At 67.6% G+C, this 56,616-nt stretch carries 51 protein-coding genes, 1 tRNA gene and 1 pseudogene (1 of these 53 only partly in view); 24 read left to right on the top strand and 29 right to left on the bottom strand.

The features are described 5' to 3' along the window. The 4 genes from BLS42_RS07695 to BLS42_RS07680 all read left to right on the top strand — a co-directional run. Positions 1 to 241, top strand: partial view of a 1-phosphofructokinase family hexose kinase gene (locus tag BLS42_RS07695; protein ID WP_090578966.1) — the 3' end only. Its footprint begins 746 nt before the window's first position; only the last 241 of its 987 coding nucleotides appear in the window; its start codon lies beyond the left edge, outside the window; its stop codon occupies positions 239 to 241. A gap of 2 nt (positions 242 to 243) precedes the next feature. Further along, positions 244 to 2,322 (top strand): PTS fructose transporter subunit IIABC, encoded by a 2,079-nt coding sequence (locus BLS42_RS07690; protein ID WP_090578963.1) that lies wholly within the window; start codon positions 244 to 246, stop codon positions 2,320 to 2,322. Positions 2,323 to 2,394: 72 nt separating this feature from the next. After that, positions 2,395 to 2,676, top strand: a complete 282-nt coding sequence (locus BLS42_RS07685; RefSeq protein ID WP_090578960.1) for an HPr family phosphocarrier protein — start codon at positions 2,395 to 2,397, stop codon at positions 2,674 to 2,676. A gap of 209 nt (positions 2,677 to 2,885) precedes the next feature. Beyond that, a complete protein-coding gene (locus BLS42_RS07680; RefSeq protein WP_090578955.1) occupies positions 2,886 to 3,173 on the top strand; it encodes a DUF7218 family protein in 288 nt (95 codons plus the stop codon). Between the two features lie 35 nt (positions 3,174 to 3,208). On the opposite strand, the gene BLS42_RS07675 is transcribed toward BLS42_RS07680, so the two are convergent. After that, positions 3,209 to 4,234, bottom strand: coding sequence for a non-homologous end joining protein Ku (locus tag BLS42_RS07675; RefSeq protein WP_090578952.1), 1,026 nt, complete (start codon positions 4,232 to 4,234; stop codon positions 3,209 to 3,211). A 109-nt stretch (positions 4,235 to 4,343) separates the two neighbouring features. Between BLS42_RS07675 and BLS42_RS07670 the strand changes: the two genes are divergently transcribed. Next, entirely contained in the window at positions 4,344 to 6,911 is a 2,568-nt protein-coding gene (locus tag BLS42_RS07670) for an ATP-dependent DNA ligase (RefSeq protein ID WP_371129539.1), read from the top strand. A gap of 23 nt (positions 6,912 to 6,934) precedes the next feature. On the opposite strand, the gene BLS42_RS07665 is transcribed toward BLS42_RS07670, so the two are convergent. Then, positions 6,935 to 7,192, bottom strand: coding sequence for a hypothetical protein (locus tag BLS42_RS07665; protein ID WP_090578945.1), 258 nt, complete (start codon positions 7,190 to 7,192; stop codon positions 6,935 to 6,937). A 368-nt stretch (positions 7,193 to 7,560) separates the two neighbouring features. Here BLS42_RS07665 and BLS42_RS07660 point away from each other — a divergent pair, with 368 nt between their 5' ends. Together BLS42_RS07660 and BLS42_RS07655 are read left to right on the top strand one after the other, a co-directional pair. After that, positions 7,561 to 9,162 carry an MFS transporter gene (locus tag BLS42_RS07660; RefSeq protein ID WP_090578942.1) on the top strand — a complete coding sequence of 534 codons (1,602 nt, stop codon included), beginning with the start codon at positions 7,561 to 7,563 and terminating at the stop codon, positions 9,160 to 9,162. A gap of 187 nt (positions 9,163 to 9,349) precedes the next feature. Further along, on the top strand, positions 9,350 to 10,402 hold the full coding sequence (locus BLS42_RS07655) for an FUSC family protein (protein WP_090578939.1): 1,053 nt from the start codon (positions 9,350 to 9,352) through the stop codon (positions 10,400 to 10,402). A gap of 12 nt (positions 10,403 to 10,414) precedes the next feature. On the opposite strand, the gene BLS42_RS07650 is transcribed toward BLS42_RS07655, so the two are convergent. The 8 genes from BLS42_RS07650 to BLS42_RS07615 form a co-directional block, all read right to left on the bottom strand. Then, the gene (locus BLS42_RS07650) at positions 10,415 to 11,197 is read right to left on the bottom strand and encodes an SDR family NAD(P)-dependent oxidoreductase (RefSeq protein ID WP_090578935.1); all 783 of its coding nucleotides are present in this window, start codon (positions 11,195 to 11,197) and stop codon (positions 10,415 to 10,417) included. Positions 11,198 to 11,222: 25 nt separating this feature from the next. Next, positions 11,223 to 11,987 carry a hypothetical protein gene (locus BLS42_RS07645; protein WP_090578932.1) on the bottom strand — a complete coding sequence of 255 codons (765 nt, stop codon included), beginning with the start codon at positions 11,985 to 11,987 and terminating at the stop codon, positions 11,223 to 11,225. Between the two features lie 126 nt (positions 11,988 to 12,113). Continuing rightward, positions 12,114 to 12,458, bottom strand: coding sequence for a GNAT family N-acetyltransferase (locus BLS42_RS07640; RefSeq protein WP_090578929.1), 345 nt, complete (start codon positions 12,456 to 12,458; stop codon positions 12,114 to 12,116). Further along, complete coding sequence (locus BLS42_RS07635; protein WP_090578926.1) at positions 12,455 to 13,795, bottom strand: acyltransferase family protein; 1,341 nt, start codon at positions 13,793 to 13,795, stop codon at positions 12,455 to 12,457. The genes BLS42_RS07640 and BLS42_RS07635 overlap by 4 nt, the downstream gene beginning before the upstream one ends. Before the next feature lie 186 nt (positions 13,796 to 13,981). Further along, positions 13,982 to 14,878, bottom strand: a complete 897-nt coding sequence (locus BLS42_RS07630; RefSeq protein ID WP_090578923.1) for a class II fructose-bisphosphate aldolase — start codon at positions 14,876 to 14,878, stop codon at positions 13,982 to 13,984. Then, positions 14,878 to 16,344, bottom strand: coding sequence for a GntP family transporter (locus BLS42_RS07625; protein WP_090578920.1), 1,467 nt, complete (start codon positions 16,342 to 16,344; stop codon positions 14,878 to 14,880). Before BLS42_RS07625 ends, BLS42_RS07630 begins: the two co-directional genes overlap by 1 nt. Positions 16,345 to 16,472: 128 nt before the next feature. Beyond that, a complete protein-coding gene (locus BLS42_RS07620) occupies positions 16,473 to 17,372 on the bottom strand; it encodes an NAD(P)-dependent oxidoreductase (protein WP_090578917.1) in 900 nt (299 codons plus the stop codon). 65 nt (positions 17,373 to 17,437) lie between these two features. After that, complete coding sequence (locus BLS42_RS07615; protein WP_090578914.1) at positions 17,438 to 18,925, bottom strand: four-carbon acid sugar kinase family protein; 1,488 nt, start codon at positions 18,923 to 18,925, stop codon at positions 17,438 to 17,440. A gap of 214 nt (positions 18,926 to 19,139) precedes the next feature. Here BLS42_RS07615 and BLS42_RS07610 point away from each other — a divergent pair, with 214 nt between their 5' ends. From BLS42_RS07610 to BLS42_RS07585, 6 genes are all read left to right on the top strand, one after another. Beyond that, positions 19,140 to 19,850, top strand: a complete 711-nt coding sequence (locus tag BLS42_RS07610) for a FadR/GntR family transcriptional regulator (protein ID WP_090578911.1) — start codon at positions 19,140 to 19,142, stop codon at positions 19,848 to 19,850. A gap of 159 nt (positions 19,851 to 20,009) precedes the next feature. Further along, positions 20,010 to 20,972 carry an SGNH/GDSL hydrolase family protein gene (locus tag BLS42_RS07605; protein ID WP_256336328.1) on the top strand — a complete coding sequence of 321 codons (963 nt, stop codon included), beginning with the start codon at positions 20,010 to 20,012 and terminating at the stop codon, positions 20,970 to 20,972. A gap of 52 nt (positions 20,973 to 21,024) precedes the next feature. Next, positions 21,025 to 21,234, top strand: coding sequence for a dodecin (locus BLS42_RS07600; protein ID WP_011690139.1), 210 nt, complete (start codon positions 21,025 to 21,027; stop codon positions 21,232 to 21,234). Positions 21,235 to 21,333: 99 nt separating this feature from the next. Then, positions 21,334 to 22,305, top strand: coding sequence for an aldo/keto reductase (locus tag BLS42_RS07595; RefSeq protein ID WP_090578906.1), 972 nt, complete (start codon positions 21,334 to 21,336; stop codon positions 22,303 to 22,305). 241 nt (positions 22,306 to 22,546) lie between these two features. Next, on the top strand, positions 22,547 to 22,810 hold the full coding sequence (locus tag BLS42_RS07590; protein ID WP_090578903.1) for a GlsB/YeaQ/YmgE family stress response membrane protein: 264 nt from the start codon (positions 22,547 to 22,549) through the stop codon (positions 22,808 to 22,810). 170 nt (positions 22,811 to 22,980) lie between these two features. Further along, positions 22,981 to 23,412 carry a hypothetical protein gene (locus tag BLS42_RS07585; RefSeq protein WP_090578899.1) on the top strand — a complete coding sequence of 144 codons (432 nt, stop codon included), beginning with the start codon at positions 22,981 to 22,983 and terminating at the stop codon, positions 23,410 to 23,412. A gap of 45 nt (positions 23,413 to 23,457) precedes the next feature. On the opposite strand, the gene BLS42_RS07580 is transcribed toward BLS42_RS07585, so the two are convergent. From BLS42_RS07580 to BLS42_RS07570, 3 genes are all read right to left on the bottom strand, one after another. Next, positions 23,458 to 24,303 (bottom strand): putative protein N(5)-glutamine methyltransferase, encoded by an 846-nt coding sequence (locus BLS42_RS07580; RefSeq protein WP_090578896.1) that lies wholly within the window; start codon positions 24,301 to 24,303, stop codon positions 23,458 to 23,460. Positions 24,304 to 25,021: 718 nt separating this feature from the next. Continuing rightward, positions 25,022 to 25,516, bottom strand: a complete 495-nt coding sequence (locus BLS42_RS07575) for a MarR family winged helix-turn-helix transcriptional regulator (RefSeq protein WP_090578893.1) — start codon at positions 25,514 to 25,516, stop codon at positions 25,022 to 25,024. 204 nt (positions 25,517 to 25,720) lie between these two features. Beyond that, positions 25,721 to 25,793: transfer RNA gene (locus tag BLS42_RS07570), tRNA-Lys, on the bottom strand. Between the two features lie 193 nt (positions 25,794 to 25,986). On the opposite strand from BLS42_RS07570, the gene BLS42_RS07565 reads away from it, so the two are divergent. The 3 genes from BLS42_RS07565 to BLS42_RS07555 all read left to right on the top strand — a co-directional run bounded on the left by BLS42_RS07565 (position 25,987) and on the right by BLS42_RS07555 (position 28,660). Beyond that, on the top strand, positions 25,987 to 26,640 hold the full coding sequence (locus tag BLS42_RS07565; protein ID WP_018774895.1) for a hypothetical protein: 654 nt from the start codon (positions 25,987 to 25,989) through the stop codon (positions 26,638 to 26,640). 384 nt (positions 26,641 to 27,024) lie between these two features. Next, on the top strand, positions 27,025 to 27,642 hold the full coding sequence (locus BLS42_RS07560) for a DUF47 domain-containing protein (RefSeq protein ID WP_090578890.1): 618 nt from the start codon (positions 27,025 to 27,027) through the stop codon (positions 27,640 to 27,642). Between the two features lie 7 nt (positions 27,643 to 27,649). Beyond that, on the top strand, positions 27,650 to 28,660 hold the full coding sequence (locus BLS42_RS07555; protein ID WP_176803287.1) for an inorganic phosphate transporter: 1,011 nt from the start codon (positions 27,650 to 27,652) through the stop codon (positions 28,658 to 28,660). Between the two features lie 46 nt (positions 28,661 to 28,706). Here the strand turns inward: BLS42_RS07555 and BLS42_RS07550 are convergent, their stop codons facing one another. The 5 genes from BLS42_RS07550 to pstS form a co-directional block, all read right to left on the bottom strand. After that, the gene (locus BLS42_RS07550; RefSeq protein ID WP_090578884.1) at positions 28,707 to 29,291 is read right to left on the bottom strand and encodes a hypothetical protein; all 585 of its coding nucleotides are present in this window, start codon (positions 29,289 to 29,291) and stop codon (positions 28,707 to 28,709) included. Between the two features lie 208 nt (positions 29,292 to 29,499). Next, on the bottom strand, positions 29,500 to 30,279 hold the full coding sequence (pstB, locus tag BLS42_RS07545; RefSeq protein WP_090578882.1) for a phosphate ABC transporter ATP-binding protein PstB: 780 nt from the start codon (positions 30,277 to 30,279) through the stop codon (positions 29,500 to 29,502). Positions 30,280 to 30,327: 48 nt separating this feature from the next. Next, the gene (gene pstA / locus BLS42_RS07540; protein WP_090578879.1) at positions 30,328 to 31,437 is read right to left on the bottom strand and encodes a phosphate ABC transporter permease PstA; all 1,110 of its coding nucleotides are present in this window, start codon (positions 31,435 to 31,437) and stop codon (positions 30,328 to 30,330) included. Beyond that, positions 31,438 to 32,370, bottom strand: a complete 933-nt coding sequence (gene pstC / locus BLS42_RS07535; RefSeq protein WP_090579620.1) for a phosphate ABC transporter permease subunit PstC — start codon at positions 32,368 to 32,370, stop codon at positions 31,438 to 31,440. A 182-nt stretch (positions 32,371 to 32,552) separates the two neighbouring features. Further along, positions 32,553 to 33,674, bottom strand: a complete 1,122-nt coding sequence (gene pstS / locus BLS42_RS07530; protein WP_090578875.1) for a phosphate ABC transporter substrate-binding protein PstS — start codon at positions 33,672 to 33,674, stop codon at positions 32,553 to 32,555. A 284-nt stretch (positions 33,675 to 33,958) separates the two neighbouring features. Here pstS and BLS42_RS07525 point away from each other — a divergent pair, with 284 nt between their 5' ends. From BLS42_RS07525 to BLS42_RS07510, 4 genes are all read left to right on the top strand, one after another. Continuing rightward, a complete protein-coding gene (locus BLS42_RS07525) occupies positions 33,959 to 35,086 on the top strand; it encodes an FUSC family protein (RefSeq protein ID WP_090578872.1) in 1,128 nt (375 codons plus the stop codon). A gap of 57 nt (positions 35,087 to 35,143) precedes the next feature. Beyond that, the gene (gene radA, locus BLS42_RS07520) at positions 35,144 to 36,517 is read left to right on the top strand and encodes a DNA repair protein RadA (RefSeq protein ID WP_090578868.1); all 1,374 of its coding nucleotides are present in this window, start codon (positions 35,144 to 35,146) and stop codon (positions 36,515 to 36,517) included. 273 nt (positions 36,518 to 36,790) lie between these two features. Continuing rightward, the gene (locus tag BLS42_RS07515) at positions 36,791 to 38,935 is read left to right on the top strand and encodes a heavy metal translocating P-type ATPase (protein ID WP_090578865.1); all 2,145 of its coding nucleotides are present in this window, start codon (positions 36,791 to 36,793) and stop codon (positions 38,933 to 38,935) included. 14 nt (positions 38,936 to 38,949) lie between these two features. Beyond that, positions 38,950 to 39,585, top strand: a complete 636-nt coding sequence (locus BLS42_RS07510; RefSeq protein WP_090578862.1) for a class I SAM-dependent methyltransferase — start codon at positions 38,950 to 38,952, stop codon at positions 39,583 to 39,585. A 253-nt stretch (positions 39,586 to 39,838) separates the two neighbouring features. On the opposite strand, the gene BLS42_RS07505 is transcribed toward BLS42_RS07510, so the two are convergent. Together BLS42_RS07505 and BLS42_RS07500 are read right to left on the bottom strand one after the other, a co-directional pair. After that, positions 39,839 to 41,041 carry a fatty acid desaturase family protein gene (locus BLS42_RS07505; RefSeq protein ID WP_090578859.1) on the bottom strand — a complete coding sequence of 401 codons (1,203 nt, stop codon included), beginning with the start codon at positions 41,039 to 41,041 and terminating at the stop codon, positions 39,839 to 39,841. Positions 41,042 to 41,054: 13 nt separating this feature from the next. Next, complete coding sequence (locus tag BLS42_RS07500; protein ID WP_090578855.1) at positions 41,055 to 42,137, bottom strand: ferredoxin reductase; 1,083 nt, start codon at positions 42,135 to 42,137, stop codon at positions 41,055 to 41,057. 97 nt (positions 42,138 to 42,234) lie between these two features. On the opposite strand from BLS42_RS07500, the gene BLS42_RS07495 reads away from it, so the two are divergent. Beyond that, on the top strand, positions 42,235 to 43,443 hold the full coding sequence (locus tag BLS42_RS07495) for a PucR-like N-terminal domain-containing protein (RefSeq protein WP_090578852.1): 1,209 nt from the start codon (positions 42,235 to 42,237) through the stop codon (positions 43,441 to 43,443). 85 nt (positions 43,444 to 43,528) lie between these two features. On the opposite strand, the gene BLS42_RS07490 is transcribed toward BLS42_RS07495, so the two are convergent. Both BLS42_RS07490 and BLS42_RS07485 read right to left on the bottom strand, forming a co-directional pair. Then, positions 43,529 to 44,887, bottom strand: coding sequence for a protein kinase domain-containing protein (locus BLS42_RS07490; protein WP_090578849.1), 1,359 nt, complete (start codon positions 44,885 to 44,887; stop codon positions 43,529 to 43,531). A 174-nt stretch (positions 44,888 to 45,061) separates the two neighbouring features. After that, positions 45,062 to 46,675, bottom strand: a complete 1,614-nt coding sequence (locus BLS42_RS07485) for a peptide chain release factor 3 (RefSeq protein WP_090578846.1) — start codon at positions 46,673 to 46,675, stop codon at positions 45,062 to 45,064. 330 nt (positions 46,676 to 47,005) lie between these two features. Between BLS42_RS07485 and disA the strand changes: the two genes are divergently transcribed. Beyond that, positions 47,006 to 48,082, top strand: coding sequence for a DNA integrity scanning diadenylate cyclase DisA (disA, locus tag BLS42_RS07480; RefSeq protein WP_090578843.1), 1,077 nt, complete (start codon positions 47,006 to 47,008; stop codon positions 48,080 to 48,082). Positions 48,083 to 48,126: 44 nt separating this feature from the next. Here disA and BLS42_RS07475 read toward each other — a convergent pair whose 3' ends face one another. After that, positions 48,127 to 48,708: a hypothetical protein gene (locus BLS42_RS07475; RefSeq protein WP_090578840.1), complete on the bottom strand. Its 582-nt coding sequence runs from the start codon at positions 48,706 to 48,708 to the stop codon at positions 48,127 to 48,129. A 245-nt stretch (positions 48,709 to 48,953) separates the two neighbouring features. On the opposite strand from BLS42_RS07475, the gene BLS42_RS07470 reads away from it, so the two are divergent. Both BLS42_RS07470 and BLS42_RS07465 read left to right on the top strand, forming a co-directional pair. After that, on the top strand, positions 48,954 to 49,949 hold the full coding sequence (locus BLS42_RS07470; RefSeq protein ID WP_256336327.1) for an HhH-GPD family protein: 996 nt from the start codon (positions 48,954 to 48,956) through the stop codon (positions 49,947 to 49,949). A 16-nt stretch (positions 49,950 to 49,965) separates the two neighbouring features. Further along, on the top strand, positions 49,966 to 50,463 hold the full coding sequence (locus tag BLS42_RS07465; RefSeq protein WP_090578837.1) for a hypothetical protein: 498 nt from the start codon (positions 49,966 to 49,968) through the stop codon (positions 50,461 to 50,463). Positions 50,464 to 50,539: 76 nt separating this feature from the next. On the opposite strand, the gene dhaM is transcribed toward BLS42_RS07465, so the two are convergent. The 6 genes and pseudogenes from dhaM to BLS42_RS07435 all read right to left on the bottom strand — a co-directional run. Continuing rightward, complete coding sequence (gene dhaM / locus BLS42_RS07460; protein ID WP_090578833.1) at positions 50,540 to 51,211, bottom strand: dihydroxyacetone kinase phosphoryl donor subunit DhaM; 672 nt, start codon at positions 51,209 to 51,211, stop codon at positions 50,540 to 50,542. Further along, on the bottom strand, positions 51,208 to 51,840 hold the full coding sequence (gene dhaL, locus BLS42_RS07455) for a dihydroxyacetone kinase subunit DhaL (protein ID WP_090578829.1): 633 nt from the start codon (positions 51,838 to 51,840) through the stop codon (positions 51,208 to 51,210). The genes dhaM and dhaL overlap by 4 nt, the downstream gene beginning before the upstream one ends. Before the next feature lie 2 nt (positions 51,841 to 51,842). Then, positions 51,843 to 52,844 (bottom strand): dihydroxyacetone kinase subunit DhaK, encoded by a 1,002-nt coding sequence (gene dhaK, locus BLS42_RS07450; RefSeq protein ID WP_090578826.1) that lies wholly within the window; start codon positions 52,842 to 52,844, stop codon positions 51,843 to 51,845. Positions 52,845 to 53,223: 379 nt separating this feature from the next. Continuing rightward, a complete protein-coding gene (locus BLS42_RS07445; RefSeq protein ID WP_176803263.1) occupies positions 53,224 to 53,757 on the bottom strand; it encodes an amino-acid N-acetyltransferase in 534 nt (177 codons plus the stop codon). Between the two features lie 62 nt (positions 53,758 to 53,819). Then, positions 53,820 to 55,937, bottom strand: a complete 2,118-nt coding sequence (locus BLS42_RS07440; RefSeq protein WP_176803261.1) for a S9 family peptidase — start codon at positions 55,935 to 55,937, stop codon at positions 53,820 to 53,822. 400 nt (positions 55,938 to 56,337) lie between these two features. Continuing rightward, a pseudogene (locus BLS42_RS07435) lies at positions 56,338 to 56,616 on the bottom strand (NDP-hexose 4-ketoreductase); the annotation flags it as partial.

The following is a 56,616-nucleotide window of genomic DNA, read 5'->3' as shown; positions in this document are numbered from 1 at the left end:
GGCCGACGGCGCGTGGCTGGCCACGCACCCGCCGGTCACCGCGGTCAGCACTGTCGGCGCCGGCGATTCCTCGCTGGCCGGATACCTGCTCGCATCCAGCCAGGGCGCCGCCCCGGTCGATTGCCTCCGTCAGGCGGTGGCCCATGGTGCCGCCGCCGCTTCCCTGCCTGGCTCCACGGTCCCGGCAGTCAACCAAACCACCCCTGATGCCGTAACCATCACGGCCCTCCGGAAGGATTGACAGTGACACAGCTCATTACTACCGAACTGGTCGAGCTCGACCAGAATCTGGGCAGCTCGCCCGAGGACGTGATCCGGCATCTGGCAGGCAGAGTGGCAGCCACCGGACGCGCCACCGAGGCCGAAGGCCTTTTCGCCGACGCCTTTGCCCGGGAGTCGAAGACCGCCACGGGCGTGCCGGGCGGCATCGCGATCCCGCACTGCCGCTCGACGGCGGTCACCGAACCCACCCTGGCGATGGCCCGGCTGTCCCAGCCGGTCGATTTCGGCGCCAAGGACGGGCCCGCGGACATCATTTTCTTCATCGCCGCTCCTGAGGGCGCGGACCAGGACCACTTGAAGCTGCTTTCGAAGCTGGCGCGGTCGCTGATCAAGAAGGACTTCACGGCCAGCCTGCGCGCCGCGACCTCCCAGGCGGAGATTGTCGAGCTCGTCGACGCCGCCTTGGCGGACAAGCCCGCGGCCCACACCCCTGCCGAAGCGACCGGTGCCGCATCCACGGCCGCCGCCTCAGCGGCCGCGGGCGCCGCGGGTGAAGGTGCCGGGGCAGCGAAGGCCAAGGGGCCCAAGCGCCTCGTCGCCGTTACGGCCTGCCCCACCGGCATCGCCCACACCTATATGGCCGCCGACTCGCTCGTTGCCGCGGCCAAGGAGGTCGGCGTGGAGCTGCAGGTCGAAACCCAGGGGTCCTCCGGCGCCAAGGCCCTTGACCCCGCCGTGATCGCTGCCGCCGACGCCGTGATTTTCGCCGTGGACGTCGACGTGCGCGGCAAGGAGCGCTTCGCCGGCATGCCGGTGATCAACGCGCCGGTCAAGCGCGGTATCGACGAGCCGGACAAGATGGTCGCGGAAGCACTCGCCGCCGCGGACAACCCGCATGCCCGCCGTGTGCCGCACTTCGGCGCCGAGGAGCAGGCCGAACACGAGGCCGAGGAAAAGGGCGAGCACTTGGGCACGAAGCTGAAGAAGGCCCTCCTGACCGGTGTCAGCTACATGATCCCGTTCGTGGCGGGCGGCGGTCTGCTGATCGCCCTCGGCTTCCTGTTGGGCGGCTACGACATCACCGCCTTCGCGGACAAGATCCTGGCGGAGAACAGCCTCTTCAACTTGCCCACCGTGTACCCGGAACTGGCGTGGGGCCCGCTGGGCGCCTACCTGGGGGCCGTGCTCTTCAAGATTGGCGCCCTGTCCCTGGGCTTCCTCGTGCCCGCGCTGGCCGGTTATATCGCCTATGCCATCGCTGACCGGCCCGGCATCGCCCCGGGCTTCGTTGCCGGCGCCGTCGCCGTCTTCATGGGCGCAGGGTTCCTCGGCGGCATCGTGGGCGGCCTGATCGCCGGCTACGTGGCGCACTCGATCGGCAAACTCACCGTGGCCCGCTGGCTGCGCGGCCTGATGCCGGTGGTCATCATCCCGCTCGTGGCGTCGCTCGTGGCGTCGGGCCTGTTGTTCGTGTTCCTGGGCGCCTACATCGCCAGGGTCACTGTCGGGCTCAACGATTTCCTGGCCGGCCTCACCGGTGCCAGCGCAATCGCCCTGGGCGTCATCCTGGGCCTGATGATGTGCTTCGACCTCGGCGGTCCCGTCAACAAGGTTGCCTACTCCTTCGCCGTCGCCGGCCTGAGCGCAGCCTCCATCACCAACCAGGCACCGTGGCAGATCATGGCGGCCGTCATGGCCGCCGGCATGGTCCCGCCGCTGGCCATGGCACTGGCTGCGACCGTGCTGAACAAGAGGCTCTTCAGCCTGGCGGAACAGGAAAACGGCAAGGCCGCGTGGCTACTGGGAGCCTCCTTCATCACCGAAGGCGCCATCCCGTTCGCCGCCGCGGACCCGCTCCGCGTCATCCCCGCCAGCATGCTCGGCGGTGCCGTGACCGGTGCGATCTCGATGGCGGCAGGCGTGGGATCGAAGGCCCCGCACGGCGGAATCTTCGTCTTCTTCGCGATCGATAACTTCCTGATGTTCGTCGTCGCGATCGCGGTCGGTACCGTCGTGAGCGCCTTCGCCGTGATCGGGCTCAAGCGCTTCGCAGTCAAGAAGCAGGTTGATACGGTGGAAACTGTTCCCGTAGCCGCCTGAACCAGTCCAGGACGATTTTCCAAGCAGATACTCGCAGCTGATAAACACCCAAGCTGACTTCAAGGAGCAGAAATGACCGAACGTAACGCCACCATTGCCAGCCGCGTTGGGCTCCATGCCCGCCCGGCCGCCATCTTCGCCGAGGCTGCAGGCGAGTTCGACAACCTCGACATCACGATTGCCCGCCTGGGCGAGCCGGAGGACGAGGCCATGGACGCCGCCAGCATCCTGTCGCTGATGAGCCTGGGCGCCTCCCACGGCGAGGTTGTGGTGTTGCGTGCCGAGGGCGAAGGCGCCGACGCGGCACTGGACCGTCTCGTGCAGATCCTTGAGACGGATCACGACGCCGAATAGGCTCACCTTCCGGCCCCGCGCCGGAACACCGGCAGCATCAGAAGGCCCGGCCGCCCCCGATGAGGGGCCGGCCGGGCCTTCGCGTTTTGTCAGTGAACTTAGTAAAAGCTTGTCACCGCCCGGTGGCGCGGCTAGTTTGGAATCCCGGCGGCACCGTCCGCGGGCCGCCGCCCAAGTGGTTCCCGGCCGAAGGAGACGATCGCGCAGCCATGCCAACGAAGAAGGGCGAGCCCCGCGGCTCAGAAAGCCCCAGCATCAAGGACCCCGAGCTCTACGAGAAGCTGCTCGAGGACGGTGCCTCCAAGCAAAAAGCCGCCAGGATCTCCAACGCCGCCGCCAAGCAGGGCCGTTCCTCGGTCGGCCGCAAGGGCGGCAAGGCCGGAGACTATGAGGACTGGACGGTGCCGCAGTTGAAGGAACGCGCCAAGGAGATCGGCCTCAAGGGCTACTCGGCCAAAAAGAAGAGCGAGCTCATCTCCGCCCTGCGGAACTCCTGATTAGGGTGGACCACGGCGCCAGCCAGCTTCCGAACTTAGGCACGCTTTTGGGCAGTCTTCGCGGCCGTCGCTTTGGAAGCCGCGGCAGTCTTGGACGCCGCAGTCTTGGAAGCCCCAGTCCTGGAGGCCGCCGTAGGCTTGGCAGAACCAGTCTTGGCAGGCGTGGATTTGGCGGCTGTGGTGGACTTGGACGCCGGCGTCTTGGCGGCCGCCTTCGGGGCGGCCTTGGCCGCCGATCCGGAGGCCCGGGCCGGAGTCTCCGCTGCCCCTCCCCCTCCGCCGCGCTTTTTCTCGATGCTGCGCTTGAGGGCTTCCATCAGGTCGATCACTTCGCCCTCGCCCGCCTCGGCAGGGGCACCGAAGGTCTCCTCTGTATCCAGCGACTCCCCCTTGTCCAGCTTCGCCTCGATCAGCTGGCGCAACTGCCCCTGGTAGTCGTCCGTGAACTGGTCCGGCTCAAAATCGGAGGCCATCGAATCAACCAGGGCGGCGGACATCTCGCGTTCCTGCGCCGAGATCCGGATGGAGGTTTCGAGTGCGGGAAAGCTGGCCTCGCGGACTTCGTCGGCCCACAACAGGGACTGCAACACCAGGACCTCGTCGCGAATCCTCAGCGCGCCAAGGCGGGTCTTGTCGCGGAGCGCGAACTGCACAATTGCCACCCGGTCCGTATCCTCCAGGGCGCGCCGCAGCAGCACATAAGCCTTGGGCGACTTGGAGTCGGGTTCAAGGTAGTAGCTTTTTTCAAACATCATGGGATCGAGCTGGTCGGCCGGAACGAACTGGACCACTTCGATTTCGTGGCTGTTTTCCGCCGGGATGGACTTGAGCTCCTCGCGGGTCAGGACCACCGTGCGGCCATCGTCCTCATAAGCCTTGTCGATGTCCTCGTAATCGATGATCTTGCTGCAGACCTCGCAACGGCGCTGATAGCGGATCCGGCCGCCGTCGGCGTTGTGGACCTGGTGGAGACTGATGTCGTGGTCCTCGGTGGCGCTGTAGACCTTGACCGGCACGTTGACCAGCCCGAACGCTATTGCGCCTTTCCAGATGGCTCTCATGGATCAAGTGAACATCACAGTTGCGCGGAGGTGAAGGGTTTTGCCCAACGGTAAGGAGCGCGTCCGGGTGGACGGACGCGAACTGGTGCTCACCAACCTGGAAAAAATCATGTACCCGGAGACGGGCACCACCAAGGCCGACGTCCTGGCTTACTACGCCGCCGTCGCGCCGGTGCTGATCCCCGCCGCCCGCAACCGGCCGGCCACCAGGAAGCGCTGGGTCCACGGCGTCGGGACCGCCGACGCGCCCGGGGAAATGTTCTTCCAGAAGAACCTGGACCATTCAACGCCCGGCTGGGTGCCCCGCGCCGCGATCACGCACAAGGACCGGGCCATCCAATATCCCCTGGTCAATGACCCCGCCACCCTCACCTGGCTGGCCCAGATCGCGGCCCTGGAGATCCACGTGCCGCAGTGGCGGGTGGACTCGCACGGCAATGCGATGCCGCCCGACCGGCTGGTGCTGGACCTGGACCCCGGAGAAGGCGCGGGACTGGCAGAGTGCGTGGAGGTGGCCAAGCTGGCCCGCACCATCCTGCAGGACGTGGGCCTGGATCCCGTGCCCGTGACGAGCGGCAGCAAGGGCATCCACCTCTACGCGGCCCTGGACGGGTCCGAGAGCTCGGACCAGATTTCCGAATTCGCCCACGAACTGGCCCGCTCGCTCGAAGCAGACCACCCGGATCTGGCAGTCAGCGACATGAAGAAAACCCTGCGGACCGGCAAGGTGCTGGTCGACTGGAGCCAGAACAACGCCGCCAAAACCACCATCGTGCCGTACTCGCTGCGCGGCCGGCTCAGGCCCACGGTGGCCGCACCGCGGACCTGGCGGGAACTCAGCTCCCCTTCGCTGCACCACCTGGACTTCCAGGAGGTAATGACGCGCGTCGCAGCCGGCAAGGATCCGTTCGCTCCCGTCTCCGGCGGCTGGCACGGCGCCGGAGCCGCAACGGCCCACACGGCGGACCACGGGGCCGACCGTCTGCCCGGAGGGCGGGCTGAAACGTCTCCCGAGCAGGCTGGCGACGGCGGCGACACCGACCCGCGGCTGGAAAAGTACCGCACCAAACGGGACCGGGCAGGCACGCCAGAGCCCTTCACGGCGGAACGGCACCACGCCGCAGACGACGGCGGGACACGGCAGGAGAAGTTCGTCATCCAGGAGCACCACGCCAGCCGGCTCCACTACGACTTCCGGCTGGAACGCGACGGCGTGATGGTGTCCTGGGCTCTGCCCAAGGGCGTCCCGACCAGCAAGGCCAAGAACCACCTCGCAGTCCAGACCGAGGACCACCCAATGGACTACGCCGACTTCGAGGGTGTCATTCCCAAGGGCCAGTACGGCGCCGGGACGGTCAGCATCTGGGACCGCGGATACTACGAATGCGAAAAGTGGGTCGCGGGCAAGGAGGTCATCGCCACCCTGACCGGCGCGGAGGACGGCGGTCTTGGCGGGCCCCGCAGGTTCGCCCTGATCCATACCGGCCAGGCCGATGACCAATGGCTCATCCACCTGATGGACCCGGCGGGTTCGAAAGCCCGCCCTGGCGGGCGGCGCCCGTCTGGCACAGCGGACGACGCCGACGAGGACAGCGAGGGCGACGAGGGCGACGAGGGCGACGACGACGGCCAAGTCGAGAGCGAGGGCGAGGGCGCAGCCGAAACCGGCACCCGCACCGGCACCGGCACCGGCACCGAGCCTGTCCCCGATGCCTCCGGGTTCAGCCCGATGCTGGCCACGTCCGGGACGCTGGCGGATCTTCCGGACCTGGACTGGCAGATCGAGCTCAAGTGGGACGGGGTGCGGGCCCTGGTGATCGGCGATGCCACGAAGATCCGGCTCATCAGCCGCAACGGCATCGACATGTCCGTGACCTACCCCGAGCTCACGGACCGGTCCCGCTGGCCGGAGCAGGGCTTCGTCGCCGACGGCGAGATCATCGCCGTTGGGCGCTCCGGCCGGCCCGACTTCGGCCTGCTGCAGGGCCGGATGAAACTCAGCAAGGCCGCCGACGTCGCCAGGGCGCAGGAGTCGACGCCTGTGCGGCTGATGCTGTTCGACCTGCTCTTCGACGCCGGTCAGGACCTGCGGCGCCTGCCGCTGAGTGAGCGCCGCCGCCGGCTGGAGCAGTTCTTCCGCCCTTCCGCCGGCCCGGTGGAACTCTCCGGCGTGATCGACGGCGACGCCGCGCACGTCCTGGAAAGCGTCGCCGAGCTGGGGCTGGAGGGTGTCATGGCCAAGCGCACGGACGGGCGCTACGTCGGCCAGCGTAGCCGGTCTTGGCTCAAGCTCAAGGTAGAACGGACCCAGGAAGTGGTGGTGGGCGGCTGGCGGCCCGGAAGGGGCGGGCGCCGGGAATCCGTGGGCTCGCTGCTGCTGGGAATTCCGGACGGCTCGAAGCTACGGTACGTGGGGCGGGTGGGCAGCGGCTTCAGCACCCGTGAACTCACCGAACTCAGGCAACAACTGGACGCCCTGCCACGGAAGACGTCCCCGTTCCGGGATGTGCCGGACGCTGACGCCGCAGACGCCAACTGGGTGAGTGCAAAACTCGTCGGCGAGGTTACTTTCGGGGAATGGACCGGCAGCGGGAAGCTCCGGCACCCGGTGTGGCGTGGCTGGCGTCTGGACAAGACGCCAGCCGACGTCGTGGTCGACCCTGCCGCGGGCCGCTAGTTATGGGGCCGGTTGTGATGGGGCTAGTCGTGGTGGGGCATCTGCGGACGGCTTTGCCGGTGCATGGCTCCAGTGGCCACCTGCTGGCCTTGCCGCCCCCGGGCGGTATCACGGTCCTTGGGGTGACGCTGCTTGCCGCTGCCGTCCGGCCATTGCTGTCCTTGACCCGCCCCGGGGGGAGCATGGTGCAGGGTCTCCGGTCCGGGGGCTTCAGCCATGGACTGCGCCAGATGGCCCGCGACCTCGGGCTCGATTTCTTCTCCGAACTGATGATCCGCCATTGATCTTCCTTTCCGCTGTATGAACCGCTGTGAAATGAAGTGTCCATCAATCGTAGGTCTGCACGGATGGGATGTCTCTAGCGGCTGCGGCGGGCTCGCCTTTGGCCCGAATCCCGCGCAAAAACCCGCGTTTGCGGGGGCTGGCGCGGAAAATTTGGGCGCGGCGCCGCAGGGATCGCCGGTTCCCAGTAACCACGCGGCGAAACGGGGCAAAAGAATTTGGCGGATTGGCTCCAAATGCCACTCGAAACGAGCGATCATACGGCACGGAACTCGGAAACTCCAGAGAAATCCCGTAAAATTGAAGGCCTGCCCAGAGCGGGGCAGCTACAAGTCGCAAGCAAATGATCTCCCTAGGAGCTTCCCAAATGCCCACAGACCGAAGCATGACCGACTCTTCAGCAGGCGTTATTGACGCCCGCGGAACCAACCAAGGCGCGCCCAAGGGTGTGAAGAAACCGAAGCTACGTCGCCGTCGACTCCGCGAGTCCGACGTCAACGTTGTCGACCAGCCGATGCTCAAGAAGGCGCTCGGCGGCACCATTGTGGGTAACACCATGGAGTGGTACGACGTCGGCGTGTTCGGCTACCTGATTACCACCATGGGACCGGTGTTCCTGCCGGAGGCGGACAAGTCCGTCCAGACCCTGTTCCTGCTGGGAACCTTCGCCGCCACCTTCATCGCCCGCCCCCTCGGCGGAGTCGTGTTCGGCTGGCTAGGCGACAAGATCGGCCGCCAGAAGGTCCTCGCCGCGACCCTGATGATCATGGCCGCAAGCACCTTCGCCGTCGGGCTCCTGCCCGGCTACGCACAGATCGGCATCTGGGCTGCGGTCCTGCTGGTCCTGTTCAAAGTTATCCAGGGCTTCTCTACCGGCGGTGAATACGCCGGCGCCACGACCTTTGTGAGCGAGTACGCCCCTGACAAGCGCCGCGGATTCTTCGCCAGCTTCCTGGACATGGGCAGCTACCTCGGCTTCGCCCTTGGCGCAGCCCTCGTTTCGGTGCTGCAGCTGACCCTCGGCCAGGACACCATGGAGCAGTGGGGCTGGCGCATCCCGTTCCTCCTTGCCGGCCCGCTCGGCCTGATCGCCGTGTACTTCCGGAGCAAGATCGAGGAATCGCCGCAGTTCCAGGCAACCCTGGATGCCCAGGAGAGCGCCGCCAAGGACGCAACCGCCTCGGACACCGCAGCCTCCAAGGGCCCGGTGGGCATCGTGAAGGCGTACTGGCGCTCACTCATCGTCGCGATGATCCTGGTAGCGGCAGCAAACACCGCTGGCTACGCACTGACCTCCTACATGCCGACGTACCTGACCGAGTCCAAGGGCTACGACGAGTTGCACGGCACGCTGCTGACCATCCCCGTGCTGGTCATCATGAGCCTCTGCATCCCGCTGACCGGCAAGCTCTCTGACCGGATCGGCCGCCGCCCCGTGCTGTGGATCGGTGCCATCAGCACGGTCGTCCTGGCCACCCCTGCGTTCCTCCTGATCGGTATCGGTGAAATCTGGTCCACGTTGGCCGGCCTTTCCCTGATTGCTTTCCCGGTGACGTTCTACGTGGCCAACCTGGCTTCGGCCCTGCCGGCCCAGTTCCCGACGGCCAGCCGCTACGGCGCCATGGGCATCGCGTACAACTTCTCGGTGGCCATCTTCGGCGGCACCACGCCGTTCATCGTTGCCGCTCTGATCACCGCAACCGGCAACGACATGATGCCGGCCTACTACCTGATGGCCACCTCGGCGATCGGCGCAGTAGCGATCTACTTCCTCAAGGAATCCGCCCAGATGCCGCTGCCCGGCTCCATGCCGAGCGTGGACACCCAGGCTGAGGCCCGCGAACTGGTCGCGACGCAGGACGAGAACCCGCTGATCGACCTTGAGCACATGGACATGCCCATGGTCGCACCGGCCGCAGGTTCCACCGCAGGGCGCGGGGAAGCCGAGAAAGTCCCGGCCACAGTTTGAGCCTGCCGGTCCGACCGGACCCGGCAGCAGTAGCCCAGGCTACGTAGCTGACAGCCCCGCCCTTTGAGGCCTGTTCCGCATGTTGACCCGTTGGGGAAGCATCCGGGACAGGCCTTAGGCGTGTCCACACCACATTCAGTCCCCGGGGGATCCCGGAGAAAACAGAGAAAGCCGAGAGGCAGTTGTGATGTCCCTGCTGCACCACATCCGCTCGCTGCACAGCCTGGCCCCGGCCAACAAGGACCACGTGTCGGCCTGGCGGGTGGCGATCAGCGTGGCCGTTCCGACGCTGGCGCTCTTGGTGGCCGGGCGCCCCGAGCTGATCGGCTACGCCGTTTTCGGCGCGCTGACGGGCATGTACGGGCGCACCGAGCCTCATCAGCTCCGGCTCCGCCATCAAGGCCAGGCGGCCATCCTCTTGCTCGCCGGCGTGGGAGTCGGCGTCTTCCTCTCTGTCCATCACATTCATTCGTGGGCCCTGGTGATCACGGAGGCCGCGTTTGCCGGCGTGGGCTCGCTGTTCACGGACAGAACCGCCCTGAAACCCGCCGGCCCCTTCTTCGGGATCCTGGCCCTGGGCGCGTGCGCGTCCGTTCCCGCAGCGGTCCCGTGGCAGACGGCTGTTCTTATCGCCGCCGGATCGGCCGCGTTCTCGATCATGGTTGGCTTTGGCGGCTGGTTCCGTGGCCGCACTTGGCAGCGCGGTTTCCGGCGGAACGTAACGGTGCTGCGCGGGGCAGGCCGCCGGGCGGCGTGGCTGCATGCCGCCCGCTACGTGAGCGCCGTCGGCGCCGCCGGGACGATCGGGGTCCTCAGCGGCAGCGGCCACCCGCATTGGGCCATGGCCGCGGCGGCGGTGCCGCTCGCCGGCGCCGATCTGCCCAGCAGTGTGTACCGCGGCGTCCACCGCATTGTCGGCACACTCCTGGGCCTGGTGGTGGTCGCCGCCATCCTCTTCCCGTGGCCGGGGTCGCCGCCGCTGGCCTTCCCCGGCCACGAGGCCGCCGTCCTGGCGTGCCTGGTGATCGTCCTGCAGTTCAGCACCGAGCTGTTCATGGCCCGGCATTACGGCCTCGCCATGGTCTCCTTCACCCCGGTGATCCTGCTGATCGGACAGCTTGCGGCGCCGGCGGATCCCCGCGTCCTCGTGACCGAACGGGCGCTCGAGACACTGGTCGGCGCCGCCGTCGGAATCCTCGTGGTGCTGCTGACCCGGCGCCGGAGCCCAGCTATCCCCTGATGTATCCGGCGCCTATTTGGCGCGCCGCGGCGGCCCGGCGACAAGCCGGGACGGAAGCACCCGCGAAACCGATGTCAGGACCTTGTAGCGCTTGCTGGGGATCGAGACGGCTTTGCCCTTGGCATTGTCCGTCAGGCCCTCGCTGACCACCTGCCGGGCCTCAAGCCACATCCAGCGCGGCGTCACGGTCTTGTCCATCCCCATCCGGTCGTGGAACTCGGTGTGGGTGAAGCCGGGGCACACGGCGGTGACCTTCACCCCGCGCGCCGCGTAAGCCATGTTGGCCGAGCGCGAGAAACTCAGTAGCCAGGCCTTCGCCGCGGAGTACGTTCCACGCGGCAGGAAGGCTGCCACGCTGGCGACGTTGATGATCCTGCCGGACTGGCGGGCGAGCATGCCCTGCAGGGCGGCGTGGCTAAGCTCCATGGCGGTTTCGACATGGAGCTTCAGGTGCTTCTTCTCCTCGGCAATGTCGTTGTCCTCGAAGGACCGCAGCAAGCCGATTCCCGCATTGTTGACCAGGATCTCCACCGGCCGTGCGGGATCGGTGAGGCGGGCGACGACGGCGGCAATCCCGGCGTCGTCGGTCAGGTCCGCGGCGATCGTCTCGGCCGCGGCCCCGTAGCTGTTCTCCAACTCCGCCGCGGTGGCCGCGAGGCGGCCGGCGTCGCGGGCCACGAGCACCACGCGGTGGCCCTGTTCGGCCAGCTGGCGGGCGAACTCGGCGCCGAGGCCTGCCGTCGCGCCCGTAATGAGCGCGGTGGTGCCCGGCGTTGACGCTGTTTGTGGGTTCATAGCGACAGCCTAACGGTGTAGCGGCTCAGGCCAAGGCCGTGTCCGGCGCCAGTTCGTCCTCCGCCGAGCCGTCGCCGTCCGCCAGGTGGCGGTTCTGAAGCTCCTCGGCCGCGAGCTCGTACCAAGTGTGCGCTCCGTAGGAAGGGCGAGGGGTGTCGAGGTGTCGGTACAGGGCGTCGGCGAGCCGGCACAGGGCGGTGTCGGACAGGGCCCGGACCGTGGCCGCCGGATCCAGTGTGTCCTCGAAGTACTCCGAAAGCGCCAGCCCGTCCATGGCACCAAGGTCACTGACGCTGCCGGCTTCCGCGGCCAGCGGGCTGTTGGCCGCCCCCAGTCCGGAGTCCAGCCCGGAGTCCAGCCCTGTGTCGAGTCCGGTGTTGAGGCCGGAGTCCGGCCCGGTGTCGAGTCCGGCGAGGACTTCGGTGTCCAGCTCGGCGAGGACTTCGGCCTCGGCGCCGACGTGCAGGAGGCAGATAGGCAGCTCAGCAGGCTCCTCGAGGGTCAGGCGGAATGGCACAGCCGTTCCCGGCTCCCCGGCGTCCGGGGACTCCGGGGACGGCAGGGGGCTGTCAGCCGCGAGCCGGCGAAGGTCCAGCAACACGTCCGGGTCCAGGTGCGACGTACCGTGGAGGTCGACGATCACCTCGGCCCCGGCACCGATGCGGCCGGCGCGACGCACGATGTGCATGAGGGTAGCCGAATCCGACGGGGCAACGCAGCCGGTTATTTCGAGCGTGACATGTGCGGGATCGATGTCCATACGGACAAACACACGCAGTTTATGGTTCATGGGGGTTCTCCAAAAGCGACCTATCCAAGAGCCAACTGCATAACTCTGCTCAAACCTTACGAGGTTGTTCCCCGGCTCACAAGCGGACCGCGCGCCTGTGGCCGGTCCGGCGCCGGGCCGAGGCGGTCAGGCTCCCTCGGGCACCCGTTCCGGCCAGTCCACATACTGGTGGTACGACTCATGTTTGCGCAGGTAGCGGTACATGAACGGGCAATTCGGAATGATCCGCTTGCCGGATGCAACCACGTCATCGAGGGCGAAGTGCGCCAGCACTTTGGCAAGCCCTTGGCCCTGGAACTGCTCTGCCGTATCCGTGTGGATGAAGTCGATATGGCCCGGCCTGTCGATGAAGCGCACCTGGACGGCGGGCTTGCCGCCGACACGGAGTTCGTAGCGGTGCAGCTCGTCGTTCCTGATTGTGGAGACGTCCGGGGTGAAGGTGTCTTCCGTGGTTGCCGAGTTCTCCGTCATGGTTCGACATTGGCACTTAATGGCGGGCGTGGCAATGGCGGGTCAGATCCGCCCGGCCGGTCAGCTGGCGTTGTAAGCCGAGCGGGAATCCGCCCCAGGAGCACGACGGCGAGCGCGAAGCAGGCGGCACCCCCGCCGAGGAGCCCAAGAGTGAGCCCGTTGAGCGCCGCGTCGACCGCCGGGACAAATACGGCGACGGCGGCCAGCAGTACGGCGGCCGCCGGGCGGCTCTGCGACGGGCCGGACGCCGTGGGCCGCTCCTCCAACCTGCCAAACAGCGCCAGCACGGGCAGCAACAGCGCGACGACGCCCATCAGCACCAGGGGCCGCCCCCACCACCAGGCCGCGCTTCCTCCTACCGGCTGGGGAAAATCCGTCAGCAGCAGCAGCCCGGACATTGCCGCCAGCAGGGGTAGGTGCCACAGATAGACGGTAATGGACCGCAGGCCGGCCACGCCCATCATTCGCCGCACGCCGGTCAGGGACGCGATCCGGGACAGCCCCGGCCGGAAGAGCTGGAGGGCGGCGGCCTGCGAGATGCTCAGGAGCAGCAACGTCACATTGGGCGGGTTGAGGTTAACCAGCATGTTCCCGGAGTACAGCCCCAGCAGGACTATCAGCCCCAGCAGCATGTTGCTGGCAGCCATGATGCCAAAGTACGCCGGCCGGCCCGGCTGCAGCCGCTCGCCGTCTGCCACGATGAATCCGAGCTGCTGCACGGCGCACCACACGAACACCATGTTCAGGTAGGCCAGCGGCGGCAGCACTCCCCGCAGGCAATCGACCGTCACCACCAGGGTGGTGAGCCCGGCGAGGGTCAGCCACGGCGCGCGGGAGTGGAGCGCCGCCAGCCACGGAAGGTTGAGTTGCGCGGCGAGGTAGGCGGCCAGGAACCACAGCGGCATCCCGGCTCCGCTGGTGAGCAGTTCGATGACCTGGGCGTCAACGCCTGCCAGGCGGGCCAGCGACAGGACGGTGAACATGACGGCCAGCAGGACAGCAGCCGGACGGATCAGGCGCAGCAGCCGGCCCTGCATGAAATCAAAGGCGTTGCCGCCCCTGGCGCGGAGCCGCCGCCAGGACTGCAGACCGGTGATCCCGCCGGCCACAAAGAACAGCGGCATGATCTGGAGGACCCACACCACAGGCTCAAACCAGCGCTCGTTGCCCAGGATGTTTTCGCTGGTCACAGTACCGTCCGGGTGCAGCACGGGGCTCACCATCATCGTGTGCGCGACCACCACCAATGCCAGGCAGAAGAACCGCACAAGGTCGATCACCGGGTCGCGGTCCGGCATGGGGACCGGGCGGCCGGCTGACCGCTGCTGTGGATCCATGGCGCCCCTTGGGAAGGCCGGCTGTGTTGCACCATTGTCGGCCTTGGGCGCCCTGACTGCCAGAGGAGTTTGGCCCGGGTCCGCGCGGGTGCTCAGGCGGTGAGCAGCCCCCGGATGCCGAGGGGAGGCCAGGATCATGGTCCGATCCTGGCCTCCCCTTCCGCCGGTTGCGGGCTAAACAGGCCGTCAGCGGGAGAGCGTGGCCATGGCGGTCGCGGCGAACGTCCTAGCTGTGGCATCCCACTGTCCCAGCAGTGCCTGAAGGTTCTCGCCGTCGGCCCGGTGCGCGGTGGTCTGTTCCTCAAGGACCGCCAGGACGCCGGTACGCAGCTCGGTGTTGAAGTTGACCTTGCCCACGTTCATGGCCGCGGCCTTGACCAGTTCCTCGGCCGGAATGCCCGAGGCGCCGTGCAGGACCAGCGGAATCCGGGTCCGCACGGCGATGTCCTGCAGCACGTCCCAGCGCAGCCGGGGCTCCCCCTGGTACTTGCCATGGACGTTGCCCACGGCCACGGCGAGCAGCTGCGCCCCCGTGCGGGCCACGAAGTCCTCCACCTGGGCGGAGTCGGTGAGGCCGGCGGGTTCGTCCGCCACTGTGCTGCCTGCGTTATCTGCGGCGGGGCCTGCGGAGTCCGGCCCGAAGGCCCGGTCCTCGTCACCGGCGAGTCCGCCGAGTTCTGCTTCAATCACGACGTCGGCTCTGCCCCGCGCCGCAAAGGCCGCCCGGACGCCCCGGACCAGGGCGATGTTGTCCTCGTACGACAGCGAGGACCCGTCGACCAGCACCGAGTCGGCTCCGGCGCTGACGGCGTCGGCGATCACCTGCGGATCGGTGGCGTGATCCAACTGAACGGCAATCGGAACGCCGGCGGCGTCGGCGAGTCCGCGGAGGGCGGCGATCAGCCGCAGCCCGTTGGGCGTGGCCGCGGTCTTCGGCGCGACCAGCAGGATGGCGCCCCGCCCGAATTCCTCGGCCGCTCCCACGACGGCGAGCGCGGTGGTGAAGTCGTAGCAGGTGAACGCCGGTACGGCCGAGCCGTGCTGGAGGGCCGAGGCCACAAGGTGATCGATTCGGGTACGCATCAGGCGCTCAGGCCTCCCACCAGGATCCAGGCCACGAACGTCAGGGCGAAGCCGGCGAGCCCGAGAATAGTCGTCAGCACCGTCCAAGTCCTGAGGCCGTCGGAGACGGTCAGGCCGTAGTAGCGCACGATTGTCCAGAATCCGGCGTCGGTCACGTGGGACAGGCCGAGGGCACCGAAGCCGATGGCGATCACGATCACGGCGATCTGGGCCGGCGAGTAGCCGCCGCCGGCAACGGCGGAGGTCAGCAGGCCGGTGGTGGTGACGATCGCAACTGTGGCTGAGCCCTGGGCGGCGCGGAGGGCAAGGGAAATGATGAAACCAAGAACGATGATCGGCAGGCCCAGGTTGTCCAGTGTCTGGGACAGGGCTGCACCGATGCCGGAGGTCCGCAGGACCTCGCCGAACACACCGCCGGCCGCGACGACCATGAGGATGGACGCGATGGGAGGCAGCGCGCCTTCGAAAATTTCGCCGGTTTCCTTCAGCGACCAGTTGCGGCGGACGGCCAACAGGAAGAAGGAGAGTGCCACGGCCACCAGCAGGGCGAAGAACGGGTTGCCGATGAAGGCCGCTAGGCCGTACCAGCCGTTGTCCTTGGGAATGGTGAGGGTGCCCAGGGTGCCGATCAGGATCTGCACGATCGGCGCAGCGATGAGGAAGATGATCAGGGCCGGACGCGGCGGGGCAACGGCGTGGGCACCTGGACCTTCGTGGCCGACGCGCACCAGGGAGTCCGAACCGTACTCGTCCACTTGGGCTTTGACGGCGGGCAGCAGCTCGTAGTCCCTGCTGTTCATGATGTTGGCAACCCAGTAGGACAGGAAGCCGAGCGGGATGCAGATGAGCAGCGAGATGAGGGTGATAAGTCCGATGTCGGCGCCGAATACCCCGGCACCGGCCACGATGCCCGGGTGCGGAGGGACAGCCACATGAATGGACAGCATGATGCCGGCCATGGGGAGGCCGAACTTGACCGGGTGCACGTTGGCGATCTTCGCGAAGGCGTAGACGATCGGTACGAGCACGATGATGCCCACCTCGAAGAACACCGGGATGGCCACAAGGAAGCCAACAGCAGTGAGGGCCACGGCCACCCTTCGGGCGCCAAGCTTGGCGGTGAAGTGCGCCGCGAGGGACTGCACACCGCCGGAGACCTCGATCATCCGGCCCAGGATCGCGCCGAGCGCGATCAGGAGGGCGACCTTGCCCATGGTGCCTCCCACTCCGGTGGCCACCACGGTGAACACGTCCTTGAGCGGGATCTGCGCGGCCACGGCCACCAGGATGCTAACGGTCAGCAGGGCCACGAAGGCCTGGATCTTGAAGCGGATGATCATGAGCAGCAGCAGGGCGACGCCGGCGGCGGCGATGGTCAGCAGCAGCGGGGTTCCCAGCTCCACGGCCGGCTTGATGACGGGCACGTCGGCGGCGCGCACCATCAGGGAATTGAGCAGGGGGGTCATGAAGAGGTGTCTCCTTTGACAGGAAGTCGTCCGACGATTCAACCGTGAGGTAAAAGTGGCGGATCAGGGCGGGCACGGCCCGGCGACGGCGGAGGGGGAACCGCCGTCGCCGGGGGTGGGATGGTTGGTTACGCGGTGCGCTTGGTGGGGGCGATGACCTTGATGACGGCGGAGTCGTCGGCGGCGGCGAGTCCCTGGGCCCGGCCGAGGAGGTAGAGCTGCTCCGCGGCGGCGGCCACGGGGGCGGCGAGGCCGGCGTCGCGGGTGGCCTTGCCGACGATGCCCATGTCCTTGACGAAGATGTCCAGGCGGCTGAGGACCTCGGCGCCGTTTTCCGTGTACGCCTCCAGGATCCGCGGTCCGCGGTTGGAGAGCATGAAGGAGCCCGCCGCGCCGGCTTCGAGGGCGGCCAAGGTCTTGGCCTGATCCAGGCCGAGTGCGTCGGCCAGGGCCATGGCCTCGGCGGCGGCGGCGATATGGATGCCGCAGAGCAGCTGGTTGACGGTCTTGAGGGCCTGGCCGTCGCCGGGCTTGTCGCCGACCACGGTCAGGGTGGAGGCCAGCAGCTCGAGGGCCGGGCGGGCCTTTTCCTGGGCCTCGGGCGACGCGCCCACCACGATCAGCAGGTCGCCTTCGCCGGCACGCTTGGGGCCGCCGGAAAGCGGGGCATCAACCAGTTCGACGCCGTATTCGGCCAGGCGGTCCACCGCAGCCGGGATGGCGTCGGTGCCCACGGTGCTGCCCAGGATCACGACGGCGCCCGGCTTGAGCACGGAGGCCACGCCGTTCTCGCCGAAGAGGACATCGTTGAGCTGTTCACCGTTGCGCACTGCCAGCAGCAGCGCGTCGGCACCTTCCGAGGCTTCCCGTGCGGAGGCGAACGTGCGGATGCCGGCCTCTTCAGCCAGCTTCAGGCGCGGCTCGGCGATGTCGAAGCCGTGGACGGTGAGCTGGCTTGCCAGGCGCGTGGCCATGGGCAGTCCCATGGCGCCGAGGCCAAGGACGGTGATGGTGTAGTTGCTGGTCATGGTGTTCTCCATTGAATGACGTGTTGTGGCGTGCGGTGTTGAGCTAGTCAGGGTGCAAGTGGGGATCAAAAGGTATTGCTGAGCTTGCGCGTGACATCGGCGAGGGACTGGTCATCGCCCACGTTGCCGGCGAAGACGATGTACGGAATGCCCTTGGCCGGGCCGTCCACCGGCTCCCACAGGCTGACAATGCCCGGCAGCATGGGCCCGCGGACAATCGCGTGCCGGATTTCCAGGCCGTGTGCGGCCACGTCGGAGGACGTGATGCCGCCCTTGGCGATCACGAAGCGGGGCGGGAAGGTCTTGAGCGTGCGGTTCACCACGGCGACGACGGCGGCGGAGACGGTGCGGGCGATCCGCAGGCTTTCGACGGCGTCGGAGGTCTTGATCAGGAGCCGGCTCGTGTGGACGATCACGTCTCCGCCGTGGAGGGCCGCGACGACCGCGTCAACGGTTTCGTCCAGGTACTCCCCCGCGTTCTCGCCGAGGAGTTTTTCGACGTCGATCTCCACAATGCGTGCCGCGCTGTGCTGCTGGGTGAGGACCTTGAGCTGACGGGTCGTGACGCCCACATGCGAGCCAACGACGATCAGGCCGCCGGCTTCCGAGGGGGTGTTGCCCGCATAGGCTTCTTCGCCGCTGAGTTCGGTGCGGATTTCCTGGCCGATCCGTGCCCGGACAAACGGCGGCCCCACGCGGTAGAGGAGCTTCTTGCCGCGGCGTTCTGCTTCCTCCAGACCCAGGGACAGGGCGCGCAGATCGTTTTCGGTGACGATGTCCGCCACGATCGGGGTGGAGTCCGTGGCGGCGTCGATGGCGTCGGCAATGGCCTTGGCGGAGATGTTCGGATCGGTGGAGGCCCGAATGATGTCCAGGTCCAGCACGATCACCGAGTCTGCGGCGAAGCGGCCCTGGGACTTTTCCTCCACATACTTGGCCATCTCGGAATTGGCGAACCCGAAACTGGCGTCCTTGGCGAATTCCGTCTCGGCGACGGGGGTGAGCTTGCCGGCGTCGTCGCCGGTGCCGCGCATGTAGTGCACGCCGCCGATGGTGATGCGGCCGGCGTCTGGGAACGCGGGCACGATCACGACGCCGTCGGTCGTCTCGCCGTTGACGGCGGTGACGGTGGCGGCGATGACGTCCGGTTCGAGCGGGTAGTGGCCGCGGAGGGTGGAATCGCTGCGGCTGACAAAGCTGAGCCGGAGCGCGGGGTCAGCGGATGCGGCGGCCGCGAGGGCGTTCCGGACGATCTCCTCGTTGCGGGCAGCCGCCTCGGCCGGATCGAGGCTGCGGGTGTTGGTCAGCACATAGACCGCGCGCTGGCGCTGGCCGTTGACTTCGTAGGCGAACGCCCAGGCGAAGTCCACCACTTCCCAGCGGGTGAGGACCGGCAGGTTCGCGACGGACTGCGTGCCGGTGGGGTCGTCGTCGAGCACTACCAGGACACGGGGGGATGCCTCGGACGAGGCAGCCACGCTGTCTGCCACTTGCCGGGCGGGGATCTGCACTTCCGCGGGGAAAGCGGCCAGCACGTCTGCTTCGAGGGGCACTATGCACTCCATTGTGTGGGGATCAATCGGTGGAAACCTGCGGCCCTCAGGGAGTCACAGAATGATGTAAATGTAAGATGTCAGACATCTTATATATGGATGCTAGTGTGGCATATGGCACAACGACGCGCAAGTAGACTTGGCCATCAGGGAACACCATGAGACAAACATCAGGCAATGCCTCAGGCAAAGCGGAGCCGCTGGACGGGGAGAATTGGCTAGGAAATCGCTGGTCGGCGTAGTGGCCGACGAACTGCTGGACCGGATCATTGCCGGCGAGTTCCCGCCCGGCGCGAGCGTCCCCGGCGAACTGGAGCTCAGTTCCGCGCATGAGGTCAGTCGAATGACCGTGCGCGAGGCAATGAAGACCCTTGAAGCCCAGCGGATTCTCAGCGTGGAGCGGGGCCGCGGCACGTTCGTGAACCCGGTCAGCCGCTGGGGCTCCCTGGATGCTGTGCTGCGGGCGGCCTCGGAGGGCACGAACGACGCCTCGGCCGCCATTCAGCTCATTGAGCTGCGCCGGATGCTGGAGACGGGCGCCTGCGAACTGGCCGCCGGGCGGATGGCGGACTCCGACATCGAGGTCCTGCGCGGTCACGTCGAAAGGATGCGGCTGGCGCACGAGAACAACGATCTGGCGGCGTTCGTCGAGGCGGACCTCGCCTTTCACGACCTCATCCTGCAGGCGTCGGAAAACGTCTTCGTGGCCGTGTTGTTCGAACCCTTGCACCGCGTGCTTGAAAAGCGGCGGACGGAGACGTCCAAGGTGCCCCAGATTCAGGAGCACGCCATCGGGCACCACCAGAGCATCGCGGATGCGCTGGCCTCACGCGACCCGCACCGCGCCCGCGACGCCATGGACGCCCACATGCAGCAGACCCTCGATGACCTGAAGACGTTCGTGCTGGCCGAAGGCCCTGCCTGACGCGGACCCGCGCCTTGCCCGGCTGATGAGCTCAGGCGAGCGAGAGGAAGAGCTTCTCGAGTTCCATTGATTCCTCCGGTTCGATGCGTCGGGGCGGCCCGGGGGCGGGCGCCAACGCCTCCACGATGCCTCGCTAGGGGCATAAGTACCTAGCGCGGCATGGAATATCGGCGTATTGCTGGTGATGTGAACGCCGCCAGGTTCCTCGAGCCGGACGCCGGCCATACCGGCGTCAACATCCCCGCCGCGGGGCCGTGGCATTCAGGGGATAGGGGCTCCGCACGAGGGCATTCCGGCGCCCGGCGTTCACGACCGTGGAGCCGGTACGTCGCCTTGGGGGATTCGTTCACGGCAGGCGTCGGCGACCCGGAACCGCTGAGTCCTGGCGGCATGCGAGGGTGGGCGGACCGCATTGCCGAGGAACTCGGTGAGGGGCGCGGCGAGTTCGGCTACGCAAACCTTGCCATCAGCGGTCTGGTTCTGCGCGAAATCCTCGACCAGCAACTCGGACCGGCCCTGAGCCTAAAACCGGACCTCGTCACCCTCTCCGCCGGCGGGAACGATCTGGTGTTCCATCGCGGCGATCCGGACCGGATGGCCGCCGCCCTCGACGACGCCGTGGCAGCGCTCTCGGCGACCGGGGCCACGGTAGTCCTGTTCACCGGGCCGGACTGGGGCGAGACCGCCGTATTCGGACACATCCGGGGGAAGGTCGCGGTATTCAACGAGAACATCCGTGTCATCGCCGCGCGGCACGATGTAGTTATCGCTGATCTGTGGGCACTGCGGCAACTGAGCGATCCGCGGATGTGGGATCCGGACCGCCTGCACTTTTCGCCGCTGGGACACCACACTATTGCGGCCATGGTCCTGGACACGCTCAGCGTGCCGCACCGCCTGCGGCCGCTGGAGCCCAAGCCCATGCCGCCGGGCAACTGGCGGGAAGCCCGGGCCGGTGACTTGGCTTGGATGGCGCACTACATGCTGCCATGGGTGGTGAGCCGGATCAGGCCGCGGGCAGACGCCCTGCCCCGGCAGGCCAAACGCCCGCTGCCGGGCCCGCCTCCCGGTGTGCCCGACTCCGGGCACAAACCCCTAGTCCGGCCGGGTTCGGTCGGCTAGTCTGCAGGAACGGCCCACAGCCGGGCAGCGATGGCGATCACGAGGAGCGAAGTTGTCTAATCACACTTACAGCATTTCTGAAATTGTCGGAACCTCGAACGAGGGCGTCGATGCGGCCGTCCGGAACGGCATCGCCGAGGCCGCCAAGACCCTCCGGAACCTTGACTGGTTCGAAGTCAAGGAAATCCGCGGCCACCTTGAAAACGGGCAGGTCGCCGACTGGCAGGTCACCATCAAGCTCGGGTTCCGCCTGGAGCGCTGACGCCAGCCTCCGGAGCGACGGCGGCACGCACCGGCCCGCCTTCGGAGGAAACCCGCAACGCGTCAGGGCGGAGGCGATCAGGACGGAGAGGAACGCTTCATGCGCTACACGCACCTGGGCCGCTCCGGCCTGACGGTTTCGCGCCTCTGCCTGGGGACCATGAACTTTGGCCCGCAAACCGAGGAGACGCAGGCCTTCGCCATCCTGGACACCGCACAGGCCGCCGGCATCAATTTCGTCGATACCGCCAACGTGTATGGCGGCTCGAGCCACCGCGGCTGGACGGAGGAAATACTCGGCCGCTGGTTCGCCCAGGGTGGCGAGCGCCGTGAGCGCACGGTGCTCGCCACCAAGCTGTTCGGCACCATGACGGACAGGCCCAACGAGTCCAAACTCTCGGCCCTACACATCAGGCGGGCACTCGATGCCAGCCTGAAGCGGTTGCAGACGGACTACATCGATCTCTACCAGTTCCATCATGTGGACAGGAACACGCCCTGGGAGGAGATCTGGCAGGCTATCGAGGTCGCGGTCCAGCAAGGCAAGATACTGTACTCCGGCAGCAGCAACTTCGCCGGGTGGCACATCGCCCGCGCCCAGGAAACCGCCGCCCGCCGCAACTACAACGGGCTGGTCAGCGAACAGTCGATCTACAACCTGCTGATCCGGGACGTGGAGCTGGAAGTCATCCCTGCAGCCCAGCAGTACGGCCTGGGGATCCTGCCATGGTCGCCGCTGCACGGCGGCCTGCTGGGCGGAGTGCTGAAGAAAGAGGGCGACGGCGTCCGCCGCATCGCGGGCCGCGCCCTCGATGCGCTGAAGTCGCACCAGAAACAGATCCGGCGATACGAGGACTTCGCCGCCGAACTCGGTCAGGAACCGGCGGACGTCGCACTCGCCTGGCTGCTCCACCAGCCGGCAGTCACCGCTCCGATCATCGGCCCGCGTACCCTTGAGCAGCTCGAGGCCTCCATCAGGGCGCACAAATTGAAGCTCGACGCCGATGCACTCAAGCGCCTCGACGAGATTTTCCCGGGCCACCGCACGGCACCCGAAAACTACGCATGGTAGGCCGCGGCCGGCGTCGGGCATCCCAGAAAACAACTGAGCAAAAGAGAATTGAACAACGCCCGTACACGGCGTGAACTCCCGTGAATCGTCCGGCCATACGCGGCTGTTTTTACACTCCCCCAGCCAAACCCACGGGGAGTCGGGTGGCTCTTTGATACTAAGCATGATTAGTATTAGGGCAGAAGGATGAAGCGCACCCAGGATCTGGGTGCCTCCTCTATGAAAGAAGAAGGAACGAAAAATGGGTTTTCTCGCATTTCTGATTCTGGGCCTCATCGCCGGAGCAATCGCTAAGGCCATCCTCCCGGGACGTCAGGGCGGTGGCATCATCATCACTCTGATCCTCGGCGTCGTCGGCGCCCTCCTGGGCGGATTCATCGGCAGCGCACTGTTCCACGTTCCGATGGGTGAGTTCTTCTCGATCTGGACCTGGCTGCTGGCCATCGGCGGTGCGATCATCGTCCTGCTCGTTTACGGCATGATCAGCAAGCGCTCAGTCCGCTAACACGGAGACTGACCGAAAACCGGTCCCGGGATATTCCCGGGGCCGGTTTTTTGCATTACTTTGACAGGAAAGGTGAGCTGCGGGTCGCTTGAGTCAGCCCCGCCACCGACTGTCTAGGAACTGTTCAGAAACGTCTACTTTTTACCTACGTCAGGGAGCAGGAGCACAGCATGAAAGGCAAACTTCTTTTCGGCATCGGAGTGGCAGCAGGATATGTCCTGGGATCGAGGTCGGGCCGCGCGGCCTATGACAAGCTCAAAGCCCGGAGCGCAGAACTATGGCAAAGCAAGCCGGTCCAGGACAAGGTGGCCGCGGCAGCCGAAACGGTTAAGGACAAGGCCCCCGAGGTCTCCGAGCATCTCGGCGAAGCCGCCCGCCGCGCGGGTACTGTCATCAGCTCCGCCGTTCACCGCGAGGCCGGACACGGGAGCACTTCCGCGGCCACGCCCGGAACAGCCACGCCCGGAACAGCTGTGCCCACGGCCCGCGATGTCCATTCCGACCCGGCGCTTACCGACCGGGACGGCCAGGACTGGTCGGACGAGGGCGGCGCCACCCCGGCCGGCCCGGCCACCAACGTGGACGAGGACAAACTGCCCTAGGTGTTCCCGGCAGGGACCGCCGCAGCCACCGGCGGGTAACTCTGGTCAGCCGGAAGGCACCAGCGCGCCGGCCACCACCGTAGCCCCCAGCTCCTCAGAGCGCAGCACGCGGGCCGCCAGCCCGTGCCTTCGAAAAATTCCGGCCGTCTGCGCGGCCTGCCGGCGGCTGGTCTCTATCAACACGTGGCCGCCGGGCACCAGCCACTGCCGCGCGCCCGCGGCGACCCGCCGCTGTACCTCCAGCCCGTCGGCGCCGCCGTCGAGGCAGGCCCGCGGCTCATGCAAGCGCGCCTCCTGCGGCATGGTTTCAATGTCCGCCGAGGGAACGTATGGGGCATTGACGGCCAACAAACGGACGCGGCCCCGAAGTCCCGCCGGGAGCGCCGCATAGAGATCGCCTTCGTGGACCTCCCCGCCCAGTGGCAGGACGTTGGTGCGCGCACACGCCACGGCCGTGGGGTCGATATCCGCGCAGTGCAGTTCGATAGCGCAGTGGAGTTCGGCGGGACCGGCGAGCGCGGCAAGTGCCGCGCCGACAGCACCGGACCCGCAGCAGAGATCGATGACGACGGGTGCCGGGCGGCCAGCACCCGGCACCATGCGCCAGGCGTCCAGCAGCGCAGCGGCCTCCCGGACGAGGAATTCCGTCCGCCGCCGCGGCACGAACACTCCGGTATCGACTGCGACGCGGAGTCCGCAGAATTCCGCCCAGCCGAGAATGTGTTCGAGGGGAAGGCCGGCTACCCTCCGGCTGGCCATCCCCTCGAGTGCCGCCGGCGTCGGGGCTGCGTCGATCAGCAGACGGGCTTCGTCTTCGGCGAACACGCAGCCGGCTGCACGGAGCCTGGCCGTGAGGGTCTCGTGCGGGGAAAGATGGTGGATTACTGGCATGGGAGCGCCTTTCGGTCTGGTGTCAGACGCCCTCACCTTGAGCTGGCCGCAGCCGGCACCGCGGGGAGGGCACCCTTTCTGGACTTGCGGGAACGGGACCCACCTCCTTTTGCTGCAGTTGCTCGGACTTCCCCATGCTACCGAAGGCGCAAGGTCCCCAGGTGATTGGTCCAGCGATGATTGCACCGGCGGTTCTCGGAAGTTGTTTGCCGCGGTCTGCCGCGGCGTGGCAGGGCCGGCTGGCAGGATGTCAGCATGGACTCCATCCCTGTTCTATGAACTCGACGCCGACGGCGGCATCACGGCCCCGACCGGGGCTGGCTTTGGGGCCGGTTCTAGACCAGGAAGTGGTCCTGCCGCGGACCGGCTGCACGTGGCCTCCCGACCGCGCTGGTGCGGGCCCAGCCCCGGCTCTCAGCGCGCGTCTAAGAGACTGACCCCCGCGTGACCCTGTTCCAGACCGTCCAGCTGGAAACCGCAGGCGCAGCGCCACAGCTCTGGGAGGGCAAAGGATGGGTCGGCGGGCCCGAACGAGTAGGAAGGCATGGTGTCCGGCTCCGGCGAGCGCCATTCCATGGGTGCGCTGCAGTGCAGCGGGGCCCTGGGAGAGGGAACCGTAGCCGGGTACCCGGCAAGGGTTGCGGATTCAGCCACGAAGCCTACTCTCGTTTGATGTCGAAAAACAAGTAGTAAGCATACATATAAGTAGTTGAACGAGCTAGTGGCGCCGCTCGTCGCCAATGGCCGCGCCCATCCGGCGCAGAAACGTTATGACCACCCGGGCGTCCTCGGCGCTGATGGACTCAGCCACCTCCATCATGCGCTGGTGCATGTGGCCGAGCGTGGCGCGGACTTCGGAATCCGTCGCCACCGTCGGCACGATCACGAGCGAGCGCCGGTCGGTCGGGTGAGGCTCGCGCCGGACGTGCCCGCCGGCCACCAGCCGGTCGATCAGCGACGTGGTGGAGGCGGTAGTGATGCCCAGGACGCGGCTAAGATCCTTCGGACCCACCCGCTCGCCGGTCGCCTTGGCCCGCAGCAAGTAGCGCAAAGCCAGCAGGTCCGTCTCGCCCATCCCCATCGAATCGCGGGTGGAACGCCTGGTCGCCACCTCCGAGGTCCGATAGTCGCGGAGGGCCTGCAAGATAGCCGCAGGGGTGTCCAGGCTGTCGTCGGGGCCATACCAATACCCGGAGGCGCCGTGGGAGTCCATTTGCCAAGCCTAGCGGAACTGGTATCTAGCCAGCCGTACAATCCAGGCGGCTGCGGTCACAGCGCCCCGCAGCACCGAGGATCCCGGAGCTCCGGCCACGGGCAACAGGCAACTGCCCAGAAGAAGGACTGAAGTGAAGGCACAAAAAATCCCCGGCTTCCTGCTGCCAGGAAACCGGGGATTTTCCACTCTTCGCTAAAAGAGTGGGCCCTGTGGGGATCGAACCCACGACCCACGGATTAAAAGTCCGATGCTCTACCAACTGAGCTAAAGGCCCCAGCCGATAGCCCCGAACCAGCGGATAAATCCACTGCTGCGGCGCGTTTCAGCCCAGTCCATTTCTGGACGTTAATACTGTACCCCAGACCTGGACCGGCTTTTTTCACATTGCCCTGGACCGGCGTCGTCGGTCACCGGCAGCACCGCCGGCCATCCTCGATTCCCTTGCGGCACTGGAGTAGCGTGGGGGCATGAGCGAGCAAGCAGGATCAAGCGCCCCCGGCCCGCGGCACCACAAGCCGAAACCCTTCGCGCCGATCGACTTTGAGCCCTTCGCCGGCGGGGCCGATCCGGCGCGCGTCTCGGAAGCGGCCCATCTGGCCGCGCAGGCGCTGGTGCGCCGCGGCCGCGACAGCGACGATCCCAAAGTCACCAAGCGGCTCGTGAAGCTCGCCGATGAGCAGGGCTTGGAAGCGATCGCCGAAATGTGGGCCGAAAGCCCCGCCCGGTCCCTCCCCGGTGCCCTGTGGCGCCTGTACGCCCTGCGGGCCGCCACCATCCAAGATCCCGAGCGGATCTCCGTCTACTTCAAAGCCGGCAAGGACACGGCCCAGGTTTCGCATGTGGTGGCCGGCGCCGCCGAACCGCCCGGCGCGGATGAGATGAAGTCCATGGCGGACGCCATCCTCTCCGGAGCGTTCGACGGCGAATTCGACGTCGCGCTGGAGCGTTCTGCCGCATTCTGCCGCGTGGTGGCCCTGGGCCAGGCGACGCTAGCCGACAACGCCGAGCACAGCAACGAGAACCACGCCAGCAAGCTCACTCGCAACTCGCATCTTCTGGTCAAGACGGCCGAGGACCTCGAACACGCCGCCAATGCGTGGCGGCTGGGCGAACTGGACTAAAGGCCAGCCGGCCGGCGCGGCAGGCGTCCGGATCACGGGCTGGCACCGCTCCGGACACGCACGGCAGGGACGGGCTGTCAATGTTGACTTGAAAGAACCTACGTAGAAAACTGAAAGCGGTGCCGAACCGCGAAACCCCCGGGCTTCAACATTTAGCCGCCTAGAGCGGCCTACCGCCGAGAGGCGTATCCGGTTCGGCACCATTTTCATGCCCGCTTTGCCTGCGGCCTCGGCTTTGGCCTTCCCTGCGCCGTCATGTGCCGCGTCCGGCCGGTCCGGGCCGGACGCGGACGGTAATGTAATGCGTATGCGCAGGTCTCCGTCAAGTCACACGACCGGCCGCCCCCACCCGCGAAACTCTCCTCGGAAGACCGGTGACACCACGTGAAGCTGCGCCTGTTCCCGCAGGAGTCCGCCGGCCTGGACCTGCTCTCCCAGATGGCGCGCCAGATCGTGCTGGGCGCTGGAACGCTCTCGGAGATCCTCGGCGCCCCGGCCAGTGAGCACGCCCGGCTCGTGGAAGACATGCACAACCATGAGGCCAAATCGGCGGAGCTGCACTTTGCCCTCCTGACCCACATGCGGACCAGCTTCCTAAACCCACTGCCCCGCGAGGACATGTACACGCTGTCCCGATTCCTCAACGAGGCCATGGAGAAGCTCGACGCCGCCGCCGAGCTCGTGTCCCTCTACAAGCTCGAACGGCTGCCCAAACGCGCCGCGGACCAGCTGGAAATCATCAGCCGCCAAGCCGAACTCACGGTCGAGGCGATGCGGATGCTGACCAATCTGGACGACCTTGAGGACTACTGGATCGAGATCCTGCGCCTGGCTAAACGTGCCGAACGCACGCACCGGGTCTGGGTCGCGGACATGCTCCACGAGATGAAGGCGATGCAGTACGCGCGCAACCGCGACGTCGCGAACCAGCTCGTGGAAGTCACGAAAGACATGCGCCGGATCGCCACGCAGGTGGGCAGCATCATCGTCAAGGAATCCTGACGTGGTGATGTTCTTCCTTGCCCTGGTGCTGCTCTGCGCCGGGGCCTTCGCATTTCTCAACGGCTTCAGGGACGCGTCCTCGTCGGTGGCCCTGGCCGTGCGGACGCGGGCGCTGACCCCAACAGTGGCGGTGCTGCTGGCAAGCCTGTTCAACTTCATCGGCGCCGCACTCAGCGCCGCGCTGACGCTGGCGGTGAGCCAGGCGTGGCTGTCGCTGCCGCCTGGCACGAACGGCCTGACGATCCTGCTGGCCGGGCTCCTCAGCGCCACCCTCTGGGGGCTCTACCTGTGGTGGCGCGGCATCCCGTCCTCCTCCACGCACGCCCTGGTCGGCGGGCTCGCCGGTGCCGGGGTCGCAAGCGTCGCCGTCGGCGGTAACCCCGTCACGGGCGTTGACACCTCGCTCCTGTCCCAGGTGGTGCTACCGCTGCTGATTTCGCCGGTAATCGCCTATCTCGGGGCTTACCTGCTGGTCTGGCCGACCAGCTGGGCAGCCCGTTACACGACACCCAACGTCGTCAATACGCGCTCCCGCTTGGCCCAGGCCGTTGCTGCCGGCGCGGTTGCCTTCGGGCACGGTCTGCAGGACGGCCAGCGAACCAGCGCGGTGGTGATCCTGGCGCTGCTGGCGGCCGGGCTCTCCGACGGCGGTTCCGTGCCGTCGTGGGTGGCCCTGCTGACGGCCATCTTGTTGTCGGCGGGAACCCTGGCAGGCGGCTGGCGGATTTCGTACACCATTGGCTACAGATTGACCCGGATCGACCCCCTGCGCGGATTTATCGCGCAGATGTACAGCACAGTAATGCTGCTCGTGGGCGCGATCGGACTGCACTGGCCCGTCTCCACCACCCACACGGTGACGTCGGCAACCCTCGGCGCCGGCGCCAACCAGACTTTCCCGGACACCAACCGCCCGCTGGTGATCCGCATCCTGGCGTTCTGGGTCCTGACCCCGGTTGCCACCGCCGCCGCCGCGTTCGTCCTTCAGTTGGCACTCTCGCCGGTGGCCGGCCTGTAGAAGCGGTGCCTATGGGTCAAGTCTTAGGTCTAGACACCCACCTGAATCATCCTCCGCGCGTCAGCCTGGGCCGCACATCAGTGACCTCGTCCTCTGCAGGGAGCGCCGTGTCGACGGAATTCCCTGACGAGATCTGGCGCTTGACCTGCTCAAGCTCATCTTTGAGCAGGTCAACGGTGGCACGGTATTTTTCGAAGTCCGCCGTTCGGCGCTTGGCCACGGCGTAACTGATGCCGGCGGCGAGAATGGCAAGCGGGAACGACACCAGCAGGGCCCAGCCGGACACGGCAAGGAAGTCCAGCGCTACGGGAAGTGCCTGCTTGAATGCCAGGAACTCGTTCACGCCACCGACGACTCCGTTCAGAGCGGAGTCCAGGGGGCCCAGAAACTGCCCCACGACAGGCGTCCCGGAAAACGACGGAGCGCTCAGCGGTGGTTCTCCCCCTGCAGACCAGCGCGAATCGCCGAAATGGTTCAGGACGTAGATCCCGGCACCCGCGTTGAGGGCCGCGAAGAACAGGACGGAACCAAGCGCAGTCCAATGAAGCCTGCGCGGACGCCAGACGCCGGCCACAAGCGCGAAGACGGTGGCCGCAACCCAGGAAAAGATACGGAGTTCGTCGCGGCTCATGCCGCCCAGTAGATCCAAGGAATTCCCCGCCCCTTACAGCCGGAATCATTGCTTGCTCCGGTCCCAAGCGAGCCTATCCCAGCCACCCCGGGCATACCGCGGCAGATACTGGCGCAGACTGCTGAAGTCGGCATGTGTCAGCGACGCTTAGTGCCGTTGCCGGAGCGTCGGAAGGGCGAGGTCCGGGAGCAAGGCGCGGGCCCAGTGGTTATCCGAAGCGGCCGGAGACGTAGTCCTCGGTGGCCTTCTCGGTCGGGTTGCTGAAGATCGTCGGGGTGTCGCCGAACTCGATCAGCTTGCCCGGCTTGCCGGTACCGGCAATGTTGAAGAAGGCCGTCTTGTCCGACACGCGGGCCGCCTGCTGCATATTGTGGGTCACGATCACCACCGTGTACTGGTCCTTGAGGTCGTTGATGAGGTCCTCAATGGCCAGCGTCGAGATCGGGTCCAGGGCGGAGCAGGGCTCGTCCATGAGGATCACCTGGGGCTCCACTGCTATCGCGCGGGCAATGCACAGCCGCTGCTGCTGGCCACCGGACAATCCCGAGCCGGGCTTGCCCAGACGGTCCTTGACCTCGTTCCACAGGTTCGCCCCTTGAAGGGAACGCTCCACCAGGACATCGGCCTCGCCCTTGGAGATCTTCGTGTTGTTCAGCTTCACGCCGGCCAGCACGTTGTCCCTGATAGACATGGTGGGGAACGGGTTGGGGCGCTGGAACACCATGCCGATCTGGGCGCGGACCGTGACCGGGTCAACGCCGGGGCCGTACAGGTTGTCGCCGTCCAGCAGCACCTCGCCTTCAACCCGCGCACCGGGGATGACCTCGTGCATGCGGTTCAGGGTTCGCAGGAAGGTGGACTTGCCGCAACCCGAGGGGCCGATGAAGGCCGTGACGGACTTGGCGTCAATGTTGATATTGACGCCTTCGACGGCCAGGAATTTGCTGTAGTAGACGTTCAGGTCCTTGACGTCGATGCGCTTAGACATGGTATTCCTTCACTTGCTGGAGGTAGGGGCGGCGGGCGCGGCCGTGGCCTAGCGGCCTGTCTTGGGGGCGAACATGCGGGCAATCAGACGGGCGCCAAGATTGAGCAGCATCACCAGGATGATGAGCACCAGGGCCGCGCCCCAGGCCCGCTGGGAGGACGGATCCGGGTTGGACGGTGAGGTGGGGTTAAGGATCTGCGTATAGATGAAGGTCGGCAGCGAGGCCATCCAGCCGCTGAACACGTTGGTGTTGATGGCGGTGGCGAATCCGGCGGTGACCAGGATCGGCGCGGTCTCGCCGATCACGCGGGCGATCGCCAGGGTGATGCCGGACGCGATGCCGGAGATCGCCGTCGGAAGGACCACCTTGAGGATGGTCCGCCACTTGCGGACGCCGAGGGCGTAGGCGGCCTCTCGGAGTTCGTTTGGCACGATCTTGAGCATTTCTTCGCTGGAGCGGACCACCACCGGGATCATCAGCACGGACAGTGCGACGGCGGCAACGGCGCCTGTCTTGGTGCCGGGTCCGACCACGGCGAAGAAGGCAGCGGCGGCGAACAGGCCCGCGACAATCGAAGGGATGCCGGTCATGACGTCCACGAAGAAGGTGATGGCCCGGGCCAGCGCGCGGTCCTCGCCGTACTCCACGAGGTAAATCGCGGTCAGCAGGCCCACGGGGACCGAGATGAGGGTGGCAAGCACCGTGATCAGCAGGGTGCCCATGAGCGCGTGGTAGATGCCGCCCAGCAAGGGGGCGCCTTCCTCGACGGTCTTGTTATCGAAGGCGCCGGTAACGCCGTTCATGGAGGTGTTAAGGAATCCGGGGTCCAGGAGCCCGGGGAGCCCGTTGACCAGCACGGTCCAGATCACTGAGAACAGGGGCAGCAGGGCAATCAGGAAGGCGCCCACAACCAGGCAGGTGGCCAGCTTGTCCTTGGCCTTGCGGGCGCCTTCCACAGCCAGGCTCCAGCCCACCAGGCCGGCGGCGAAGAGGATAGCGGAGACGAGTCCCCAGCCGAAGGCGTTGAATCCGATCAGGGCCAGGATTGCCGCGCCGAGGACCAGTGCAACGGCCAGGACAATATACGGCGCAGCCTTGGGCAACTGGCCCTTGGTCAGTGCCGAGCGCTTGCGTACGGGAGTCAGGGTGGAGGTCATTTAGTTGGCTCCCGAGAATTCTTTGTGCCGGGTGATGATCCCCCGGGCGATCATGTTCACACCGAGGGTAATGACGAACAGCACCAGGCCGGCGGCGATCAGCGTGCTGACCTTGAGCCCGCTGGCCTCGGGGAAGTTCAGGGCAATTTCGGCGGCGATGGTCTGGTTGCCGGTCTGGATCAGGCTGGCCGTCAGGACTCCGGAGGACAACACCAGGGCCACGGCCATTGTCTCGCCGAGGGCCCGGCCGAGCCCCAGCATCACAGCGCTGATGATTCCGGGCCGGCCGAACGGCAGCACGGTCATGCGGATCATCTCCCAGCGGGTGGCGCCGAGCGCCAGCGCGGCCTCTTCGTGCAGTTTGGGGGTCTGCAGGAAGATTTCGCGGGTCAGGGAGGTGATGATCGGCAGGACCATGACGGCGAGCACGATTCCGGCCGTGAGGATGGTCTTGCCGGTGGCGGAGGCGGGGCCTTGGAAGATCGGCAGCCAGCCCATATTGTTGGCCAGCCAGTTGTACGACGGCGAGATTTCCTTGGCCAGGAACGCAACGCCCCAGGCGCCATAGACCACGGACGGGATGGCAGCTAGGAGGTCGATCACGTAGCCCAGGCCGGAGGCGAGCTTGCGTGGTGCGAAGTGCGAGATGAACAGCGCGACGCCGATCGCGATCGGTGTCGCGATCACGAGTGCGATCACCGAGGCGATGAGGGTGCCGATGACAAGCGGCCAGATGTAGGTGAAGAATCCTTCGCCGCCCTGGATTTTGTCCGGCGGAGCCACGAGGGCCGGGACAGCCTGGATAACGAGAAACAGTGCCACTCCGAAGAGCACGACGAGGATCAAACACCCTGCTGCCAAGGTGGCTGCGGAAAAGACTTTGTCACCGGCGTGGCCTGCGCCCCGGGACTTGGTCAGGGAGGTGGTGGTCACTTCACGGTCCTTCGGTTTGGATGGGATCCGGGTCTCGGCTGCGGAGGTCACCGCGGCCGGCGCCCGGCAAATCTTGATGTATGGAACAAACGCGTCGGTTCCCTGCTCCATGGCGGCCGCCATGGTGCAGGGAACCTGGGTCAGGCTCGTGTTTCCACTATGCCTCGCGGTGCGACGTATCCCTAGGACTTGGCCTTGACGGTATCGACGGCAGCGATTGCCTTGTCCTGGAGCGTCTTGGACAGCGGCGCCGACTTCGCGGCGTCGGCGGCGGCCTTCTGGCCCTCGTCCGAGGCTGCGTACTTGACAAAGGCCTTGACCAGGTCGGCGGTGGCCTGCGTGTCGTAGGTGGTGCAGACGATGTGGTAGGACACAAGGACGATCGGGTAGGCGCCTGCGACCGTGGTGGTGCGGTCCAGCTTGATGGCGAGGTCGTTGGCGTTGCGGCCTTCAACCGGCTTGCCCTGGTCGACTGCCTTGGCAGCAGCGTCGGCGGAGATCTTCGTGAAGGAGTCTCCGACCTTGATCTGTGCCGTGCCGAGCTTGCCGCTGACTGCGGAGTCGTCGGCGTAGGTGACCGCACCGGGGGTGTCGGTGACGGTCTTGACGACGCCGGAGGTGCCCTTGGCGTTCTCGCCCTTCAGGCTGGCGGGCCAGATGCCGTCTGCCTTGTCGGTCCAGACCGAGGGGGCGGTGGCGGCCAGGTAGTCCGTGAAGTTCTTGGTGGTGCCGGAGTCATCCGAGCGGTTCACCGGGGTGACCTTCAGGTCCGGCAGCTTGACGTCCGGGTTCATGGCCGCGATGGCGGGGTCGTTCCAGTTGGCGACCTGGCCGCGGAAGATCTTGGCAACGGTGGGAGCGTCGAGCTTCAGGTCCGTGATGCCCGGCAGGTTGAAAGCCACGGCGATCGGGGAAATGTAGACCGGGATGTCCAGGGCGCCGCCGGGACCGCACTTGTCCTTGGAGCTGGCGAGCTCTTCATCCTTGAGGTAGGCGTCGGAGCCGGCGAACTGGGCCGAGCCGTCGAGGATCGCCTTGCGTCCGGCGCCGGAACCGTCCGGGGAGTACTGCACAGTAGCGCCCTGGTTCGCGGCAGCGAAGTTGGTCTTCCAGACATCCATGGCTGCGCCCTGGGCGGAAGAACCGATGCCGGTCAGGGTGCCGGTGACCGCGGGACCCGAGGCCGACGGCGCCGGGGTCTGGGCCGTGTTGGTTGCGTTGTCCGAACCACAAGCGGTCAGCGCGAGTGCGCCAACGGCGATTACAGCAATAGCCGCGTTGCGGCCGAAGCGGAGTGCCTTCACTGAAATGTACCCCTTCCAGGGCTGTGAGTGCCGGGCCGGGAGAAGGCCCGCACGGATGCGTACGGTTTGTACCTTTACCGACCGTAGGTGGCCCAGGTGAAGAGAATTGCGGACCAAGGTGAACGGCCGGTTAACGACACGGGGCTATTGGCTTACATGTGCCGGGCAGCCATTGTGTTCTGTGCGTCACAGTCGTATCGGCTTCAGTGTGATGGCGGGTGCCGGCCGGGGCTGTGTCCTGCCGTGCGGCCGGCAGCCCCGGGGCAGCAAATAGACTGGAGGGCATGGCCTCCGCGACTGGACTCTCCTCAAGCGCACGATTCCTGCGCGGCCGGGTCCGCACCGGCTTTGTCCGGAGCCGGAACTCCCTGGTCCCGGCCATCCAGATGACCGCCTGCGCCGTCGGCGCCTACGCGTTCGCCGAATACGTCCTGGGCCATTCCGCGCCGTTGTTTGCTGCCACGTCAGCCCTTATTGCCCTCGGTTTTTCCCGCGAACCCAGGCTGCGCCGCGTCATCGAGGTGGGTTTGGGCTGCACGATCGGAATCGTAGTCGGCGACCTGCTGCTGCACTGGCTGGGCTCCGGGATCTGGCAGGCCGCCGTCGTGCTCCTTTTCTCCATCCTGCTGGCCAGGTTCCTGGACAGCGGGACGATCTTCACCACCCAGCTGGGCCTGCAGTCGGTGCTCGTGGTGCTCCTGCCCGCGCCGATCGGGGGGCCCTTCACCCGCAGCATCGACGCCGTCGTGGGCGGGGTCTTCGCGCTCCTGATGACCATCCTCGTTCCCAAGGACCCGCGGCGTGAACCCCGCAGCGACGTCAAGAAGCTCCTGCACGAGCTCGCCGAGGTGCTGCGTGAATGCGCGTCGGCGCTGAGCTACAGCGACTCCACCCAGGCCTGGCATGCCCTCATCCGGGGGCGGAACTGCCAGCCCCTCATCGACGCCATGCGCCAGTCGCTGCGCGCCTCCGGCGAGGTGGCCACCCTGGCCCCCGCCTACCGGCGGCACCGGGAAGAGCTGGACCACATGGAGCAGTCGCTGGACTACATCGACCTCGCGCTGCGCAACAGCCGGGTCTTTGCGCGCCGCCTGACCAGCGCCATCAACCACGCGGCACTCTCGGACGAGGCCACCCAGAACATCGCCGAGGTCCTGCAGGAGACGGCCGCCGCCGTCGACGAGCTCTCGCTCGGCCTGGCGGAAGTCCACGACGGCGCCCGCCGCGCCCACCTGCGCACGGCCCGGTCCGAGCTGCGGGAGATCGCCGTCCGCCTGCATCCGCGGATGCTGGACGTCCGGCTGCTTGAGGGCGAAACGGTGGTCATGCTGTTCCGCCCGCTCATGGTGGACCTGCTCGAGGCCGCCGGGCTGGATTCCAAGGAAGCCCGGGACATTCTTCCCCCGCTGTAGGCAGTGCTGACTCCGCCGGCGCCCTTGGTTGTCGCTGGCCCCCGATAGTGTGGACCAATGGCTATGAAGACTTCCCGGGGGCCGAAGGCACCGGGCTACAAATGCGCCGAATGCGGCTGGACGACGGCCAAATGGGTGGGCCGCTGCGGCGAGTGCCAGGCGTGGGGCAGCGTGGAGGAGACCGGCACCGCCGTCGCCCGGACGACGGCGGCCACTACGGTCCTTGAACCGGCCCGCCGGATCGCCGACGTCGACGCCACCACTGCCGCTTTCCTGCCCACCGGCGTGGACGAACTCGACCGCGTGCTCGGCGGCGGGCTGGTGCCCGGCGCCGTCATCCTCCTGGCGGGCGAACCCGGGGTGGGCAAGTCCACCCTGCTGCTGGACGTTGCGGCCAAGTTCGCGCGCACCGCGCAGGACGTCCTCTACATCACCGGCGAGGAATCCGCTGCCCAGGTCAAGCTCCGCGCGGACCGGATCGACGCCGTCGCGGAATCCCTGTACCTCTCTGCCGAAACGGACCTGGGCCAGGCCCTGGGCCAGGTGGAGAAGCTGGAACCCCGGCTGCTGATCGTGGACTCCGTCCAGACCCTCAGCAGCGCCGACGTCGAGGGCAGCGCCGGTGGGGTGTCCCAGGTGCGCGAGGTTGCGGCGTCCCTGATCGCCGCAGCCAAGCGCCGCAACATGACCACTCTGCTGGTCGGGCACGTGACCAAGGACGGCTCCATCGCCGGGCCCCGGCTACTGGAACACCTCGTGGACGTCGTCTGCCAGTTCGAGGGCGAACGGCACTCGCGGCTGCGGCTGCTGCGCGCCGTCAAGAACCGCTACGGACCGACCGACGACGTCGGCTGCTTCGACTTGAACGAGGACGGCATCGAGGGCCTCGCCGATCCCAGTGGACTGTTCGTCTCGCGGACCAAGGAGCCCGTTTCGGGAACCTGCATCACGGTCACCCTGGAGGGCCGCCGGCCGCTGCTGGCCGAGGTCCAGGCGCTGCTCGCCGAGAGCGCCAGCTCCCAGCCCCGCCGCGCAACCAGCGGGCTGGACAGCTCGCGCGTGGCGATGCTGCTGGCCGTCCTGCAGCAGCGCGCCGGCTGCCTGCTGAACAAGGACGACTCCTATGTGGCAACGGTCGGCGGGGTCAAGCTCAGCGAACCCGCCACGGACCTCGCCGTGGCTCTGGCGGTGGCTTCCGCCAAGGCCAGGAAGCCGCTCCCCCAGCGCCTGATCGCCTTCGGCGAGGTGGGCCTGGCGGGCGAAGTCCGTCCAGTGCCCGGCATCAACCAGCGCATCCAGGAGGCACACCGGCTTGGCTTTACGCATGCCGTGGTGCCGGCCAGCCCTAACGGGCATGGACCGGTTCCCGCGGGCTTCTCGGTCCGCGAGGTCGGCCACCTGGCCGAGGCGCTGGGACTGCTGATCAGCTGACACGCTGAGGCCGGGGACCCGGGACCCGCCGGCAGCAGGAACATTGGCGAGTGTGCGCTCCCTCCCAGTTGCTGCCGCCCCCGCCCCCGGTCACCCCGGGTTTCCGGGACTTGCCAGGACCGCGCTGCCCTCGACGCGGGGGCAACCGGGAAGGAGCGCCTACCGGAGTGCGGTGAGATCGACGCCCGAAGGAAAATGCCTTGCCAAGGATACCCCCTGGGGGTATGTTGGGCGTAGCCGCAGATGACTGAACATCCTTCAGGAGCACCCACCATGGAACACCGGCACAGCAGCCCAGACTCGGACCAGGGTATCCGGACTCAAAGCCCGCACCGGACACCGCACGGGAACCACGCAGCGACCCCAGCCGCCCCTGCCACCGTAGGCGCCGCCGGGGACGACCACACGGTGCACAGCCACGGCCAGCATGCCGGGCACAGCGTCGCGATGTTCAGGGACAGGTTCTGGCTGACACTGGCCCTGGCCGTGCCGGTGCTCTTCTTCAGCCCCATGTTCGCGGAACTCCTGGGCTACGAGCCTCCCGCCTTTCCCGGTTCAGCCTGGATCCCGCCGGTGTTCGGCACGGCGATCTTCCTGTACGGCGGCCGGCCGTTCCTCACGGGCGGCCTCAATGAACTGAGGACGCGCAAACCGGGGATGATGCTGCTGATTGCCATGGCCATCAGCGTCGCCTTCATCGCCTCCTGGGTGACCAGCCTCGGCATCGGCGGTTTCGATCTCGACTTCTGGTGGGAGCTGGCGCTGCTGGTCCCCATCATGCTGCTGGGCCACTGGATCGAGATGCGCGCCCTCGGCTCGGCCCAGGGCGCCCTGGACGCCCTGGCGGCGCTGCTGCCCGACGAAGCGGAACGCGTCACAGCCGCCGGCACGGAGACTGTCAGCCTCTCCGAGCTCCGCGCCGGGGACACCATCCTGGTCCGCCCCGGCGGCCGGATGCCGGCCGACGGCACTGTCAGCGGCGGCCAGGCCGAATTCGACGAATCCATGATCACGGGCGAATCGAAAACCGTCCTGCGGGCCCCTGGCGATCCCGTGGTGGCCGGCACCATCGCCACGGACAACTCCGTGCGGGTCCGGGTGTCAGCCATCGGCGAGGACACCGCCCTCGCCGGGATCCGGCGCCTTGTGGCCGAGGCGCAGGCATCCTCCTCCCGGGCTCAGGCCCTCGCCGACCGGGCTGCGGCGTTCCTCTTCTACTTCGCCGCCGGCACCGGCGTTCTGACCTTCATCTTCTGGACCTTGATGGGCAGCGTAAGCGACGCCGTCACCCGCACCGTGACGGTCCTCGTGATCGCCTGCCCCCATGCGCTCGGCCTTGCCATCCCGCTCGTCATCGCCATCTCCACCGAGCGGGCCGCCCGGGCGGGCGTCCTGATCAAGAACCGGATGGCGCTGGAGCGTATGCGGACAGTCGACGTCGTGCTGTTCGACAAGACCGGAACCCTGACCACGGGCGAGCCGGAGCTCAAGGAGGTCGCGACCGCCGCAGGCACGGGAACAGCAACCGGTCATGACGCGGTGCTGGGACTCGCCGCCGCCGTGGAGGCTGACAGCGAACATCCCCTGGCCCGTTCGATCGTTGCCGCCGCCAGGGAACGCGGAGTGAACATTCCGACCGCGGACAGCTTCACCTCGCTGACCGGCCGCGGAGTGCGCGCCACGATCGACGGCCGCACGGTCCAGGTGGGAGGCCCGGCCCTGCTCCGGGAGCTGGGATTGCAGGAACCGCGGGCTTTGGCCGCCATTACCGGCGCCTGGCTGGAGCGTGGCGCCGCGGTGCTCCACGTCGTCGACGGCGGCACGGTCCTGGGCGCGGTCAGCCTCGAGGATGCCGTGCGGCCCGAGTCCCGCCAGGCCGTCCGGGCCCTCCAGGCCCGCGGCATCAAGGTGGCCATGGTCACCGGCGACGCCCGGCAGGTGGCGAACGCCGTCGCCGCCGAACTCGGCATAGATGAAGTGTTCGCCGAGGTCCTCCCCGCCGACAAGGACAAGAAGGTGGCGGAACTGCAGGGCCGTGGACTGAAAGTGGCCATGGTGGGCGACGGCGTCAACGACTCCCCCGCGCTGGCACGGGCCGAGGTGGGGATCGCGATTGGCGGCGGCACGGACGTGGCAGTGGAATCCGCCGGCGTGGTCCTGGCCGGCAACGATCCGCGGGCCGTGCTGTCAATGCTGGATCTGTCCAAGGCGAGCTACCGGAAGATGTGGCAAAACCTCGTGTGGGCCACCGGATACAACATCATCTCGGTGCCGCTGGCGGCCGGGGTCCTCGCCTTCGCGGGGATCGTCCTCTCCCCCGCCGCGGGCGCCGTGATGATGTCGGCGTCGACCATTGTGGTTGCCCTGAACGCCCAGTTGCTGCGCCGGCTCAAGCTCGACCCGGCCGCGGTCAGCTGACCGTAGGAGGCCCCATGCCGGAAATCAATCGCCGCGATTCATCCTTCGGGAAATCCTATGCCCGCGTGGGTCCGCGGATGGATGCCCGCGGCGCAACGGAGCACCGCCGGCGGCTGGTGGCAGCGGCGCACGGCGTCGTCATCGAAATCGGGGCGGGCTACGGGGCCACCTTCCCGTTCTACCCTGCCGCGGTGTCCGGTGTGCTGGCCCTGGAACCGGACCCCACACTCCGGGGGCTGGCCCTCGCCGCCGCCAGCAAGGCACCGGTGCCTGTGACCGTGAAAGACGGCGTGGCGGAATCGCTGCCTGCGGCGGACGCCTCGGTCGACGTCGTCGTCTCCAGTTTGGTGCTGTGCAGCGTGGCGGACCAGTCCGTCGCCCTAGCGGAGGTGGTCCGCGTCCTGCGCCCAGGCGGTTTGCTGCTGTTCTATGAACACGTCCGCTCCGCACACCGCGTGCTGGGGGCAGCCGAAGACCTGCTCACACCGCTGTGGAGCCGGGTGGCAGGCGGATGCCACCCGAACCGTGACACTGCCGCCATGATCACGGAGGCCGGCCTCACCGTACAGGGCCTCGAGCGCTTCGGCTTTTCGGTCCTGCCCGGCAACCCGCGGCTGGCGCACGTTCTTGGTGTGGCGGGCAAACCCTGACGCCCACCCCCGGTGTGGCGTTCCCGCCCGGTTGCTTCCCCGCCGGGGCTTGGGACTGCCCGGAAATCCGGGGCTTCCCGTTCCCGCCGGGCCGAACCAGCGCAGGCAACTGGGAGGAAGCGTCGGCCCGAAACCAGCACCGGCCGCCACCCACTCCGCCACATGCAGAAGGGGCGCCTGCCGCGATGGCAGACGCCCCTGTCGTCAATCATTCAAACCAGTCGATCATTCAGGCCCTTTTGGGTCTGTCTGGCTAGGCCTTCTTCGGAGGCAGGGCCAGCTTGAAGACCTTGGCCCAGGTGGAGCCGACCTGCTTCAGCAGCGGCCCGGTGGTGTACGGCAGTCCGTAGCGCTTGCAGATCTCCTGCACCTTAGGTGCCACTTCGGCGTAGCGGTTCGATGGCAGGTCCGGGAACAGGTGGTGCTCGATCTGGTGCGAGAGGTTGCCGCTCATCAGGTGCATGAACTTGGACCCGGAAATGTTGGCCGATCCGATCATCTGCCGGACATACCAGTCGCCGCGGGTTTCGCCTTCGACCATCTCTTCGGTGAAGGTGTCGGTGCCGTCGGGGAAATGCCCGCAGAAAATAATCGCGTGGGCCCAGACGTTCCGGACCGCGTTGGCGGTCAAGGTGCCATACAGCGCCTGCTTGCCCGAGCCGGTCAACATGGCGACGGCCGGTGTGGCGGCATAGTCCTTGGTGAACTGCTTCAGGGCCTTAAGCCCCAGCGCCTTGAGGTCGCGGGTCATGGCCTCCTTGCTCTTCTTGCCCTCCTTGTAGTCAGGCAATTCAAGATCGTAGAGTGCGATGCCCCATTCGAAGACTGGCGCTAGGATCGCGTTATACAGCGGATTGCCCAGATTGAAGGGCTTCCATTCCTGGGACGGATCCATCCGCAGCAGGTTGTATCCGATGTCATTGTCCTTGCCCACGACGTTCGTCCACCGGTGGTGCAGGTCGTTGTGGGTGTGCTGCCAGGATCGCGTCGGGGTGACGAAGTCCCAGTCCCAGGTGGTGGAGTGGATGTCCGGGTCCCGCATCCAGTCCCACTGGCCGTGCAGGATATTGTGGCCCAGTTCCATGTTTTCCAGGATCTTAGCGAAGCTAAGCATCGCCGTGCCGGCGACCCAGGCTGCTTTGTGCTTGCTCACCAGAAGGGTGGCGCGGCCGGTGATCTCAAGCCCGCGCTGGACCTTGATCACCCGGCGGATGTACGCCGCGTCGCTGGCGCCGCGCTTGGCGAGGATGTCGTCCTTGATGGCGTCGAGTTCGCGGCCGAGCTCGGCGACCTGCTCGTCAGAGAGGTGCGCCGCCGCGTCCGGACGGACCAGCGGGCTGCCGGACTCGGCGAGGGCGCCGGGCCGCGTCTTTACGGCAGCGGACGCTTTGCTTGGGGAAGGGTCGCCCTTGGGAGCTTCCTCGGATACGTCGGGCTTGTCGGAAACAATCGTCATGCGGTGGTACTCCTTAGAGGTCGAGGTTAACGGGTCCGGCGGCTGCCGAAACACACGTCTGGATTAGTTGGCCGGGCTCGCCATGGACTTCGTCGGTGCGCAGGTCACGAACGTGGCCGGCCCGGAGTGGGATGAGGCAGCTGTGGCAGATGCCCATGCGGCAGCCGCTGGGCATCAGGATGCCGGCGTCCTCGCCGACATCGAGCAGCGGCGTGTCGCCGTCGGCTTCGACTTCGCGGTCCGACGCCTCGAACGTGACCAGGCCGCCGTCGTGCCCTTCCCCGCCGGCGAGCTTCGTGCTGAAGCGTTCGATCGTCAGTGAGCCTTCCACGGCCGACGGGGCTTCAGGGGCCTCGGCGGCTTCTGCTTCCCATAGCGTCTCGGCATCGTCGAGGAAGCCTTCCGGGCCGCAAGCGTACGCTGCGCGCTGCCGCCAGTCCGGGCACAGCCGGTCCAGGTCGGAGGCGGAGGTGAAGTCCAGCCGGCCATGCCCGCCGGTAAACCAGTGTGTGACCCGGAAGTTCGGGAACTGGTCGGCGAGCTCCGCGAGCTCTTCGCGGAAGATGGCATCCGCGGCGGTGCGGGCGGTGTGGATCAGGACGACGTCGGAGTCGGGACGGTGCGGGACCAGGGTGCGGATCATCGACATCACCGGCGTGATTCCGCTGCCGGCTGTCAGCATGAGCAGCGGGCGGGGGTGTTCGGGCAGGACGAAGTCGCCTTGCGGAGGCGCCAGGAACAGGACATCGCCGGGTTTGGTGCCGCGCACGAGGGCCCCCGAGACAGCGCCCATATCGGAAACAGTAATTGCCGGGTCCTGCCCGGCGGGGGCGCTGAGCGAATAGGACCGCCAGTGGCGGACGCCGTCGAGCTCGACGCCAATACGGGCCCACTGGCCGGCAAGATGCGCTTGCCAGCCGCGGCCGGGACGGAAGAAAATGGTGGCGGAATCGGCCGTTTCTGGAACCACCTTGGTAACCACACCGCGCAATTGGCGGGCGGAAAACACAGGATTGAACAGCGACAGAATGTCTTCTGGAGCTAGGGGGGTGGTCAGTAGAGATGCGGCGCGCGCCAGCTTACGGAGCCGGATCATTCATCAAGCTTATGTCAGATTGCGTCATACTTCTTCACCCAAGGCATACGATCGACTTGAGAAAACTATCCCGCCGCAACAACTCATCGGATTGTCCATGAACGCATCCCCTGCCCGGGAGCCCGCCGGCCCCGCCCCCGCCCACGAACCCCCGTGGCTGGCCCTGCCGCGGGAGGTCAGCGACATGCTGCGTCCCAGGATGCCCGGCATCGTCGAGGCGATCATCGCGGCCGTCCCGCAGCTCGTTCCGGCGTACGCCAGGCCGATTGAGGGGCGCTTTGGCAGGGGCCTGAGGAGGGGCGTGGCCGCTGCGCTGGACCGGTTCCTGCAACTGCCCGGGACCCGGCTGCCGGCGTTGTCCGAGGAAAGCCGGGAGCTGGTGGCCGGGCTGGGCAGCGGCGAGTTCCGGCAGGGGCGGAGCATGGACGCGCTCCTGAGCGCCTACCGGATGGGTGCCCGCGTGACCTTCCGGGAGATGTCCAAAGTCTCAGTGGAACACCATCTGGGCCAGGGCGTCGTGGTGGATCTGGGCGAATCGATCCTCGCGTACATCGATGAGCTGTCGGCGGTCAGTGCCGAGGCCTACGCCTTTGAACAATCCGAACGCGCCGGAGCGGTGGACCGGCGCCGCACCGGACTGCTGGACCTGCTCCTGCTCGGCCAGGCCGACGAGGCGGCCCTCCGCCAGACGGCGGCGATGGCGGACTGGTCCCTGCCGCAGCGCATTGCGGTGGTGACGCTTCCGTTGGACCGGGCGGCCGGCCTGCGGCTGCGTCTGGGTCCTGGCACCCTTGTGATTGAGCGCGAGACCGACGCCGTGGCCCTTGTGCCGGCGCGGAATTCGCGGTCCGCCCGGGAGGATCTGGACCGCGCCCTGAAGGGGCGCGGTGCTGCCGTGGGGCCGTCTGTCGGCTGGGAGAGGGTTCCGGATTCACTGCGGCTGGCCGTGCTGGCCGCCGCGGCGCTGCCTCCGCGCGAAGGGCCGGACGATCCCCCGATCTGGGCCGACGAGCACCTTGCGCAGGTGATTCTCGGAGCGGAACCCTCGGCGATCACCGAACTGGCCACCCGCCGGCTCGCGCCCCTGGAAGGGCTCCGGCCCGCGCAACGCGAGCGGCTCGCCGAAACCCTGCTCTCCTGGCTGCGCCACTGGGGCCAGCGCGCACCCGTGGCCGCCGAGCTCGGAATCCACCCCCAGACCGTGGGCTACCGGGCCGCGCAGCTGCGCGAGCTCTTCGGCGACGCCCTCGAGGATCCGACTGCGCGCTTCGAACTCGAACTGGCCCTGCACGCCGGCCGGCGGTAGGCGGCCCGCCTTGCCCCGGGTGCCGGGTGTCCGACGTCGGCACCCGCCTTCGGAGGCCGCGGCGGCGCCGGTAGGCGTGCCCGGATCACCCGGCGAGCGCCCGGCGGCTGTGAAGCCGCAGTTCCAGGTCGTGCATCACGAGCGCCGCCAGGTCCTCCAGCACAGCAGTGTCCTCATCGCTGAACTCGCGGGGCTCACGGTCCAGGATGCACAAGGTGCCCAGGTTGTAGCCGTCCGGAGTGCGCAGCGGCACCCCGGCGTAGAACTGCAGGCCGAACTCGCCGGCTACGAGGGGATTGGACAGCGTCCGGGGATCGTTGAGGGCGTCCCGGACAATCCAGGCATCGCCCTGCAAGACGGCGGAGGCGCACAACCCGGGATCCCGGCCGATCTCCGTGACGTCCGTGCCGTGGTGGGACTTGAACCAGATGCGGTCGTGGTCCACAACGCTGACAATCGCCACGGGCACCGAGAACATGCGTGCGGCCAGCGCCGCGATCCGGTCGAAGGCGCCATCCGCCGGGGTGTCGAGGATCCGGTACCGCTCGACCGCCTGCATGCGCCCGTCTTCGTCGGTCAGCAGCGCGGCCCGGTCACGGCGGTGGCGCCCAGTGCCATTGATGGCTTCCTGGCGCAGGGCCAGGGACACTTCCCGGGCCGGCGGCCGGCCCGCCGGATCCCGGTCCAGCATGGAGGTCAGCAGCGTCGCCCACATCGGCGCGAGCTCTTCGGGGATCTGCGGGTCCTGGAGCAGCCGGGCCAGGGCGGACTGGACAGGCGCGCCCGGGTACGCCATTTTCCCGGTCAGGCCTTCCAGCAGGACCAGCCCCAGTGAATAGACATCGCTGGCGGGGCCGGCCGGTTCGCCGGCGGCCTGCTCGGGGCTGAGGTAGGCCGGGGTGCCAGAGCTATCGTCGGGGTCGCCGCAGTGGCCTTCGCGGATGGTGATGGCCACCCCGAAGTCGCTGAGTTTGGCGCGGGGGCGCCGGTCCTCGGCGCTGTAGTCCACGAGCAGGATGTTGGCCGGCTTGACGTCCCGGTGGATGATGCCGTGGTGGTGGATGTGCGCCAGTCCGTCGGCGAGATCGTGTCCGATCAGGGCCATGTGGGCCGCCGAAAGCGGGCCCTCGGCCGAGCGGCGACGCAGGTCGGGGCCGCGGACCAGTTCCATCACCAGGAAGCTGAGCCGGCGGTTCGGGTCACTGAGGTCTGTCCCGGCGTCGAACAGTGTCACGAGGGCGTGGTGGGCCATCCCTGCCAGGATCCGCACTTCGTCGAGTTGCCTGCGGGTCCGTTCTTCGTCCACAGTGCCGTCGCGGAAAAGTTTGACTGCCACTTCGCGCCCCAGGACCTCGTCCGTGGCACGGTACACACTGGATTGGCTGCCCCGGCCAATGAGTTCTTCGATCCGGTAGCGCCCGCTGAGCAGGAAACCGGGGTCCATGGTTGTCAAAGTTTTACGTGGTCCCTCTAATGGGGCCGCCGCTGGAATCGGGCGGATCAGTCCGAAGCCGGAAAACTGGTCCCGGCACCCGCATAATAAGCAAGCTTACTTATGATAACGCGGAAACCGGATTCCGGAAGACGTTCCAGGGTTTTTTCGGTCCGGCGCCTTGCGTTATTTTGCGGGGTTGTGCGTCCCGATCGGCACCAGGGTGAGGTCAGGGTGGTTCTTTTCGATCCGGCGCAGGGCCCAGACGTCGTTGAACAGGGCCAGGTATTCCCCGTCGGAGCGCAACAGGACTTCTGCGCCGGGGACGTTGGCCAGCGCCGGCATGGCGTCGGCGGTCGAGATCCGGGCCATGGAATACGGGAGTCGTTCCAGCCGCATCGGGGCGCTGAAGTCGTGCGCCATGCGGTCTTCGACCACTTCGAACTGCATGGGGCCGACGGCGGCAAGAACGGGCGCCTGGTCACCGCGGATGTCGGAGCGGAGCACCTGGATGACGCCCTCGTGCTCGAGTTGTTCGATGCCGCGGCGGAACTGCTTGAACCGGCTCGGGTCCTTGGAGCGCGCCACCTGGAAGTGTTCCGGGGCGAACAGCGGGATCGCGGGGAACTCCACGGGCTGGTCCAGGAACAGGCTGTCCCCCACGCGGAGGGAGGAGGCGTTCACCAGGCCAACCACGTCGCCCGGGAATGCCTCGTCGATCACCTCGCGTTCGCGGCCGAAGACCTGCTGGGCGTATTTGGTGGCGAAGGATTTCCCTGTCCGGGTCTGGGTGACCACCATGCCGCGCTCGAACATGCCGGAGCAGACACGGATGAAGGCAACGTGGTCGCGGTGGGCCTTGTTCATGCCGGCCTGGACCTTGAAGACGAATCCGGCGAACGGGGCATCGACCGGGCGGGGCTCACCTTCGACGTCGGGCCGCGGGGCGGCGGGCGGGGCAAAATCGACGAGGGCGTCCAGGATTTCCTTAACACCGAAGTTCAGCGCGGCCGAGCTGAAGAGGACCGGCGTCGCCTTGCCGGCGTGGAAGGCCTCGACGTCGAACGCCAGGTTGGATTCGATGACCAGCCCGGCCTCGTCCACGGCGTTGGACCAGTCCTCGCCCTGGCTGGCCGCGGCCTCGTCCGGCGTGAAGTACTCGGTGAGGGCGATGTTGGCGCCGGAGTTGTTGCGCTTGAACTGCGCGAAGCGGTCATTGCGCAGGTCCCAGACGCCGCGGAAGTCCCCGGAGATGCCCACGGCCCAGGTCAGCGGCATGGGCTGCAGTCCGGTGCGCTCGGTGATCTCGTCCATGAGGGCCAGGGCGTCCAGGCCGGGCCGGTCCCACTTGTTGATGACCGTGATGATTGGCAGGTTGCGCTGCTTGCAGACCTCGAAGAGCTTCATGGTCTGGGTTTCCAGGCCCTTGGCAGCGTCGACCAGCATGACGGCGCAGTCCACGGCCGCGAGCACGCGGTAGGTGTCTTCGGAGAAGTCCGCGTGGCCCGGGGTGTCCAGGAGGTTGATGACTGTGTCCCGGTAGCCGAACTGCAGCGCGGCGGAGCTGATGGAGATGCCGCGGTCCTTTTCCATCTGCATCCAGTCCGAGACCGTCTCCTTGCGGTTGGCCTTGCCGCTGGAGGCGCCGGCAGTGCCGATCACCTTTGCGTGCAGCGCGAGGGCCTCCGTCAGGGTGGATTTGCCGGCGTCGGGGTGCGAAATGACCGCGAAAGTCCGGCGCCGGGCCGCCTGCTTGTGAATCTCCTGGACTCGGGCGGGGCTGAGGACTTCTTGAGACACGAGGCTACTTTCGCTGCGGCTGTGGACGGGTCACGGCGCGGAGAGCCCGCGGTACACCCAAGGGTCCAGTTTATCGCAGGCCACGGACCGCGCACGAAGGGGCGGCCATCCAGCGCCAAAATGCCTTCCCGGACGGGACCCGGGACAGCCGTTGCGGAGCCACCCGGCGGCACGTTGCAATGGACCACTTTAAGGCTTGCCTGTGCGGAAGTGGCTGCGCTTTACCCCTATCATGGGGAGAGCGGGGAACTGAGTACTTTTGATCCTGCCGGGGGACCCTGGAAACCGGCGCACTTGCAGGCTCTTGCCTGCACCTTTGAAGGGATATCTATGGCTCGGAGCCCTGAAGATGCGCTGAAAGCGACCCTGGCCAGGGTGGCACCGGGCACCGCCCTCCGCGACGGCCTGGAGCGCATCCTCCGGGGACGGACCGGCGCGCTGATCGTGCTGGGCATCGACCGGACCGTCGAGTCCATCTGTTCGGGCGGCTTCGAGATCGGCATCGACTTCTCCCCCACCCGACTGCGGGAACTGGCGAAGATGGACGGTGCCATCGTCTGCGACAAGGATGCCAGCAACATCCTGCGCGCGGCGGTCCAGCTGGTCCCGGACTCGAGCATCGAAACGCAGGAATCGGGCACCAGGCACCGGACCGCGGAACGCGTGGCCATCCAGACGGGCGTTCCGGTCATTTCGGTCAGCCAGTCAATGCAGATCATCGCGCTGTACGTGCACGGGCTGCGCCACGTCCTGGAGGGCTCCGAGAAGGTCCTGGCCCGCGCCAACCAGGCGCTGGCAACCCTGGAACGCTACCGCTCGCGCCTGGACCAGGTGACCAGCTCACTCTCCGCCCTGGAAATCGAGGCCATGGTGACGGTTCGCGACGTCGCGGTCACGCTTCAGCGCCAGGAAATGGTGCGCCGGATCTCCGAGGAAATCTCCCAGTACGTCCTGGAACTGGGCGAGGACGGCCGCCTGCTCTCCCTGCAGCTGGACGAGCTCACCGTGGGCCGTGGCCCGGGCAGTGACGTCATCATCCGCGATTACTCGGGCGCGGCCGCAACCGCGGAGGACATCGACAACGCGGTCAAGGCCCTCGTAAGCCTGGGCCCAACCGAGCTGATCGATCTTGGGAAGATCGCCGGGATCGTCGGCTTCGCCGGCGGAGAGGCCAACCTCGACGCCGTCGTGCAGCCGCGCGGCTACCGCCTGCTCTCCGGCCTCAAGGCCGTGCCGAAGGCCGTCGCCGACCGGCTCGTCGACCACTTTGGCGGCCTGCAGTTCCTGATGGCGGCAACGATCGATGACCTCATGACCGTGGACGGGATCGGTGACCAGCGCGCCAGGACCGTCAGGGAAGGCTTGAGCCGCATGGCCGAAGCCAGCCTGCTGGACCGGTTCCTCTAGCCTCCCCCAACACCCGTCGACGGGTTGTCGGGGAGTAACGGTGGTTAGCTGAGTTGGAACACGGCTTTGGGGCTGGTCTTGTTCGCCAGCCGGGCCGTGAAGACATAGTAGGCGCCGCCGGCTCCGGGCTTGGCCTCGACGGCTTCGCAGCCCTGCACCGTGCGGTTGCGCTGCCACGGGAAGTTCGCGGTCTCGCTCTTGCCCGGAGCAATGGTCTTCATCAGGTCCGCGCTCTCCGCCTGGCAGTCCCTGGAGGAGAAAATCCGGTCCGAGCCGCTGGTGATCATGTACTCCATCTGCGACGTCCCGATGTTGACCTCGCATGGCACTTTGTTGTTGTTCGTCACCGTGAGGCTTAGCAGCGGCTTCTCACCGGCGGCATAGTTCTGTTTGTCGGTGGCAGCCGTGACGGTTACCAGATTCTGCTCGCAGCCGTCGCCCGATGCAGCCGTGGGCGGGGCCGAAGGATCCCCGGACGCTGTGGGGCCACCCGACGCGGACGCAGTCGGCCGGCTCGCCGGCGCCGCTCCGGACGGCTGCCCGCCGAAAGGCTGGGCGCCACCCATGGCGCTCGAGACCGCGACAAAGCCACCGAAGACCACGGCGATGACGAGCAGCAGGATCACGCCGGCAAACAGCCGACGGCGGCGGTAAACCGGGCGGAGCGGTGGCCGTCCGGATTTCCGCCCGGGTTGCCCTGGGCGCGAACCTTTCGGCCGCGAACCGCCCGTTCCTGAACTGCCTTGCCTGACCATTCTTCTAGCCTAGAGAACCGCGCGGGCTATGGCGCCCGACCACGCCGCGGAACCTGCCACCGTCCCGATCCGTTACCCCGATCTATTACGCTGAATGGATCGAAACTCTAACCCCAATGCCCCCAGTATCGGCCGCCGCACAGCGGGAACCCCTGCCCGCCGGGCCCCGCGCCCGCGCCGCGGATCTCCCCGCGCTCCACACCGCCCTGGACGACTGGTTCGCATCCAATGCGAGGGAACTGCCGTGGCGGGCCGCGGAGTGCACACCCTGGGGCGTGCTGGTCAGCGAGGTCATGCTCCAGCAGACGCCGGTGGTCCGGGTCCTGCCGGTCTGGGAGGAGTGGCTGCGGCGCTGGCCGGAGCCGTCCGATCTGGCCAGCGAACCCGCCGGGGAAGCCGTCAGGTCCTGGGGCCGGCTGGGGTATCCCCGGCGCGCCCTGCGCCTGCATGCGGCCGCCGTCGCGATCAGGGACAGCCACGGCGGGGCCGTCCCCGGCGCCTACACCGAGCTCCTGGATCTCCCCGGCGTGGGCAGCTACACCGCCGCGGCCGTCGCGGCATTCGCCTATGGACGCCGCGAAACGGTGGTGGACACCAACATCCGCCGGGTCCATGCGCGGCTTCTCTCCGGCTCGGCCCTGCCGTCGCAGGCCCTGACCGCGGCCGAAATGCGGCTGGCGGCGTCACTGCTGCCGGACGACCCCGGTGCCTCGGTGCGCTGGAACGCCTCCGTCATGGAACTCGGCGCACTGGTCTGCACGGCGCGGGCCCCCAAGTGCGGCCAGTGCCCTGTCCGGGAGTCCTGCGCCTGGCTGGCGGTCGGCGAGCCGCCGCCCACGTACACGCCCAAGGGACAGGCCTGGCACGGCACGGACCGGCAGGTGCGCGGCGCCGTGATGGCCGTCCTGCGGGTAGCCGAGGACCCCGTGGCGCCGGTGCTGTTCCACCAGGCCCCCGCGGACCTGGGCTTCGAACCGCAGGGAATCGGGATCCCGCTCGCGGCCCTGCACCGGCTCAACGCAGCTCCCGAGCAGCTGGAACGGGCACTGGCCGGCCTGCTGGGCGACGGCCTCGCGGAACTTCACCACGGCGGCTTCCGGCTCCCGGGCTGAGGATCTACGCTGGAGCATGCGCAAGCTGGCGGCCGCGGCCGCTCTGGCCCTTACCGCCGTCCTGGTAGCCTCGTGCCGGCCGGAGGCCGCCTGCCCGGCGATCGGTCAGGCGCCTGTCGTGTCCTTCACCGTTGCCCGGGAGTACGCCCCGTCAGTGCGGGCCATCCACCTTCGGGCCTGCCAGGACGGGCACTGCAAGGAAGCGGACCTGGCACTGGTTCCCGGGAGCACGTCCGTGGACCAGGGCTGTGAACCCGGCCCCTACGGCGGCGACGGCGTCTGCTCGGCCACCTCGTCGCCCGACGGCACCCTGACCGGCATGCTGATGATGGAGACGCTGACGGCCAGCCGCATCGAGGTGACGGCCACGGGCACCGGTACCGCCGGGAACCCGCTGCCGGCACGGACCGCGGCCTTCACACCCCGCGCGGCGCAGCCGTTTGGCGAGCAGTGCGGAACCTTCATCACGGCCAGCGTGCTACTGGACGCGGCCGGCCTTCGGCAGGCACCCTAGCCCCGGCCGCACGGCCCGCCAGGCCCGCACGGCCCATCAGGGCCGCCTCCGGCCTCATCCGAAAATCCAGTCCCGGCTACGGTTCTCCGAACCCCGAGCTGACCAGGCGCTCCAGGTAGCCGACCGCCTTGGCGGCGTCCGGGCCGCTGGCCTCCACATGCAGGACGGCTCCCTTGCCGGCTGCAAGCATCATGAGCTCCGTCATGGAGGCGCCATCGGCGCCGTTGACGGTCACGTCGGCGTCCATGGCAGACAGCCCGCCTGCAATCTTCGCTGCCGGTCGGGCATGCATGCCGGCCTGGTTGACGAGCGTGAAGTCCCCCGCGGCGTCCGGCGGCTGCTGGTGTACGTGTTCGGCCTCCGCAGGGTGGGCCGGGGGCCGGTAGACGGCCTCGGCCGCGTCCTTCACCGCCGCCGCCTCGGCTCCCGCCTGGGCAGCCACCGCGGCTGCAACCAGTCCCTCCACCAGTGGCGCGTCCGCGAGCAGCACCGATCCCGGATCCGTTGCGAACTCCGCTGCTGACTCGGCCGTCATCACCGCGGATCCGAGATCGGTGAGCACCACCACCCCGTCACCGGCGGCCTGCTCCAGGGCCGCCATGACCTTCTCCAGGCTCGTGCCGATGCGCCCGTCGTCGGTGCCACCGGCGGGGAGGATCAGGACGTCGGGGGCCATCTGGGCGGCGAGTTCGGCGGCGCCGTCCGCGATCTTGGCGCTGTGCGAGACGACCACGAGCCGGACTGTCATTCGGTCGCTCCGGCCGCGGCGCGCAGGATCAGCGCGCTGGAGACCGCTCCCGGGTCGCGGTGGCCGATGCTGCGCTCCCCCAGGTAGCTGGCACGGCCCTTGCGGGCGAGCATCGGATCCGTGGACACGGCGCCGGCCTCGGCCGCCTCGGCCGCGGCAAGTAGCACCTTCCGGACGTCGCCGTCGCCAGCTGCGGCAGCGGCAGCGGCCGCCTCGACCGCGGGCGTCCATGCGTCCACCATGGTCTTGTCCCCGGATTCGGCCTTTCCGCGAACGACGATCCCGTCGCGGGCGGCCTGCAGCGCGGCAGCCAGGGTCACGGCGTCGACGTCGGAGCTGTCACCGAGTGCGGTGGCGGCACGCAGGAACGCGGTGCCGTAAAGCGGGCCGGCCGCCCCGCCCACCTTGGACATCAGTGTCATGGCCGTCAGCTTCAGGGCCGCGCCCGGGGTTTCCGGTGGCGCCTCGGAGAGTTTGTCCATCACGGCCTTGAAGCCGCGGTCCATGTTCTCGCCGTGGTCCGAGTCCCCGATGGGCCGGTCCAGTTCGATCAGCTCCACCCGGTGCTCCGCCATGGCCTGCGCCGAAAGGGTCAGCCAGCGCACGGCCCAGCCGACGTCCAGCCCCACGGTCAGACGCCCCAGCGGAGGGCCGGAGTGTGCACGGGAGCGTCCCAGAGCGACGTCATTTCGTCGTCGAGGCGCAGGACAGTGATGGAGCAGCCCTGCATTTCCAGGGACGTGATGTAGTTGCCCACCAGGGAGCGTGCCACGGTGACGCCCTGCTCGGCCAGTTTCTGCGCGGCCCGGCGGTACACGATGTACAGCTCGCTCGCGGGGGTGCCGCCCATGCCGTTGACGAACAGGAGCACCTGGTCCCCGGAGCTAAGTCCGAGGTCGCTGACCACCGGGTCCAGGAGGCGGTCGGTGATGCCGTCGGCGTTTTCCATCGGGATGCGGTGCCGTCCCGGCTCGCCGTGGATGCCGATCCCGATCTCGATCTCGTTTTCCTCGAGCTCAAAACTGGGGACTCCCGCGTGCGGGACGGTGCAGGCGGACAATGCCACGCCCATGCTGCGCACGTTCTGGTTGACGCGGTCACCGATCGCGGCGACGGCGTCCAGGTTGTCGCCGCGTTCGGCGGCCGCACCGGCGATCTTCTCGACCAGGACGGTGCCGCCGACGCCCCGGCGGCCAGCCGTGTACAGCGAATCCTGCACGGCGACGTCGTCGTTGACCAGGACGGTGCGGATCTCGACGCCTTCGGCTTGCGCGAGTTCGGCGGCGGTTTCGAAGTTCAGGACGTCGCCGGTGTAGTTCTTCACGATGTGCACGACGCCGGCGCCGGAGTTCACGGCCAGCGTTGCCGGCAGGATCTGGTCCGGGGTGGGCGAGGTGAACACGGCGCCGGGAACGGCGGCGTCGAGCATGCCGAGGCCCACGTACCCGCCATGCAGCGGCTCATGTCCGCTGCCGCCGCCGGAGACGAGTCCGACTTTCCCCGCCACGGGGGCGTCCTTGCGAACGATGTATTTCGGGTCCGGAAAGACGGTCACGAGGTCGGCGTGCGCAAGCCCGAACCCTTCCACTGACTCGTCGACCACGGCTTTGGGATCATTGATGAGTTTCTTCATGGCGGTGCTCCCTGGATGGTGTCCTGGCTGCTTGCTTAGACCCTACTACCGGGGCACGGCCGGCGGTAGGCTCCCGATTCCCTCGGCCCGGGGGGCTCGCTGCTGTGGCTGCGAGTCCCTCGCCGGCGGGGTTGTTGCGGTGCGTTCCCAGCGGATGATTCAGGCTTGCTTGTCGGCCCACGCCGGGAAGTGCGGCCAGGCGTCGACGCCCAATTTTTTGCCTCCGAAAGTGTGGTGGCCCACCCCCTGGGCCGGGATCAGTTTATCCACCAAATTTATTGAAGGGAAGACCCCGGGCCGACGTCGAGTTCCTTGCGGCTGCCGGTGCTGGCCGGTAACCGACCGGACGATCCCCCGGGCTGGGCACAACCGGCGGGCGCTACAGCTCCTTGATCATCCTGGTGTTGCCCAGCGTGTTCGGCTTGACCCGCGCCAGGTCCAGGAACTCGGCCACGCCTTCGTCATGCGAGCGCAGGAGCTCGGAATACACCACGGGATCGACAGCGGTCTGGTCAGCCATGACTTCAAAGCCGTGCTTCTTGAAGAAATCCACTTCGAACGTCAGGCAGAAGACGCGCGAGACTCCCAGCGCGCGGGCATCCTCCAACAGACGCTCCACCAGCGCGTGGCCCACGCCCTTGCCCCGCCAGGCATCCGAGGCCGCGAGGGTGCGCACCTCGGCCAGGTCCTCCCACATGACGTGCAGCGCTCCGCAGCCGATCACCTCGCCGTCTTCCGATTCAGCGATCCGGAATTCCTGCAGGCTCTCGTAATAGGCCACGGTTTCCTTGGCCATGAGGATCCGCTGGTCGGCCAGCGGCGCCACGAGCGTCTTGATGGCGCCAACGTCGTCGGTGCGGGCCGGGCGGATGCGGATCGTCTCAGTGGCGGTCTCTGTCACGGTCTCAGTCACAGCCCAATCTTACGGGTGCCCCGGACCCGGCCGGCACGCGGCCGGACCCGGGGCCCGAGGTGTCAGAGACCCAGTTCGTCGGGGACGGGAATGTCCTTGTCCAGCAGGTTCCGGGCCAGGAAGTGCTCCACCACGCCGTACCAGACCTTGGCGTGCTGCGGCTGCAGGATCCAGTGGTTCTCGTCCGGGAAGTACAGAAAACGGTGGTCCGTTTCGCCGTTCTCGTCGGCCGCCAGCTGCGACTTGGCGAGCAGTTCGTACCAGAGCCGGAGCCCCTCGCCGATCGGCACGCGGTAGTCCTTGTCGCCATGGATGACCAGCATGGGAGTCCGGATGTTTTCCACGTGCAGATGCGGGGAGTTCTCCAGCGCCATCTCGGCCGTCATCTCCTTGAGCCAGTACTGCGCGGCGTCCGTGGTGGGACCGAACTGGTCGAGGGCCCAGAGGCTGGCGTGCGTGACGATTGCCTTGAAGCGGTCCGTCTGCCCGGCCACCCAGTTGGCCATGTACCCGCCGAAGGAGCCGCCCATGGCGGCCGTGCGCGTCTCGTCGATGTCCGGGCGCTGCACGACGGCGTCGGTGATGGCCATCAGGTCCGTGAACGGAGCCTTGCCCCATTCCCCCCAGCCGCGCTGGATGTGCTCCTGGCCGTAGCCGGTGGAGAGGGCAGGGTCCGGGAGCAGCACCGCGTAACCGCGGGCCACCAGCAGCCACGGGTTCCAGCGCCAGGTCCAGGCGTTCCAGGATCCCAGCGGGCCGCCGTGGATCCAGAGCAGCAGCGGGGCCGGGCTCGCGGCGGACGCGCCCTCCGGCAGGGCCAGGTACGCGGGCACACGGGCGCCGTCGGCCGCCGTCGTCTCCACGCGCTCCAGCGTCCCCTTGAAGTGCGGGCGCTCCGCGGGCGAGGCCAGCCGGACGGCGCCGCCGCCGGCGAGGTCGATCCGCACAGGTTCGGCGGGGAATTCGTAGGAGTTGCGCAGGGCGTAGGCGCTGCGCCCGTCCGGTGCGACGACGACGTCGGTGTACGCGGCGGCGTCGTCCGTCAGGCGGAGCACCTGGCCAGCCTGGCCCCCGGCGACACCGATCCGGAACACCGGCGATGCGCCGTCCTCGTCGGCGGTGACCAGCAGGGCCGATCCGTCCGGCAGCCACGCGGCGGGGCGGGCCCAGCGGTCCCAGTCATGGGCGAGCGGCGTCAATGCGCTCTCGCCTGCTGCCGTGCCGGCGACGTCGAGGAGGTGCAGCTTGACCTGCGGGGCCTCCAGCGGCGTGGTGTCGCTTTCGCTGACCACCACCAGGCTCCGGCCGTCCGGACTGACCGGGCCCGGGAAGTAGCTCAGGCCTTCCGTGTCCAGCAGAACCGTCCGGGTGCCGGTGGCGACGTCAATGGCGACCAGCACGGAGCGTGAATCGGCGTTCGCGAGGGGCTTGGCGAAGCTGCTGTAAATCATCGTGCCGTCCGGGCTGACCACCGACTCGGCGTCCCTGAGCCGGGTGCCGGCGTCGGGTGTCAGGTTGCGGAGCTTCAGCGGCGGCGCGGCGTCGACAGTGGTCGGCTTTCCGGCCTCCAACTGCCCTCCGGATTCGACGGCGAACAGCCGCGGCTGCGCCGGGCCCAGGTCCGCGTCCCAGTAGCGGACGGGGTAGCCGCTGTGCAGGATGGCCGCGACCTTGTTGTCCTTGCGCGCCTTGCGGCGTTCTTCGTCATTGTCCTCGTCCGTGGAGCCGGCCAGGACCGAGGCCGCGACCACCACGGTGTCGGCGTCCTTGGCGGCGAGGACCCCGCCGATTCCGCCGGCGCGGGACAGAGCCACCCGGGCTTCGCCGCCGTCGGACGGGAGGATCCAGAGGGCGCTGACGGGGTCAGCGTCGGGGCTCTCCGGATCGGGACGGGCCGAGGTGAAGTACAGGTCGCCGTTGGCGGCAAACACCGCACCCGCCTCCCCCTTGGCGCTGCGCGTGATCCGGCGGGCCGGTTTGACCCCGCCCGGGTCCACTTCCCACAGCGCGGTGCAGTATTCGGTGCCCTTCGCGCCGAGTGTCGCCACAGTGGTGACCAGCCGAGCGCCGTCCGGGCTCAGCGCCAAACCACTCACCTTGGGGATGGCGAGGTAGTGGTCCAGATCATGGAAGGGGGTCTCGGGTTGTTCGCTCAGGGTCTCTGAGTCCTTGGCAGCCATGCACCGATTCAACACCGTATGTGGCCTCGATCACAAAAAGTTCTCTAAGAGTGAAACACTGCTTTCAGATACCAGGGGGATTCAGAACCATGCGGGACAGGTCGGAGCGCTCCGGCACCGGCACCATTCGCCGAAGATGGCCGCTAAACCTGATCCCATAGCGGCCATCTCCGGCAAACGGCTCACCTCGTGCGGGACATCTGCCTGGGGATGACGCGGATGAGGACCATGGGCGTGCAGCGCGTGCATAAACGTGGGCGCGGGCATAGGCGGCATGGCACCGGCGCTAAACCTGCGGTGGCGCGCGCGTGCCATGCGACCAGAGGATTCACCCCGCGGGGGGGTAAACGCAAAGGCCCCGCCGTCCGTTTCGGGACAGCGGGGCCTTTGGTCTTGATGCTTAGACGCTCGGAGCGATCTCCGGAATGCGCGGCTTGGCGTTGCCGGCGAAGGTGAACTTCGCGTCGTCGCCTTCGCCTTCCACATCCACCACCACGATGTCGCCGGCGTGCAGTTCGCCGAAGAGGATCTTCTCGGAGAGCTGGTCCTCGATCTCGCGCTGGATGGTGCGGCGCAGCGGCCGGGCACCCATGGCGGGGTCGTAGCCGCGGGTCGCCAGGAGCACCTTGGCCGCGGACGTGAGCTCGATGCCCATGTCCTTGTCCTTGAGGCGCTTCTC

The sequence above is a fragment of the Arthrobacter sp. ov407 genome, assembly GCF_900102895.1.
Taxonomy (GTDB): domain Bacteria; phylum Actinomycetota; class Actinomycetes; order Actinomycetales; family Micrococcaceae; genus Arthrobacter.
Note: the sequence above shows the minus strand (reverse complement) of the source record. Positions and strands in the feature narration are given on the sequence as shown.

Coding starts and splice junctions, on each gene's coding strand:
- BLS42_RS07685 (WP_090578960.1), top strand. CDS start 2,395: ATGACCGAACGTAACGCCACCATTGCCAGCCGCGTTGGGCTCCATGCC.
- BLS42_RS07680 (WP_090578955.1), top strand. CDS start 2,886: ATGCCAACGAAGAAGGGCGAGCCCCGCGGCTCAGAAAGCCCCAGCATC.
- BLS42_RS07675 (WP_090578952.1), bottom strand. CDS start 4,234: ATGAGAGCCATCTGGAAAGGCGCAATAGCGTTCGGGCTGGTCAACGTG.
- BLS42_RS07670 (WP_371129539.1), top strand. CDS start 4,344: ATGTACCCGGAGACGGGCACCACCAAGGCCGACGTCCTGGCTTACTAC.
- BLS42_RS07665 (WP_090578945.1), bottom strand. CDS start 7,192: ATGGCGGATCATCAGTTCGGAGAAGAAATCGAGCCCGAGGTCGCGGGC.
- BLS42_RS07660 (WP_090578942.1), top strand. CDS start 7,561: ATGCCCACAGACCGAAGCATGACCGACTCTTCAGCAGGCGTTATTGAC.
- BLS42_RS07655 (WP_090578939.1), top strand. CDS start 9,350: ATGTCCCTGCTGCACCACATCCGCTCGCTGCACAGCCTGGCCCCGGCC.
- BLS42_RS07650 (WP_090578935.1), bottom strand. CDS start 11,197: ATGAACCCACAAACAGCGTCAACGCCGGGCACCACCGCGCTCATTACG.
- BLS42_RS07645 (WP_090578932.1), bottom strand. CDS start 11,987: ATGAACCATAAACTGCGTGTGTTTGTCCGTATGGACATCGATCCCGCA.
- BLS42_RS07640 (WP_090578929.1), bottom strand. CDS start 12,458: ATGACGGAGAACTCGGCAACCACGGAAGACACCTTCACCCCGGACGTC.
- BLS42_RS07635 (WP_090578926.1), bottom strand. CDS start 13,795: ATGGATCCACAGCAGCGGTCAGCCGGCCGCCCGGTCCCCATGCCGGAC.
- BLS42_RS07630 (WP_090578923.1), bottom strand. CDS start 14,878: ATGCGTACCCGAATCGATCACCTTGTGGCCTCGGCCCTCCAGCACGGC.
- BLS42_RS07625 (WP_090578920.1), bottom strand. CDS start 16,344: ATGACCCCCCTGCTCAATTCCCTGATGGTGCGCGCCGCCGACGTGCCC.
- BLS42_RS07620 (WP_090578917.1), bottom strand. CDS start 17,372: ATGACCAGCAACTACACCATCACCGTCCTTGGCCTCGGCGCCATGGGA.
- BLS42_RS07605 (WP_256336328.1), top strand. CDS start 20,010: ATGGAATATCGGCGTATTGCTGGTGATGTGAACGCCGCCAGGTTCCTC.
- BLS42_RS07595 (WP_090578906.1), top strand. CDS start 21,334: ATGCGCTACACGCACCTGGGCCGCTCCGGCCTGACGGTTTCGCGCCTC.
- BLS42_RS07590 (WP_090578903.1), top strand. CDS start 22,547: ATGGGTTTTCTCGCATTTCTGATTCTGGGCCTCATCGCCGGAGCAATC.
- BLS42_RS07585 (WP_090578899.1), top strand. CDS start 22,981: ATGAAAGGCAAACTTCTTTTCGGCATCGGAGTGGCAGCAGGATATGTC.
- BLS42_RS07580 (WP_090578896.1), bottom strand. CDS start 24,303: ATGCCAGTAATCCACCATCTTTCCCCGCACGAGACCCTCACGGCCAGG.
- BLS42_RS07575 (WP_090578893.1), bottom strand. CDS start 25,516: ATGGACTCCCACGGCGCCTCCGGGTATTGGTATGGCCCCGACGACAGC.
- BLS42_RS07565 (WP_018774895.1), top strand. CDS start 25,987: ATGAGCGAGCAAGCAGGATCAAGCGCCCCCGGCCCGCGGCACCACAAG.
- BLS42_RS07555 (WP_176803287.1), top strand. CDS start 27,650: ATGTTCTTCCTTGCCCTGGTGCTGCTCTGCGCCGGGGCCTTCGCATTT.
- BLS42_RS07550 (WP_090578884.1), bottom strand. CDS start 29,291: ATGAGCCGCGACGAACTCCGTATCTTTTCCTGGGTTGCGGCCACCGTC.
- pstB (WP_090578882.1), bottom strand. CDS start 30,279: ATGTCTAAGCGCATCGACGTCAAGGACCTGAACGTCTACTACAGCAAA.
- pstA (WP_090578879.1), bottom strand. CDS start 31,437: ATGACCTCCACCCTGACTCCCGTACGCAAGCGCTCGGCACTGACCAAG.
- BLS42_RS07525 (WP_090578872.1), top strand. CDS start 33,959: ATGGCCTCCGCGACTGGACTCTCCTCAAGCGCACGATTCCTGCGCGGC.
- radA (WP_090578868.1), top strand. CDS start 35,144: ATGGCTATGAAGACTTCCCGGGGGCCGAAGGCACCGGGCTACAAATGC.
- BLS42_RS07515 (WP_090578865.1), top strand. CDS start 36,791: ATGGAACACCGGCACAGCAGCCCAGACTCGGACCAGGGTATCCGGACT.
- BLS42_RS07510 (WP_090578862.1), top strand. CDS start 38,950: ATGCCGGAAATCAATCGCCGCGATTCATCCTTCGGGAAATCCTATGCC.
- BLS42_RS07505 (WP_090578859.1), bottom strand. CDS start 41,041: ATGACGATTGTTTCCGACAAGCCCGACGTATCCGAGGAAGCTCCCAAG.
- BLS42_RS07500 (WP_090578855.1), bottom strand. CDS start 42,137: ATGATCCGGCTCCGTAAGCTGGCGCGCGCCGCATCTCTACTGACCACC.
- BLS42_RS07495 (WP_090578852.1), top strand. CDS start 42,235: ATGAACGCATCCCCTGCCCGGGAGCCCGCCGGCCCCGCCCCCGCCCAC.
- BLS42_RS07490 (WP_090578849.1), bottom strand. CDS start 44,887: ATGGACCCCGGTTTCCTGCTCAGCGGGCGCTACCGGATCGAAGAACTC.
- disA (WP_090578843.1), top strand. CDS start 47,006: ATGGCTCGGAGCCCTGAAGATGCGCTGAAAGCGACCCTGGCCAGGGTG.
- BLS42_RS07470 (WP_256336327.1), top strand. CDS start 48,954: ATGCCCCCAGTATCGGCCGCCGCACAGCGGGAACCCCTGCCCGCCGGG.
- BLS42_RS07465 (WP_090578837.1), top strand. CDS start 49,966: ATGCGCAAGCTGGCGGCCGCGGCCGCTCTGGCCCTTACCGCCGTCCTG.
- dhaM (WP_090578833.1), bottom strand. CDS start 51,211: ATGACAGTCCGGCTCGTGGTCGTCTCGCACAGCGCCAAGATCGCGGAC.
- dhaK (WP_090578826.1), bottom strand. CDS start 52,844: ATGAAGAAACTCATCAATGATCCCAAAGCCGTGGTCGACGAGTCAGTG.
- BLS42_RS07440 (WP_176803261.1), bottom strand. CDS start 55,937: ATGGCTGCCAAGGACTCAGAGACCCTGAGCGAACAACCCGAGACCCCC.